Origin of the sequence: Streptomyces sp. Root1304 (assembly GCF_001426405.1) — a bacterium.
GTDB lineage: Bacteria > Actinomycetota > Actinomycetes > Streptomycetales > Streptomycetaceae > Streptomyces.
On record NZ_LMEP01000001.1, the window covers coordinates 964,081 to 1,018,864 of the forward strand.

General features: G+C 72.0%; 57 protein-coding genes (1 of these 57 cut by a window edge). 20 read left to right on the top strand and 37 right to left on the bottom strand.

Annotation, left to right across the window (positions count from 1 at the left end; translation table 11 throughout):
* Positions 1-3: 3 nt before the first annotated feature.
* The 3 genes from ispF to ASD33_RS04480 form a co-directional block, all read right to left on the bottom strand.
* The gene (gene ispF / locus ASD33_RS04470) at positions 4-516 is read right to left on the bottom strand and encodes a 2-C-methyl-D-erythritol 2,4-cyclodiphosphate synthase (protein WP_056553421.1); all 513 of its coding nucleotides are present in this window, start codon (positions 514-516) and stop codon (positions 4-6) included.
* Positions 506-1,255 (bottom strand): 2-C-methyl-D-erythritol 4-phosphate cytidylyltransferase, encoded by a 750-nt coding sequence (gene ispD, locus ASD33_RS04475; protein WP_056553424.1) that lies wholly within the window; start codon positions 1,253-1,255, stop codon positions 506-508. Before ispD ends, ispF begins: the two co-directional genes overlap by 11 nt.
* Before the next feature lie 321 nt (positions 1,256-1,576).
* Complete coding sequence (locus ASD33_RS04480; RefSeq protein ID WP_003953493.1) at positions 1,577-2,059, bottom strand: CarD family transcriptional regulator; 483 nt, start codon at positions 2,057-2,059, stop codon at positions 1,577-1,579.
* A gap of 629 nt (positions 2,060-2,688) precedes the next feature.
* Between ASD33_RS04480 and ASD33_RS04485 the strand changes: the two genes are divergently transcribed.
* Positions 2,689-3,345 (top strand): hypothetical protein, encoded by a 657-nt coding sequence (locus tag ASD33_RS04485; RefSeq protein ID WP_056553427.1) that lies wholly within the window; start codon positions 2,689-2,691, stop codon positions 3,343-3,345.
* 172 nt (positions 3,346-3,517) lie between these two features.
* Here ASD33_RS04485 and ASD33_RS04490 read toward each other — a convergent pair whose 3' ends face one another.
* Positions 3,518-4,198 carry a response regulator transcription factor gene (locus ASD33_RS04490; protein ID WP_015035162.1) on the bottom strand — a complete coding sequence of 227 codons (681 nt, stop codon included), beginning with the start codon at positions 4,196-4,198 and terminating at the stop codon, positions 3,518-3,520.
* Positions 4,195-5,421 carry an ATP-binding protein gene (locus ASD33_RS04495; RefSeq protein WP_056553430.1) on the bottom strand — a complete coding sequence of 409 codons (1,227 nt, stop codon included), beginning with the start codon at positions 5,419-5,421 and terminating at the stop codon, positions 4,195-4,197. The genes ASD33_RS04490 and ASD33_RS04495 overlap by 4 nt, the downstream gene beginning before the upstream one ends.
* Positions 5,422-5,685: 264 nt before the next feature.
* On the opposite strand from ASD33_RS04495, the gene phoU reads away from it, so the two are divergent.
* Complete coding sequence (gene phoU, locus ASD33_RS04500; protein ID WP_056553432.1) at positions 5,686-6,366, top strand: phosphate signaling complex protein PhoU; 681 nt, start codon at positions 5,686-5,688, stop codon at positions 6,364-6,366.
* Between the two features lie 359 nt (positions 6,367-6,725).
* Here phoU and ASD33_RS04505 read toward each other — a convergent pair whose 3' ends face one another.
* The 4 genes from ASD33_RS04505 to ASD33_RS04520 form a co-directional block, all read right to left on the bottom strand.
* A complete protein-coding gene (locus ASD33_RS04505; RefSeq protein WP_056553435.1) occupies positions 6,726-7,193 on the bottom strand; it encodes a GNAT family N-acetyltransferase in 468 nt (155 codons plus the stop codon).
* A 145-nt stretch (positions 7,194-7,338) separates the two neighbouring features.
* A complete protein-coding gene (locus ASD33_RS04510; protein WP_056553438.1) occupies positions 7,339-7,689 on the bottom strand; it encodes a hypothetical protein in 351 nt (116 codons plus the stop codon).
* Positions 7,690-7,864: 175 nt separating this feature from the next.
* Entirely contained in the window at positions 7,865-8,536 is a 672-nt protein-coding gene (locus ASD33_RS35385) for a hypothetical protein (RefSeq protein ID WP_056553441.1), read from the bottom strand.
* 252 nt (positions 8,537-8,788) lie between these two features.
* Positions 8,789-9,547, bottom strand: coding sequence for a phosphoglyceromutase (locus tag ASD33_RS04520; RefSeq protein ID WP_056553444.1), 759 nt, complete (start codon positions 9,545-9,547; stop codon positions 8,789-8,791).
* Between the two features lie 124 nt (positions 9,548-9,671).
* On the opposite strand from ASD33_RS04520, the gene ASD33_RS04525 reads away from it, so the two are divergent.
* A complete protein-coding gene (locus ASD33_RS04525; protein WP_056553445.1) occupies positions 9,672-10,964 on the top strand; it encodes an MFS transporter in 1,293 nt (430 codons plus the stop codon).
* On the opposite strand, the gene ASD33_RS04530 is transcribed toward ASD33_RS04525, so the two are convergent.
* From ASD33_RS04530 to mshA, 3 genes are all read right to left on the bottom strand, one after another.
* Complete coding sequence (locus ASD33_RS04530) at positions 10,954-12,606, bottom strand: glycosyl hydrolase family 28-related protein (RefSeq protein ID WP_056553448.1); 1,653 nt, start codon at positions 12,604-12,606, stop codon at positions 10,954-10,956. The two genes, ASD33_RS04525 and ASD33_RS04530, sit on opposite strands and share 11 nt — an antisense overlap.
* Positions 12,607-12,749: 143 nt before the next feature.
* Entirely contained in the window at positions 12,750-13,268 is a 519-nt protein-coding gene (locus ASD33_RS04535; RefSeq protein WP_056553451.1) for a YbjN domain-containing protein, read from the bottom strand.
* Positions 13,261-14,628, bottom strand: coding sequence for a D-inositol-3-phosphate glycosyltransferase (gene mshA / locus ASD33_RS04540; RefSeq protein ID WP_056553454.1), 1,368 nt, complete (start codon positions 14,626-14,628; stop codon positions 13,261-13,263). Before mshA ends, ASD33_RS04535 begins: the two co-directional genes overlap by 8 nt.
* Positions 14,629-14,863: 235 nt before the next feature.
* Here mshA and ASD33_RS04545 point away from each other — a divergent pair, with 235 nt between their 5' ends.
* The 3 genes from ASD33_RS04545 to ASD33_RS04555 all read left to right on the top strand — a co-directional run bounded on the left by ASD33_RS04545 (position 14,864) and on the right by ASD33_RS04555 (position 18,632).
* A complete protein-coding gene (locus ASD33_RS04545) occupies positions 14,864-15,655 on the top strand; it encodes a hypothetical protein (protein WP_056553457.1) in 792 nt (263 codons plus the stop codon).
* A 229-nt stretch (positions 15,656-15,884) separates the two neighbouring features.
* Entirely contained in the window at positions 15,885-16,934 is a 1,050-nt protein-coding gene (locus ASD33_RS04550; RefSeq protein WP_056553460.1) for a C40 family peptidase, read from the top strand.
* A 459-nt stretch (positions 16,935-17,393) separates the two neighbouring features.
* A complete protein-coding gene (locus ASD33_RS04555) occupies positions 17,394-18,632 on the top strand; it encodes a PP2C family protein-serine/threonine phosphatase (RefSeq protein ID WP_056553464.1) in 1,239 nt (412 codons plus the stop codon).
* 114 nt (positions 18,633-18,746) lie between these two features.
* Here the strand turns inward: ASD33_RS04555 and ASD33_RS04560 are convergent, their stop codons facing one another.
* The 3 genes from ASD33_RS04560 to ASD33_RS04570 form a co-directional block, all read right to left on the bottom strand.
* Positions 18,747-19,100 (bottom strand): DUF2516 family protein, encoded by a 354-nt coding sequence (locus tag ASD33_RS04560; RefSeq protein WP_056553467.1) that lies wholly within the window; start codon positions 19,098-19,100, stop codon positions 18,747-18,749.
* A gap of 89 nt (positions 19,101-19,189) precedes the next feature.
* Positions 19,190-19,777, bottom strand: coding sequence for a hypothetical protein (locus ASD33_RS04565; protein WP_056553470.1), 588 nt, complete (start codon positions 19,775-19,777; stop codon positions 19,190-19,192).
* 67 nt (positions 19,778-19,844) lie between these two features.
* Positions 19,845-20,348 carry a helix-turn-helix transcriptional regulator gene (locus ASD33_RS04570; RefSeq protein ID WP_056553473.1) on the bottom strand — a complete coding sequence of 168 codons (504 nt, stop codon included), beginning with the start codon at positions 20,346-20,348 and terminating at the stop codon, positions 19,845-19,847.
* Between the two features lie 105 nt (positions 20,349-20,453).
* Between ASD33_RS04570 and ASD33_RS04575 the strand changes: the two genes are divergently transcribed.
* The 4 genes from ASD33_RS04575 (at position 20,454) to ASD33_RS04590 (ending at position 24,819) form a co-directional block, all read left to right on the top strand.
* The gene (locus ASD33_RS04575) at positions 20,454-21,140 is read left to right on the top strand and encodes an SMI1/KNR4 family protein (protein ID WP_056553474.1); all 687 of its coding nucleotides are present in this window, start codon (positions 20,454-20,456) and stop codon (positions 21,138-21,140) included.
* A 62-nt stretch (positions 21,141-21,202) separates the two neighbouring features.
* Positions 21,203-23,500, top strand: coding sequence for a HEAT repeat domain-containing protein (locus ASD33_RS04580; RefSeq protein ID WP_056553476.1), 2,298 nt, complete (start codon positions 21,203-21,205; stop codon positions 23,498-23,500).
* Between the two features lie 123 nt (positions 23,501-23,623).
* Positions 23,624-24,043 (top strand): VOC family protein, encoded by a 420-nt coding sequence (locus ASD33_RS04585; protein ID WP_056553478.1) that lies wholly within the window; start codon positions 23,624-23,626, stop codon positions 24,041-24,043.
* 296 nt (positions 24,044-24,339) lie between these two features.
* On the top strand, positions 24,340-24,819 hold the full coding sequence (locus ASD33_RS04590; RefSeq protein ID WP_079044560.1) for a DinB family protein: 480 nt from the start codon (positions 24,340-24,342) through the stop codon (positions 24,817-24,819).
* A 27-nt stretch (positions 24,820-24,846) separates the two neighbouring features.
* On the opposite strand, the gene ASD33_RS04595 is transcribed toward ASD33_RS04590, so the two are convergent.
* On the bottom strand, positions 24,847-25,335 hold the full coding sequence (locus ASD33_RS04595) for a hypothetical protein (RefSeq protein ID WP_242426852.1): 489 nt from the start codon (positions 25,333-25,335) through the stop codon (positions 24,847-24,849).
* Between the two features lie 283 nt (positions 25,336-25,618).
* Here ASD33_RS04595 and ASD33_RS04600 point away from each other — a divergent pair, with 283 nt between their 5' ends.
* The gene (locus ASD33_RS04600; protein WP_242426830.1) at positions 25,619-25,930 is read left to right on the top strand and encodes a hypothetical protein; all 312 of its coding nucleotides are present in this window, start codon (positions 25,619-25,621) and stop codon (positions 25,928-25,930) included.
* Positions 25,931-26,132: 202 nt separating this feature from the next.
* Here the strand turns inward: ASD33_RS04600 and ASD33_RS04605 are convergent, their stop codons facing one another.
* Genes ASD33_RS04605 through ASD33_RS04615 form a run of 3 tightly spaced genes read right to left on the bottom strand, consistent with a single transcriptional unit; the run spans position 26,133 to position 30,513 of the window.
* A complete protein-coding gene (locus tag ASD33_RS04605; protein WP_056553481.1) occupies positions 26,133-26,720 on the bottom strand; it encodes a DUF6262 family protein in 588 nt (195 codons plus the stop codon).
* Positions 26,717-29,338, bottom strand: a complete 2,622-nt coding sequence (locus tag ASD33_RS34830) for a site-specific integrase (protein ID WP_056553484.1) — start codon at positions 29,336-29,338, stop codon at positions 26,717-26,719. The genes ASD33_RS04605 and ASD33_RS34830 overlap by 4 nt, the downstream gene beginning before the upstream one ends.
* Positions 29,335-30,513, bottom strand: a complete 1,179-nt coding sequence (locus ASD33_RS04615; RefSeq protein ID WP_056553488.1) for a tyrosine-type recombinase/integrase — start codon at positions 30,511-30,513, stop codon at positions 29,335-29,337. The genes ASD33_RS34830 and ASD33_RS04615 overlap by 4 nt, the downstream gene beginning before the upstream one ends.
* Positions 30,514-30,869: 356 nt before the next feature.
* Here ASD33_RS04615 and ASD33_RS04625 point away from each other — a divergent pair, with 356 nt between their 5' ends.
* The 3 genes from ASD33_RS04625 to ASD33_RS04635 all read left to right on the top strand — a co-directional run bounded on the left by ASD33_RS04625 (position 30,870) and on the right by ASD33_RS04635 (position 34,028).
* A complete protein-coding gene (locus tag ASD33_RS04625) occupies positions 30,870-31,355 on the top strand; it encodes a MarR family winged helix-turn-helix transcriptional regulator (protein WP_056553494.1) in 486 nt (161 codons plus the stop codon).
* Positions 31,356-31,482: 127 nt separating this feature from the next.
* Positions 31,483-32,907 carry an MFS transporter gene (locus tag ASD33_RS04630; RefSeq protein ID WP_056553497.1) on the top strand — a complete coding sequence of 475 codons (1,425 nt, stop codon included), beginning with the start codon at positions 31,483-31,485 and terminating at the stop codon, positions 32,905-32,907.
* On the top strand, positions 32,904-34,028 hold the full coding sequence (locus tag ASD33_RS04635) for a WYL domain-containing protein (protein WP_063991897.1): 1,125 nt from the start codon (positions 32,904-32,906) through the stop codon (positions 34,026-34,028). The genes ASD33_RS04630 and ASD33_RS04635 overlap by 4 nt, the downstream gene beginning before the upstream one ends.
* Here the strand turns inward: ASD33_RS04635 and ASD33_RS04640 are convergent.
* From ASD33_RS04640 to ASD33_RS04655, 4 genes are all read right to left on the bottom strand, one after another.
* Positions 33,961-35,961, bottom strand: a complete 2,001-nt coding sequence (locus ASD33_RS04640) for an ATP-binding domain-containing protein (RefSeq protein ID WP_056553500.1) — start codon at positions 35,959-35,961, stop codon at positions 33,961-33,963. The genes ASD33_RS04635 and ASD33_RS04640 overlap by 68 nt on opposite strands.
* A gap of 76 nt (positions 35,962-36,037) precedes the next feature.
* On the bottom strand, positions 36,038-36,697 hold the full coding sequence (locus tag ASD33_RS04645; protein ID WP_056553503.1) for a TetR family transcriptional regulator: 660 nt from the start codon (positions 36,695-36,697) through the stop codon (positions 36,038-36,040).
* Between the two features lie 68 nt (positions 36,698-36,765).
* The gene (locus tag ASD33_RS04650) at positions 36,766-38,010 is read right to left on the bottom strand and encodes a GNAT family N-acetyltransferase (protein WP_056553506.1); all 1,245 of its coding nucleotides are present in this window, start codon (positions 38,008-38,010) and stop codon (positions 36,766-36,768) included.
* Between the two features lie 102 nt (positions 38,011-38,112).
* Entirely contained in the window at positions 38,113-38,733 is a 621-nt protein-coding gene (locus tag ASD33_RS04655; protein WP_056553914.1) for a hypothetical protein, read from the bottom strand.
* A 139-nt stretch (positions 38,734-38,872) separates the two neighbouring features.
* Between ASD33_RS04655 and dtd the strand changes: the two genes are divergently transcribed.
* Positions 38,873-39,298 (top strand): D-aminoacyl-tRNA deacylase, encoded by a 426-nt coding sequence (gene dtd / locus ASD33_RS04660; RefSeq protein WP_056553509.1) that lies wholly within the window; start codon positions 38,873-38,875, stop codon positions 39,296-39,298.
* 31 nt (positions 39,299-39,329) lie between these two features.
* Here dtd and ASD33_RS04665 read toward each other — a convergent pair whose 3' ends face one another.
* Both ASD33_RS04665 and ASD33_RS04670 read right to left on the bottom strand, forming a co-directional pair.
* A complete protein-coding gene (locus tag ASD33_RS04665) occupies positions 39,330-40,292 on the bottom strand; it encodes a hypothetical protein (protein WP_157869993.1) in 963 nt (320 codons plus the stop codon).
* A 97-nt stretch (positions 40,293-40,389) separates the two neighbouring features.
* Complete coding sequence (locus ASD33_RS04670; protein WP_056553514.1) at positions 40,390-40,815, bottom strand: peptidase inhibitor family I36 protein; 426 nt, start codon at positions 40,813-40,815, stop codon at positions 40,390-40,392.
* Positions 40,816-41,063: 248 nt separating this feature from the next.
* Between ASD33_RS04670 and ASD33_RS04675 the strand changes: the two genes are divergently transcribed.
* Genes ASD33_RS04675 through ASD33_RS04690 form a run of 4 tightly spaced genes read left to right on the top strand, consistent with a single transcriptional unit; the run spans position 41,064 to position 45,048 of the window.
* Complete coding sequence (locus tag ASD33_RS04675) at positions 41,064-41,558, top strand: hypothetical protein (protein WP_056553516.1); 495 nt, start codon at positions 41,064-41,066, stop codon at positions 41,556-41,558.
* Between the two features lie 6 nt (positions 41,559-41,564).
* Positions 41,565-43,076 carry a peptidoglycan-binding protein gene (locus ASD33_RS04680; protein ID WP_199863439.1) on the top strand — a complete coding sequence of 504 codons (1,512 nt, stop codon included), beginning with the start codon at positions 41,565-41,567 and terminating at the stop codon, positions 43,074-43,076.
* Positions 43,076-43,780: an ABC transporter ATP-binding protein gene (locus ASD33_RS04685; protein ID WP_056553519.1), complete on the top strand. Its 705-nt coding sequence runs from the start codon at positions 43,076-43,078 to the stop codon at positions 43,778-43,780. Before ASD33_RS04680 ends, ASD33_RS04685 begins: the two co-directional genes overlap by 1 nt.
* Positions 43,780-45,048, top strand: coding sequence for an ABC transporter permease (locus tag ASD33_RS04690; protein ID WP_056553917.1), 1,269 nt, complete (start codon positions 43,780-43,782; stop codon positions 45,046-45,048). The genes ASD33_RS04685 and ASD33_RS04690 overlap by 1 nt, the downstream gene beginning before the upstream one ends.
* Before the next feature lie 38 nt (positions 45,049-45,086).
* On the opposite strand, the gene ASD33_RS04695 is transcribed toward ASD33_RS04690, so the two are convergent.
* The 6 genes from ASD33_RS04695 to ASD33_RS04720 form a co-directional block, all read right to left on the bottom strand.
* Entirely contained in the window at positions 45,087-46,067 is a 981-nt protein-coding gene (locus tag ASD33_RS04695; protein ID WP_056553522.1) for a folate-binding protein YgfZ, read from the bottom strand.
* Between the two features lie 32 nt (positions 46,068-46,099).
* Positions 46,100-46,603, bottom strand: coding sequence for a Fur family transcriptional regulator (locus tag ASD33_RS04700; protein WP_056553525.1), 504 nt, complete (start codon positions 46,601-46,603; stop codon positions 46,100-46,102).
* A 42-nt stretch (positions 46,604-46,645) separates the two neighbouring features.
* Positions 46,646-47,218, bottom strand: coding sequence for an FABP family protein (locus ASD33_RS04705; protein WP_056553528.1), 573 nt, complete (start codon positions 47,216-47,218; stop codon positions 46,646-46,648).
* A 257-nt stretch (positions 47,219-47,475) separates the two neighbouring features.
* Complete coding sequence (locus tag ASD33_RS04710) at positions 47,476-48,399, bottom strand: hypothetical protein (RefSeq protein WP_242426831.1); 924 nt, start codon at positions 48,397-48,399, stop codon at positions 47,476-47,478.
* Positions 48,396-49,181, bottom strand: coding sequence for a hypothetical protein (locus tag ASD33_RS04715; RefSeq protein ID WP_056553531.1), 786 nt, complete (start codon positions 49,179-49,181; stop codon positions 48,396-48,398). The genes ASD33_RS04710 and ASD33_RS04715 overlap by 4 nt, the downstream gene beginning before the upstream one ends.
* Positions 49,178-49,924, bottom strand: a complete 747-nt coding sequence (locus tag ASD33_RS04720; protein WP_063991899.1) for a hypothetical protein — start codon at positions 49,922-49,924, stop codon at positions 49,178-49,180. The genes ASD33_RS04715 and ASD33_RS04720 overlap by 4 nt, the downstream gene beginning before the upstream one ends.
* A 211-nt stretch (positions 49,925-50,135) precedes the next feature.
* On the opposite strand from ASD33_RS04720, the gene ASD33_RS04725 reads away from it, so the two are divergent.
* Positions 50,136-50,501, top strand: a complete 366-nt coding sequence (locus ASD33_RS04725) for a DsrE family protein (protein ID WP_056553536.1) — start codon at positions 50,136-50,138, stop codon at positions 50,499-50,501.
* 36 nt (positions 50,502-50,537) lie between these two features.
* Here the strand turns inward: ASD33_RS04725 and ASD33_RS04730 are convergent, their stop codons facing one another.
* From ASD33_RS04730 to ASD33_RS04755, 6 genes are all read right to left on the bottom strand, one after another.
* Positions 50,538-50,861: a DUF3099 domain-containing protein gene (locus ASD33_RS04730; protein ID WP_079044538.1), complete on the bottom strand. Its 324-nt coding sequence runs from the start codon at positions 50,859-50,861 to the stop codon at positions 50,538-50,540.
* A gap of 111 nt (positions 50,862-50,972) precedes the next feature.
* A complete protein-coding gene (locus ASD33_RS04735; RefSeq protein ID WP_015035121.1) occupies positions 50,973-51,260 on the bottom strand; it encodes a DUF1416 domain-containing protein in 288 nt (95 codons plus the stop codon).
* Positions 51,261-51,309: 49 nt separating this feature from the next.
* Positions 51,310-52,155: a sulfurtransferase gene (locus ASD33_RS04740; RefSeq protein ID WP_056553542.1), complete on the bottom strand. Its 846-nt coding sequence runs from the start codon at positions 52,153-52,155 to the stop codon at positions 51,310-51,312.
* Positions 52,156-52,619: 464 nt separating this feature from the next.
* On the bottom strand, positions 52,620-53,306 hold the full coding sequence (locus tag ASD33_RS04745) for a DUF2993 domain-containing protein (protein ID WP_056553545.1): 687 nt from the start codon (positions 53,304-53,306) through the stop codon (positions 52,620-52,622).
* A gap of 138 nt (positions 53,307-53,444) precedes the next feature.
* Positions 53,445-54,677: a hypothetical protein gene (locus ASD33_RS04750; protein ID WP_056553548.1), complete on the bottom strand. Its 1,233-nt coding sequence runs from the start codon at positions 54,675-54,677 to the stop codon at positions 53,445-53,447.
* A gap of 10 nt (positions 54,678-54,687) precedes the next feature.
* A protein-coding gene (locus ASD33_RS04755) for a MoaD/ThiS family protein (protein ID WP_056553551.1) crosses the window boundary here: on the bottom strand, positions 54,688-54,784 show its 3' portion. It continues 158 nt past the right edge of the window; 97 of the gene's 255 nt are visible here — the last part of the coding sequence; its start codon lies off the right edge, out of view — the gene reads right to left on this strand; the stop codon is at positions 54,688-54,690.

The window sequence follows — 54,784 nt, forward strand, 5'->3', positions numbered from 1 at the left end:
CGTCTAGCCCGCTTCCGTCCGGTAGACGAGGGCGGTCGCGAGTGCCGCGAGGCCCTCGGCGCGACCGGTGAGTCCGAGCCCGTCCGTGGTCGTGCCGGAGACGGAGACCGGCGCGCCGGCCGCCTCGCCCAGCGCCTTCTGGGCCTCCTCGCGGCGCTTGCCGACCTTGGGGCGTACGCCGATGACCTGGACGGCGATGTTGCCGATCTCGTATCCCTCGGCGCGGACGATCCGGGCGGCCTCGGCGAGCAGGGTGACGCCGGAGGCGCCGGACCACTCGGGGCGGGAGGTGCCGAAGTGGGCACCGAGGTCGCCGATGCCGGCGGCGGAGAAGAGGGCGTCGCAGGCGGCGTGGGCGGCGACGTCGCCGTCGGAGTGCCCGGCGAGGCCGTACTCCTCACCCTCCCAGAGGAGGCCGGCGCACCAGAGTTCGCGGCCCTTCTCGAAGGCGTGGACGTCGGTGCCGATGCCGGTGCGGGGGATCAGCGGGAGCTGGGGGGTCGGCTCAGAAGCCATCGTTGGCCCTCCTGCGGGCGAGTACGGCCTCGGCGAGGACGAGGTCGAGGGGGCGGGTCACCTTGAAGGCCTCTTCGTGGCCGGGCACGACGACGACGGGCGCGCCGAGCCGCTCGACCATGCCGGCGTCGTCGGTGGCGCCGTCACCGGTGAGGGCGATGGTGGCGTGGGCGTTGACGAGGGTGTCGTGGTCGAAGCCCTGCGGGGTCTGGACGGCGCGGAGCCGGGCCCGGACCGGGGTGGCGACGACCTGCTCGGGGTCGCCCGGCTTCTCGGCCGGCTCGACCTCCTTGACGGTGTCCGCGAGGGGCAGCGCGGGGACGACGGCGACGGCCCCGTCCCGTACGGCCTCGATGACGGCGTCCACGGTGTCGACGGGGACGAGCGGGCGGGCCGCGTCGTGGACGAGGACGGTGGTGACGCCCTCGGGGAGCGCCTGGAGACCGAGGTGCACGGACTCCTGGCGGGTGTCTCCGCCGGGGACGACGAGGTAGTCGGTCCGCTCGGGGAGGGCATGGGTGTCGAGGAGGTTCTTGACCTCGGCAGCCCCGTCGGAAGGGGCGACCACGACGACCAGCTGGACCGCGCGGGAGGCGGCCATCGCGCGGACGGCGTGGATGAGCATGGGGGTGCCGTTCAGCGCGCGCAGCGCCTTGGGGGCGCCCGGACCGAGGCGTACGCCCCGTCCGGCCGCCGGGATCACCACAGCGGTACGAGGAGGACGCGCATCGTCTGACATCGGTTGCACTCCGGCAGGTTTGTTTCCGCGGCCGACATGGGTATGGCCTCACCGTGCCGGACGCTCAGCCTTGACCGGGCCCTTTCCGTGACGACGGTCGAGGCTGTGTTGCCCGAGCACAGGGGTTCGGACGTGAGGAAGCAAGAGGGGGACGGGGACGTACGTAGGAGCATGCGTACGGGGCGTACGCGTACGTGACCATACATACGTACATGAATATGCCGCAGCGCCCGGCAGCTGCACTGTGTGGATCACAGTGCGCCAACGGGCACCACGGCATCATTTCACTTGGTAGCGCGCTCGGATGTCGTCAGAGCACGCTCAGGACGCGAGGACCTCGTCGAGGAGAGCCTCGGCCTTGTCCTCGTTCGTGTTCTCCGCGAGGGCCAGCTCGCTGACCAGGATCTGCCGAGCCTTGGCGAGCATGCGCTTCTCACCGGCGGAGAGACCGCGCTCGCGCTCGCGCCGCCACAGGTCGCGGACTACTTCGGCGACCTTGATGACATCGCCGGAGGCGAGCTTCTCGAGATTTGCCTTGTAGCGACGGGACCAGTTCGTCGGCTCTTCTGCGTACGGTGCGCGCAGCACCTCGAAGACCCGGTCCAGCCCGTCCTGACCGACCACGTCGCGAACACCGACGAACTCCGCATTGTCCGCCGGCACACGAACAGTCAGGTCGCCCTGCGCGACCTTGAGCACCAAGTAGGTCTTGTCCACGCCTTTGATCTGGCGAGTTTCGATGGCCTCGATCAGCGCGGCCCCGTGATGGGGATAGACCACGGTGTCGCCAACCTTGAACGTCATGTGACAGGTACCCCTTCCGTGGCTATCCAGGGTAACACGGATACGGCTTCTTCTGAATGGCGTTTTCGCAGGTCAGGGCATATCTCGGGGCTTGACAACAGCAACACGAACGTGCTGCGGAGGGCTTCCGGAAGGCGGTATTCGCAGGTCGGAGCGGCTGCGTCGACGGAGAGAAACGCGCACACTACACCCACCCGGAGACTCCCACAGGTGGGGCGATGTCCCGTTTTGTCTGGTTCGGAGTGGCCTTCTTCCCCTACTCCGTTCGAGGATCGTCCACCCGTACGGATGCATCGCGGGGTGTTTCCGTAATTGATCAGCCGAGCCGGGTCCGGGATTTTCCGGAGGCGCGGCTCCGGGGAATGCGCGGGGCGCCTCGAATTGATCAAGGCGGTTATGTGAACAACAGGTCAATGGGTCGTGATCCAGCCACATCGGCCGAGCTCCGTCGCTGCGGTCCGCGGGACCGCCGGAGAGCCCCGGAGACGCCCGCGACCGCTTAGGGGCGGGTCGAGTGCGGGACGGAGAGTAGGGCTCGGTAACCTGAGCGCGCTGACACACCTTTAGCTGGACCTTGGTTCCGCAGCCTGTCCATTGCCCGTCCGTACGTCATAGGAGATGCCGCCGCCGTGAGCCGCAGCCTTCGACGCGGCGCCCTCGCCGCCACCGCCATCGTGTTCTCCATCGCCGCGCTGTCCGCCTGTGGTGCGGGCAACGACGCGCAGACGCTCGGCGTCCGGCCGGACAACGCCGCCGTCACCGTGGACGACGTCAAGATCCAGAACGCGCTGGTCATCACCCAGCCCGCGCGTGGCGTCAAGGGTCCCGCCGCGGTCTCCGCCACCGTCTTCAACAACGGTCGCCTGCCGCAGACCATCGACTCCATCAGCCTGCCGGGCAGCCGCGCCCTGGTGAAGCTGAAGGCGGCCGAGGGCACCGGCCCGATCACCGTCCCGGCCGGCGGCTCCGTCGTCATCGGCGGCGAGGGCAACGCCTCCGCCATCATCGAGAACGGCGCCGAGGCCGCCCGCGACGGCGACGCGCAGCAGGTCGTCTTCAAGCTGAGCCGGACCGGCGACGTGAGCCTGAACGCCTTCGTCGTCCCGGCCACGAGCTACTTCAAGGACTTCGGCCCGACCGTGATCCCGGCTCCCCCGGGCACCGAGCCCTCCGCCACCGCGACGCCCTCGGGCGAGGCGGAGCACGGCACCGAGGCCTCCGCCGAGCCGACGGGCATCGCGTCCGGCGAGCCCTCGGGCGAGGCGAGCCACGCGGCCGGTCACTGACCGCACGTACGACGTGAAGGGCGCCCTCCCCGGCCGGGGAGGGCGCCCTTCACGTATGCATGGAGTGCGCGGCCGGAAAGCCGTGCCCGCACGACGGCCCGGCCTCACGGCCGGGGCCCGCGGGCTCCGTGACCTCGCAGCCGAGGGCCACGGCCCGGCTCGCAGCCGGGTTCTACGGCTCGAACTTGTAGCCCAGGCCGCGGACCGTGACCAGGTAGCGCGGGGCGCCCGGGTCCGGCTCGATCTTGGCGCGGAGGCGCTTCACGTGGACGTCGAGGGTCTTGGTGTCGCCCACGTAGTCCGCGCCCCACACCCGGTCGATGAGCTGCATACGGGTCAGCACGCGGCCCGCGTTGCGCAGCAGCATCTCCAGGAGGTCGAACTCCTTCAGCGGCAGGTCGACCTTGCCGCCCGCGACCGTCACCACGTGGCGGTCGACGTCCATCCGGACCGGGCCGGCCTCCAGGGCCGCCGGGGTGACCTCCTCCGGCTCCCCGCGGCGCCGCAGCACCGCGCGGATGCGGGCGACCAGCTCCCGCGAGGAGAAGGGCTTCGTCACGTAGTCGTCGGCTCCTATCTCCAGCCCGACGACCTTGTCGATCTCGCTGTCCTTGGCGGTCACCATGATGACCGGGACGTTCGAGCGGCCGCGCAGCTGACGGCACACCTCGGTACCGGGGAGCCCCGGAAGCATCAGGTCGAGGAGGACGAGGTCGGCCCCGTTGCGCTCGAACTCGTCGAGGCCGTCGGGCCCGGTCGCCGCAACGGCGACCTCGAAGCCCTCCTTGCGAAGCATGTAGGACAGGGCGTCGCTGAAGGATTCCTCATCCTCGACGACGAGCACTCGGGTCACGGAAGGACCTCCGGGGCAGGAAGCGGTTCGGTCATGAGATCAGGGGTGGGGGAGGCGGGCCGGCGATCCCGTACGGCGCCCGCCTCGGGCAGCCGCAGGGTGAAGGTGGAGCCCTGGCCCTCGGTGCTCCAGACGGTGACCTCTCCGCCGTGGGAGGCCGCCACGTGCTTGACGATGGCCAGTCCGAGTCCCGTACCGCCGGTGGCACGGGAACGGGCCGGGTCGACCCGGTAGAAGCGCTCGAAGACGCGCTCCTTGTCCTTGTCGGGGATGCCGATGCCCTGGTCGGTGACGGCTATCTCGATCAGGTCGCCGGCCGGGGCGGCCACGCGGCGGGCGGCGATGCCCACCCGCGTACGGGCCGGTGAGTAGTTGACCGCGTTCTCGACGAGGTTGCCGAGGGCGGCGGCGAGCTGGCCGCGGCTCCCCCAGACCCGCAGAGCGGCGTCGCCGCCGGAGACCATGGTGATCTGCTTGGTGGAGGCGGTGTGCCGGGAGCGGTCGATCGCCTCGGCGACCAGCTCGTCCACGGACACCGGCTCGGAGTCCTCCAGCGGGTCGTCGTTCTGCACGCGGGAGAGGTCGATCAGCTCCTGTACGAGGTTGGTGAGGCGGGTCGCCTCTATCTGCATGCGGCCGGCGAAACGGGTGACCGCCTCGGGGTCGTCCGAGGCGTCCATGACCGCCTCGGAGAGCAGGGAGAGCGCCCCCGTGGGCGTCTTGAGCTCATGGCTCACATTGGCGACGAAGTCGCGCCGTACCGCTTCGATGCGACGGGCCTCGGTGAGGTCCTCGACCAGCAGCAGCACGAGGCGCGAGCCCAGCGGGGCGACCCGGGCGGAGACGGCGAGGGCCTCGCCGCGTCCGGTGCCGCGCCGGGCGAGGTCCAGCTCGACCTGCCGTATCTCTCCGTCGCGGCGGGTGTCGCGGGCCATGTTGAGCATCGGCTCCACGGCCAGCTTCCCGCCCCGGACCAGGCCGAGTGCGTACGCCGCCGAGCTGGCCTTCACCACGGAGTCGCTCTCGTCGAGCACGACCGCGGAGGAGCGCAGCACGGACAGCACGGTGTCGACGCCGGGCGGGAGCACGGCGTCGGTGTGCAAGGAGGTTCGGGTGGGTCTCGCCTGGTCGCGCTCGCTCCAGCGGAACGCCAGCATGGCGATCACGCCGGTGCACACGCCGGCGATCGCGGCCAATGCGGCGACCGCCGCGTTCACGTCCATGCCTCAAGGTTATGCGGGCCGACGGACACTCTCCCAGCCGTCCGAGTGGCTGCTCGAACACTCGTCGCCCAGAGTTCACCGTGAAGACCGGGCCGGTTCACTTGTCCTGGGAGGGGCGGTGGCGTACGTAGCCCAGAGTTCACCTGGGGGACGGAGGTGGTTCATGTGTGGGGGTGGAACCGGACGCGTACAGGGCCGAACGTGGGAGCGTGGGGGTCCGAAGCCCCACCCGGACCCCGGAGCATTGCGTAGAGAGGGACATCCATGCGGGACGCGTACCACGAGGAACTTGACTCGATCGGCGAGGGCCTGGTCGAGATGGCCCGACTCGTCGGGTCGGCGATCGGGCGCGCCACGACGGCGATGCTCGACGCGGATCTGAAGCTCGCGGAGAGCGTGATCGCCGCGGACCAGAAGGTCGACGACCTCCAGCACGACCTGGAGGCGCGTGCGATAGCACTGCTCGCCCGGCAGCAGCCGGTGGCGACGGACCTGCGCATCGTGGTGACCTCGCTGCGCATGAGCGCCGACCTGGAGCGCTCGGGCGACCTGGCGCAGCACGTCGCGAAGCTGGCGCGGCTGCGGTTCCCCGACACGGCGGTGCCGCGGGACCTGCACGCGACCATCCTGGAGATGGGGCAGCTGGCGCAGCGCCTGATGGCCAAGGCGGCGGAGGTCATCATCACGAAGGACGTCGACCTGGCGCTCCAGCTGGAGCAGGACGACGACGAGATGGACCTGCTGCACCGGACGCTGTTCCAGCACCTGATCGACGACCGCTGGAAGCACGGCATCGAGACGGCGGTCGACGTGACGCTGCTCGGCCGCTACTACGAGCGGTTCGCGGACCACGCGGTGTCGGTGGCGAAGCGGGTCGTGTACCTGGTGACGGGTGAGCACGCGGACGAGCTGCAGGCGGCGGACGCGCCGGTGGAGGGCGCGTAGTTCCGCGGGTGCGGGGGCGCGCGGGGCGTGCCGGAGGGCGCACGGGCGCGAGGAACTCCCGTGCGCCGTTGATGCGCCCGGCCGACTGGGCATGCACTGGGGAGAGACGACTCCGCGTCTCGTAAGGGAGGGATCCCCATGTCCGATTCGCCCATCACGACGGACTCCACGCCGGAAGCGCCCCGCGAGGCGGTGCGCCTGCCCCTGCTGGGTGCCTGCGGGTGCGGCTCGGGCTGCGGCTGCGGCTGCCAGTCGGGGTCGCCGTGCCAGTGCGGTGGCTGCTCGGGCTGAACGGTGAGGGGCGGGATGCGGCGGTCGCCGCGTCCCGCCCCCTTCCCCTTCTCTGTGCCGAGTGCGTTCTACAGGTCGAGTACGCCGACGGTCTGGTCTCCGCTGGTCTCGCCGGTCGTACGGAAGCCGAGCCGACGGTAGAAGGCGCCGGGGCCGTCCTCGCCGGGTTCCCAGGTGACGTAGAACCGCTGTTCACCGCGCCGCAGCAGTTCCTCGCGGACGGCGTCGACGGCGAAGCGCCCGTACCCCTTGCCCTGGGCGTCGGCGGAGATGTTGAGCCGCCAGAGACCGCTGCGGTGGTCGTTGGGGTCCTTCTTCTCGTTCCACTGGATGTCGAGGAAGGCCATCAGGAAGCCGACGAGCCGGTCGCCGTCGAAGATGAGCCGCGGCCAGGCGGTGTCGCCGTAGGCGTAGGCCTCGGCGAGGGAGCGGACGACAGGGGCGACGTTCCGCTCCTGGTGGGGGTGGACGCGCAGGGCGAGGGCGGCGTCGATGGTGGCGGGGGTGACCGGTTCCAGACGGAGTGACGTGCTCATGGCCTGGACGGTAGCCAGTCGGCGGGGCCGGCGCCGATGAATATCGGACGCCGGCCTGCCGTGCCCGTGGCGAGCGGTCGGGGTCGAACGGGCGAAGTGTCTTTCTGTCCCTACTGTCCTCTTACTGTCCGCGCTGCTGCCCGCCCTAGCGGACGAAGACCACCGAGCGGAGCTTGAGGCGGTCGGAGGCCGGGCGGCCGTGGGGGCGCAGCGTCCAGGAGTCGCCCGTGCAGTCGGGCCCGGTGAAGACGAGCGCGTACTCGTCGGTGTCGTTGTGCGGGGCGAAGGCAGGCTCGGAGGAGCCGGGGTCGGCGGCCTCGGCGAGCGTGATGCACACGTCGCTCGCCGGGTCGTGGAGCGTGATCCACTGCCGGTCGCCGCTGAAGCCGACGAACTGGTAGCTGAAGTCGCCGGTGGTGGCGTGGGCGGGGGCGGCCAGGGTGGCGGTGAGGGCGAGGGCGCCGCAGACGGCGGCGACGGAGTGGCGGAGACGCACGAGGGTTCTCGTTTCGGTGGTTCGGCGGGCCGGTGGTTCGGGGGCGGCTACGGGAACGACCGAGGTCACCCGCCTCCACCTCCCCCTCACCTCTAGCCCCCTCCCCCACCGCGCACGCGGCGCATCGCAGCCGGAAGGTTTCGCCCTCACCCGTCCGGCCGAAGCGACGCCGGGGTTACGGCGTGAACACCTGCTCAAGGCGGTGGATGGCGCCGTCGTCGCCGACCGTGTAGCGGAAGACCAGGCCCGAGTCGGGGTGGGCGTCGACCCAGTCGATCAGCTCCTGTACCCCGATCCGCCGGTTCTCGGTGCTGGTGACGACGGGGTTGGTGACGGTGACGTACGCGGCCTGGTCGAGGGCCCAGCGGCTCTCCTCGCCGGTGACGACGAAGGGAGCGCCGTCGCTGTCCGGGGAGCCGCAGCCCCAGGCGCCGTGCTGGAGGACGAGGTTGACCTTGCCGGTGCTGCCGTCGAGCTCCTCGATCCGGTAGAGCGCGATCTCGTCGGGGTCGACGTCGTCGGGCCCGGGCGTCGCGTCGACGCAGTCGGGGACGGGGGCGGCGGTCTTGGTCTTGGACTTGGCCTTGGACCTGGGCGCGGAGGACTTCTTCCCGGCGGGCTTGGTGACCCCGGTGGTGGCGGGCTTCTTGACGGCCGGAGCGACGGTCGGACCGGCATCACCGGCATCACCGGCGGAGTCGGCGGAGCCGGGAGCGGCGGTGGCGGCGGGGGCGGTACGGGGTGCGCCGGAGGCGGAGGCGCCGCCCTGGCATCCGGTGAGCACGGCGGCCAGCGCGACGGCGGCGAGTGCGACGGCGGCGGGTCTGAGACGACGGTCGGCGTTCATCGAGAAGTCCCCCTCTTCAACGGGCGGCCACCCACGCGACCACCCCCTGCCCGGAACGTAGCAACGCCGCGCCCCCGGCCACAGGACCCAGCCCCTCGATGTCACAGACCTGGTACGCCGCCAGAACACCCGCGGCACAACACCGCAGACGAACGCCCGCACGGGCACACGAAGAGGCCCCCGTCCCCGGGGGAAACCACGGGGACGGGGGCCTGCTCGTGCGTCAGGGGTGCGTCAGGGGGTACGTCAGGGCTACTTCTTGCCCTGGTTCTTGACCGCCTCGATGGCCGCCGCCGCGGCCTCCGGGTCGAGGTACGTGCCGCCCGGGTTCAGGGGCTTGAAGTTCTCGTCCAGTTCGTACGCGAGCGGGATGCCCGTCGGGATGTTGAGGCCCGCGATGTCCGCGTCCGAGATGCCGTCCAGGTGCTTCACCAGGGCGCGGAGGCTGTTGCCGTGGGCGGCGACCAGGACCGTGCGGCCGGCCAGGAGGTCCGGGACGATGTTGTCGTACCAGTAGGGGAGCATCCGCTCGACGACGTCCTTGAGGCACTCGGTCCGCGGGCGCAGCTCCGGCGGGATCGTCGCGTAGCGGGCGTCGCGCGCCTGCGAGTACTCGCTGTCGTCCGAGAGCGCCGGCGGCGGGGTGTCGTACGAGCGGCGCCACAGCATGAACTGCTCCTCGCCGAACTCGGCGAGCGTCTGCGCCTTGTCCTTGCCCTGGAGCGCGCCGTAGTGGCGCTCGTTCAGGCGCCAGGAGCGGTTGACCGGGATCCAGTGGCGGTCCGCGGACTCCAGCGCGAGCTGGGCGGTGCGGATCGCGCGCTTCTGGAGGGAGGTGTGCAGCACGTCGGGCAGCAGACCGGCGTCCTTGAGCAGCTCGCCGCCGCGCGTCGCCTCCTTCTCACCCTTCGCGGTGAGGTTCACGTCCACCCAACCGGTGAACAGATTCTTCTCGTTCCACTCGCTCTCGCCGTGGCGGAGGAGGATCAGCTTGTACGGTGCGTCGGCCATGCGTACGAGCCTAATGGACCTCTGACGATTGACGCGCGCCGTCAATTCGCTGGCGTCCGGCACCTGAGATGCGTAAGTTACGACTGCCGTTAGTGGGACTTACATCTTCAGGGGGCCGCCACACATGTCCATCGACTCGCTCAGACGATCAGCACGCGAGACGGTTTCCGGGCTCCCGCAGGGCTTCTGGTGGCTCTGGCTGTCGACCCTGGTCAACAGGACCGGCGCCTTCGTCCTGACGTTCCTCTCCCTCTATCTGACGGTCGAGCTCGGACACTCCGCCTGGTTCGCCGGTCTCGTCGTCGCCCTCCACGGCCTCGGCGGCGTCGCGGGCTCCCCGCTCGGCGGCGCGCTCACCGACCGCTGGGGCCGCCGCCCCACCATGATCACCATGCACCTCGCGGCCGCCGCCTGCGCCGCCGCCCTCGCCGTCGTCACCAGCGCCTGGGCCATCGCGACCGCCGTCCTCCTCATGGGCGTCGCCATGCAGGCCGTCCGCCCCTCCATCAACGCCACCATCGCCGACATGGTCCCCGCCCACGAGGTGCGCCGGGCGTACTCCCTCAACTACTGGGCCCTCAACCTCGGCTTCGCCATCGCCTCCATCGGCGGCGGCGCCGCGATCTTCCTCGGCTACCGCACCCTCTTCGTCGTCGACGCCGTCGCCACCACCCTCTGCGCGGTCATCGTCTTCCTCCGGCTCCCCGAGACCCGCCCCGAGGCCCGCACCGACAAGGCCGGCGCACCCGTCGTCGAGGCGAAGGTGAGCATGCTCACCGTGCTGCGCGACGCCCCCTTCCGCACCCTCGTCCTGCTCAACCTCTTCGTCTGCCTCGTCTTCACCGCCCCCTGGATCGGCCTGCCGCTCACCATGGCGGACAAGGGCCTCTCCCCCTCCTCGTACGGCGTCGTCATCGCCGTCAACGGCATCGTGATCGTCGGCTTCCAGCTGCTCGTCAACAAGCTGACCGACAAGCGCTCCCCCGTCGTCCTGCTCACCCTCTCCTCCCTCCTCTTCGCCCTCGGCACCGGCGCCACCGCCCTCGCGGGCTCCTCCGTGGTGGCCTTCGCCGCGACCGTCGTCGTCTGGACCGTCGGCGAGATGATCCACGTCCCCACCAACGCCGCCGCCACCGCCCGGCTCGCCCCCGAGCACGCCCGCGGCCGCTACCAGGGCGTCATGGGCATGTCCTGGGCCGTCGCCGGGTTCGTCGCCCCGATCGGCGCGGGCGCGATCGTCGGAGGCCCGGGCCCGACCGTCCTCTGGGCGGCGACCTTCGCGATCGGCGTCATCGCCGCCGTCGGGTACTCCATCCGGCTGCGGAAGGCCCTCTGCGAGGAGCCCGAGGAAGACGTGGTCACCGTCGGCACCACCGGCACCACCGGCACCGAGCAGCCCGCGCCCGTCAGCGCCTGAGGGCGCGCTGCGCCTCGTACAGGTTCCCCGGCCGTACCGATCCCGGGCTTCCGTACGCCTCCACGCGCGCGTGGAGGTCGCCCCGGAAGTCCGGGACATCGGTCTGGTCGAAATCGCGGACCTCGCTGATGCCCACCGTCGCGCTGTACGGCGCGACGGTGTCGATCTTCACCAGGCCCGCCCGGCCATTGGTGACCGTCACGTTCCAGTGGGCGAACCGGGCCCCGTACAGCGGGCCCGCAGAACCGTCGCCGCCGTGCCGGCCGTTGTTCTCCACCGTGATCTCCGTCCGTACGTTCGCGAACGGCATGCCCCGGTGGGTGTCGAAGGTGCCCATCTCCATCACCCCGCGCGACCAGACGTTGTGGCTGGACAGGCCCTCGACGTTGATGCCGTGCAGCTGGGTACCGGCCGGGGCCGGGACCGTCCGGGCGGCGATGCGGAAGTCCTCGACCAGGTTGTCGTGCGCGCCCTCCCGGCAGAAGTACGGGTGGTGCGAGCCGCGCCCCTCCACCCGCGTCCGGCGCAGGGTGCAGGCGGAGGCGGCGACGAGGCCGAAGCCGTTGTCGACGTGCCGGACCACCACGTCCTCCGCCCAGCAGTCGTACGCGCACTGGAAGACGACCCCGTTGTAGCCCTGGTCGAGCAGATGGGGTGACTGCGGGGTCTCGACGGCCTCCAGGGTCAGCCCGACGACCCCCGAGTGGGTGAGCGGCGCCACCCCTGAGACGAGTCGGGGGTCCCACTCGGGGCGTACGTCGAGGGGGAGCGGGCGTTCCAGGGTGACCCTCCCGCCCCGTACGTCGGTGATCCGCACGGGCCACTCGTAGGGGACGTAGCTGGTCAGCTTCGTCTTGTCGTCCCAGGCGTACGCCTCCGGGCCCGGGCCGCCGCCCGCCATGTGCTCCAGGAGGGTGTGCCCGGCGTCGTCGGCCAGCCGGAGGACGACCAGTCGACCGCGCGTCAGGGCGGAGGGGTCCTCGACGGTCACCGAGCGGTCGCCCCTGCGGGCCGGGCGGACGGCGGTGAGCGTGGTCCACTCGTCGCGCCGGTTGCCGGTCCAGCCCTCGAAGGGCCAGGCCCGGTCCCGTACCGCGGCCACCAGGGAGGCGTGCCGGGCCTGCGGCGACAGCCAGATCAGGCCGCCGGCCCACGACCAGGACGACTTGTCGCCGCCGTACCGCGACCCGTACGGGCCGATCAGTTCCGTGAGGCTGCGGGTGGCGATCAGGGTCGTACGGCCGGAGCCCGCGCCCCGCAGGACGACACCGCTGTGGCCGATCCGGAGGTAGTCGTCGATCCGGTACGTGCCCGGCGGCAGGAGGACCGTGCCGCCGCCGCGCTCCCCGGCCGCGGCGAGGGCCCGGTTGATCGCGGGGGCGGAGTCGCCGGAGCCGTCGGGGGTCGCCCCGTAGGTGACGGCGTTCGCGACGACGGGCGGACGGGGCGAGCGGCGGGCACCCGCGTGGGCGCCGGCCCGGCCCACGTAGGGGATCTGAGGGTGGGTGTAGGGGGCCGCCTCGAACTCCCGCCAGAGGGGCGTGGGGTGAGGGGGGCCGGCGGGGAGGGTGAAACCGGTCGTGCCCGCCGCTCCCGCCACCGCCGCCGCACCGCCGACGAACTGCCTTCTGCTGAGTGCCATGAACCTGAGCCCTTTCACATGTATGAACGGTGTTCAGATCTGCGTTGGGCGAGAGCATGACAGCAGAAGCCCCCTGCGGGAAGGGACCGGGAAGAGGGGAGAGTGAAGAGGAGGAAGCAGGGGGAAGAGGAGACCGGGAAAGGTCAGTCGCCGAGCTGCCCCGACGGCTTCTCCGACGGCTTCTGGGTCAGGTTCTTGAACGCGTCGAGGTTCCGCGTCGACTCGCCGCGCGAGACCCGCCACTCGTACTCGCGCCGGATCGCCGACGCGAACCCCAGCTCCAGGAGCGTGTTGAAGTCGCCGTCCGCCGCCTCCAGGACCGAGCCGAGCAGCCGGTCCAGTTCCTCGGGCGTGACGGCGGAGAGCGGGAGCTTGCCGGCGAGGTAGACGTCGCCGAGGCCGTCGACCGCGTAACCCACCCCGTACAGCTTGAGGTTGCGTTCGAGCAGCCAGCGGTGGACGCCCGCCTCGTTCTCGTCCGGGTGGCGGATGACGAAGGCGTTGAGGGAGAGGGAGTGGCGGCCCGCCCGGAGCGACAGCGTGGTGAACAGCTTGCGCGTGCCCGGGAGCTTCACGACGTACGAGCCGGGCTCCGGGGACTCCCAGTCCAGCTCCGCGTCGTTGAAGGTGTCCTCGATGATCCGCCGAACGTCCTCAGCCATGGTGGGAGCGTACGCGACGGCGGTTCTCGCGCAGCCGGTGGTCGTGCATGGCGGCCGTGTACACGTCCGCCGTCCCCGAGGCCGCCGTGTCCCAGCCGAAGGACCCCGCGTGCAGGGCCGCCGCCGCGCCCATCCGGTCCACGAGCGAGGGGTTCGCCACGAACCGGCCCAGCGCGCGGGCGTAGTCCGCCGGGTCGTGCCCCTGGACGAGGAAGCCGGTCGTGTCGTCCCGTACGGCCACGGGCAGACCGCCGACCGAGGCCGCCACCACCGGGGTGCCGGCCGCCTGCGCCTCGATGGCGACCAGGCCGAAGGACTCGCTGTACGAGGGCATGACGAGGACGCTCGCCGCGCGGAACCAGTCCGCGAGCCGGTCCTGGCCGACCGGCGGGTGGAAGCGCACGACGTCCGCGATGCCGAGCCGGGCGGCCAGCTTCTGCAGCCCCTCCGGCTTCGCGAGACCGCTGCCGCTCGGGCCGCCGACCACCGGCACGACCATGCGCGAGCGCAGCGACGGGTCCTGGTCGACGAGCAGCGCGGCGGCCCGGAGCAGGATGTCCGGCGCCTTCAGCGGCTGTATGCGGCCGGCGAAGACCGGGATGAAGGCGTCCTGCGGCAGCCCGAGCCGGGCACGGGCGGCGGCGCGGCCGTCGGCCGGACGGAAGCGGTCCAGGTTCACGCCCGGGTGGACGACCGCGACCTTGCCGGGGTCGGCCTCGTAGAAACGGGCCAGCTCGTCGGCCTCCTCGGCCGTGTTCGCGATCAGCCGGTCGGCGGCGGAGACGATCTGCGTCTCCCCGATCACCCGGGCCGCGGGCTCGGGGGTGTCGCCCTCGGCGAGCGCCGCGTTCTTGACCTTCGCCATGGTGTGCATGGCGTGGACGAGCGGGACGCCCCAGCGCTCGGCGGCGAGCCAGCCGACGTGGCCGGAGAGCCAGTAGTGGGAGTGGACGAGGTCGTAGTGGCCGGGGCGGTGGCCCGCCCACGCCTGCATCACGCCGTGCGTGAAGGCGCAGAGCTGCGCGGGCAGCTCCTCCTTGGCCAGGCCCTCGTAGGGGCCGGCGTCGACGTGCCGGACGAGGACGCCGGGGGTCAGCTCGACGACCGGGGGCAGGCCGCCGGTGGTGGCCCTGGTGAAGATCTCGACCTCGATGTCGATGGCGGCGAGTCGTCTCGCCAGCTCGACGATGTAGACGTTCATGCCGCCCGCGTCGCCCGTCCCCGGCTGGTGCAGTGGGGAGGTGTGGACGCTGAGCATGGCCACGCGGCGCGGGGTGCGGTTCCGGCCGGGGAGCCGGAGCCGGGCCGGAGCCGGATGCCGGTGCCGGGTTCCGGCGAACCGGGACACGTACTGGCTCACGTCGGCGGTCCTTCCGCTCGGGGCTGACACATGCCGGCCCTTCGGGGCCGGACACGTCGGCCTTGACATGTCGGGGCTGTGCTCGGCGCCGCGGGCATGACGGCGGGAGGGCGTGGTGCGCCCTCCGGCCCGGTCAACACCGGAATGGGTCCTTTCATTTCCTTCACCGGTGTCGCTTTGCCAATTAATTACCGGGGTGCGCCGCCCCTCACCCCCACCCCGTAACCTTTTCGGCATGGCCCCGCGCACCACCCGCCCCGTCGGCAACCCGACCCGCGGGACCACCAACCCCAACCGGCTGCGCCGCATGGACCGCTGGATCGCCGCCGTCCACGGCCCCGCCCTGCGCCGCTCCCCCGAGCCGCCGCTCGCCGTGGACCTCGGATACGGGGCCGCCCCCTGGACCGCCGTCGAGCTCCTGGCCCGGCTGCGCACCGCCGAACCCCGTACCCGCCTCTACGGGATCGAGATCGAACCCGCACGGGTCGAGGCCGCGAAGCCCTACGAGCACGAGGGCCTCTCCTTCCTGCACGGCGGCTTCGAGGTCCCGGTACCCGGCAGGGTCACCCTGATCCGGGCCGCGAACGTGCTGCGCCAGTACGACGAGGAGCAGGTCACGGCCGTCTGGCGGCGACTGTGCGGGCGGCTCGCGCCCGGCGGACTGCTCGTCGAGGGGACCTGCGACGAGATCGGACGCCGGCACGTGTGGGTGGCGCTCGACGCGGACGGGCCCCGGACGGTGACCTTCGCGACCCGGCTCGGCTCGCTGGAACGCCCCTCCGACCTCGCGGAGCGGCTGCCGAAGGCGCTCATCCACCGCAACGTGCCGGGCGAGCCGGTGCACGCGTTCCTGCGGGACTTCGACCGGGCGTGGGCGGCGGCGGCCCCGTACGCCTCGCTCGGCGCGCGGCAGCGGTGGATCCGCTCCGTCCGCGACCTGGCGGCGGACTGGCCGCTCACGGACGGGCCCCGGCGGTGGCGCCAGGGCGAGGTGTCGGTGCGGTGGGAGGCGCTGGCGCCCCGATGAGGCTCCCCCGGCCCCCGCTCCCCGCCCCCTGACCCCCTCTTTCCCCAACTCCCGCTGAATTTCCCCTACGTCGGGAACGCCACGCGCGCACCACGCGTCCCCCGTGAGGGAAACAGGCCCGACAGGCCCCGGTTTCCCCTGTTGCTTTGCGGTTTCGCATGGCACTATCGCCAAGGTCACCGTCAAGTTACTGACGGTAAATCAGATCTGGTCACTCGAGGGGGAGCTCGTGAACCGACGCCGCCACGCCACCGCCGCGATCACCGTGATCTGCGCCCTGACCGTGCTGGCCTCTCCCGCACTGACCCTCCAGGCCTCCGCCGCACCCCTGCCGCCTCCCCCTCCGAAGAGGAGCCTGGAGGAGGTGCGCAAGGAGATCGAGGTCCTGTACCGGCAGGCCGCCGTCGCCACCGACGCGTACAACCTCGCGGAGGAGAAGACCAAGGAGCAGTCCGCGGAGATCGTCCGGGTCGCCCGGATGATCGTCGAGAGCCGCGAGAAGATCGAGGACCTCCAGGCCAGGGCCGGCGCCGCCGCCCGGGCCCAGTACCGCAACGGCGGGCTCCCCGACGGCGCGCAGCTCGTCCTCACCGACGACCCGCAGCTCTTCCTCGACACCGCGGGACGGCTCAAGGCCGGGGCGAAGGCCACCACGGACCTGCTCGGCGAAATGAACCGCACCCAGGCCCAGTTGGACGTGTACGCCAAGGACGCGGGCGTCAACTGGACCAAGCTGGAGGCCGCCCGCGTCCGGCAGGCCCAGGCCAAGAAGCAGATCAACGACAGGATCGACGCGGCGAAGAAGCTGGAGTCCACGCTCGCCGCCGAGGAGCGCGAGCGGCTGCGCCGCCTCGAGGAGCAGGCGCAGTACCGGGCCCAGACGACCTGGCTCGGCACGGGTGTCCTCGCCGGTCTGAAGGCCGACACGACGCCGGAGGCGAAGAAGGCGATCGAGTTCGCCACGGCCCAGATCGGCAAGCCGTACGGGTGGGGGGACGAGGGCCCGAGCTCGTTCGACTGCTCGGGACTGACCCAGAGCGCCTGGGGCGTGGCCGGCCGGCCGATCCCCCGCACCTCGCAGGAGCAGTGGCGCCTGCTGCCGCACGTGGAGATCAAGGACATGCGGCCGGGCGACCTGATCGTCTACTTCAAGGACGCGAGCCACATCGGGATGTACGTCGGCAACGGCGCGATCGTGCACGCCCCGCGCCCGGGGCGGAACGTGACGATCGCGGGCGCGGGCTCGATGGAGATCCTGGGGGTCGTCCGTCCGATGTGACGGGCGGGGGCGCCTGTCGCCGTACGGGCGGCTCGGGGTCGTTCCTCGTTACGGGTGGCTCGGGGGTCGTTACGGGCGGCTCGGGGTCGTCACTCGTTACGGGTGGCTCGGGGGTCGCTACGGGCCGCCGAGGCCGGGTGGTGTGACAAGCGCCCGGCCCGTACCCGCCCGGCGTGACGTTTCTCATTGCCTTCCGGGGGCCCTGCGGCCGCGTGACGGCAAGTACCTCCCCTTCCGCGGCATATGCCAAGCCCGGCGCGGGCGCCGGTCGGCCGATCACCATTCCGCTGCGCACCGCCCTACCGCTAGGGTCCGGGACGGGCGGGGCGCCACCCGGCGCCCCGCGCACCTCGGGGGGAGGGAAGGAAACCCGGACCGATGCCCGTATCCGTACCGCGTCAGAGAAACGTCTCTGCCGTTGCGGGACCCGGCGACATCACCGTTACGGACGCCACCGCCATGGACGCCACCGCTATGACAGGCACAGTCACCGGCACCGACCGCACCGATCTCACCCTCCTGGTCGTCGAGGACGACCCCGCGGGTGCCCTCGCCGTACCCGAACTGCTCGACGCGGCCGACGCCGCCGGCACCCGGGTCCGGATCCGGACCGCGCGCAACCTCACCGAGGCCGAGCGGCTCCTCACCGACGACGTCCACTGCGTGCTCGTCGACCTCTCCCTGCCCGGCCCCCGCGCCGCCGCCGGCGACGACCCGCTCGCCCCGCTGCGGCACATCCTGCGCCTCGCCCCGCGCCACGCCGTGCTCGCGCTCGCGGCCTCCGCGGACGCGGAGCTGGCGGCCGAGGCGGTACGCGTCGGGGCCCAGGACCACCTCTTCCGCGAGGAGCTCGACGGGCGGCTGCTCAGCCGGGCCATCCGCTACGCCGTCGAGCGCAAGCGGGCCGACGCCGTCCAGGTGAAGCTGGCCGAGTCGCGGCTCCGGGCGCAGGAGAACGCCCGTCTGGAGCGCGGACTGCTCCCGACACCCCTCCTGGAGGGCTCCGACCTGCGCTTCGCCGCCCGCTACCGGCCGGGACGCTCCCGCGCCCTGCTCGGCGGCGACTTCTACGACACCGTGCGCACCCCCGACGGCACCGTCCACGCCATGATCGGCGACGTCTGCGGGCACGGCCCCGACGAGGCCGCGCTCGGGGTCGAGCTGCGGATCGCCTGGCGGGCGCTGACCTTCGCCGGACTGTGCGGGGACGAGCTGCTCTCGACGATGCAGCAGGTCCTGGAGCACGAGCGGGAGAGCGACGAGATCTTCGCGACGCTCTGCACCGTCGACATCGCACCCGACGGACGCCGCGCGGGCCTGTGCCTGGCCGGCCACCCGTCCCCGCTGATCGCCCGGCAGGGGCGGGCCGCCCGGCTGCTTCCGTACGAGGACGGCGGCCCGGCCCTCGGACTGCTGCCGCGCGCCCGCTGGCCGCGCCGGCAGGTGGAGCTGGGCGGGGCGTGGAGCCTGCTCATGTACACGGACGGACTGATCGAGGGCCGCTCGGCGGGCCCGGGCTCGCCGCGGCTCGGCCAGGACGGGATGGTCGAGATGATCAACCGGCAGCTGGCGGAGGGCCTGCGGGGCGAGGAACTGCTGGAGGCGGCGGTGACGGAGGTCCGGTCGCTGAACGGCGGCGAGCTGACGGACGACGTCGCGGTCCTGGCCCTGGAAAGGGACAGGACCCGGGGGCGGTGAGCCCTCGGGTCCTGTCCTATCTGCACGGTTACTGCTAGCGGCCGCCGTCGTAGGGGCCGTACACACGGTTGCTGCTAGCGGCCGCCGTCGTAGGGGCCGTACACACGGTTGCTGCTAGCGGCCGCCGTTGTAGGGGCCGTACGGACCGTCACTGCTGGAGCCGCCGCCCCGGCGGCCGCCACGGCCGCCGCCCGAGACCTGCGCGAGCGCGGGCCGGACGTCCACCATGAAGACGATGGCGGCGATCAGACCGGCGATCTGCAGGAACAGCAGCGACGGCAGGAACGGCAGGTTCATGACGAGGTTGATGCCCAGGAGGATCAGCCAGAACTTCTTCGTCTGCTTCCCGGCGGCGCGGTAGGCGTCCTCGCGTGCCATGGCGGCGAAGACGAGCGCGGCGATGGCGAAGCCGATGAAGACCAGGAAGAGCACCAGGGAGAGGAGGGAGTCGAATCCCGCGCGCAACATGCTGAGCACCGCCTAGTGAAGAGGGGAAGAGCGCCTCGCGGCCAAGGTACCCGGTACAACGCACCAGGTACCCGTCATGGTGCCCGGACCTACTCCTTCTCGGCGGTGACGCTCGCCTTCTTGGCGGGGGCCTTGCGCGCGGTGGCCTTCTTGGCGGGCGCCTTCTTGGCCTCGGGCTCGTCCGCGGCCGGCTCCTCGGCGGCGACCGGCTTCTCGGCGGACGCGGGCTCGGCCTTCGACTCCTCCGGCTCGACGACGACCGCGATCTCGACGATCTCGTCGGCGGCCTCGCCGCGCCAGGCCTTGACGGCCTCCTCGCCGTGGGCGGCGACCTCCTCGTACTTCTCGCGCGCCTTGACCGCGTACTCGGCGGCGACGCCGACCCCGCGCAGGGCGAAGTCCTGGGCGGTCTCACCGAGCTTCTTGAGGTCCGTGTCGAAACCGCCGACGACATCGGCGAACTTCGACTGGACGGTGGCCTGGGCCTCCTTGGCCTGCGCGGTCACCTTCTCCTGCACGGCCTTCGGGTCGGCGTTCCGGACGGCCTCGATCCGGGCGGGCGCCTCGGCGGCGATCTGCTCGATCAGGCCGGGAACCTTCTTGGCCTGCTGGGCGACGAGGTCGGCGGTGCCGGCGGCGAAGTAGAGAGGGGTACGCAGTTCGTCGATGATGGCCATGCTGGTGGTCCTCCCGGTTTTGGTGACGTACGAGCGAGGGCTGAGGGGCGGGTCCGAGGGCCGTGCCTCAGGGCCGGCTCTTGGGCGAGGGGGCATCGGGCGCGGCGGTGTCGGCGTCCGCGTCGGCGTGGGCGGCTTCCGCTTCAGCGGCTGCTTCTGCTGCCGCTTCCGCTTCTGCGGCTGCTTCCGCTGCCGCCGCTGCGGCGACCGCCGCCTCGGCGGCGTTCTCCTTGCGGAAGGAGTCGTAGATCTGGAGCAGCACCTGCTTCTGCCGCTCGTTGATCGAGGGGTCGGCCAGGATGACGGCGCGCGTCTCCAGCTCGTCCCGCTCCTTCTCTTCGAGGATTCCGGCCCGTACGTAGAGCGTCTCGGCGGAGATCCGCAGCGCCTTGGCGACCTGCTGCAGCACCTCGGCGCTGGGCTTCCGCAGCCCGCGCTCGATCTGGCTCAGATACGGATTCGACACCCCGGCGGCGTCGGCGAGCTGCCGCAGCGACAGCTGCGCGGTCCGCCGCTGCTCGCGGAGGTACTCACCGAGATTGCCGAGATTGCCGACGTTGAGCGATGCCATGCCCCGACCATGCCAGCCTTTGCTAACTATTGCAAGCAGCTGCTTGCAAGAGTCGCTCTATCGCCTCGCGGGCCGGTGTCAGTGGTGCCCCGTACGGTTCCGGTCATGATCGACCAGTGGGCAGGGGTACGGGAACGCGTCGCGGCGTTGGGCGCGCTGCCCGCGAGCAGTCAGGTCTTCGGGGGCTTCGGGCACCGGTGGGCCCTGGAAGAGCCGCTCACCGAGGAGGAGCTCGCCACACTTGAGGACCAGATAGGCGTGCGGCTGCCGGAGGAGTACCGGACCTTCCTCCGCCATGTCGCCGCGGGGGGCGCGGGACCGGCCTACGGCCTCTTTCCCGTGCGGCGCGCGCAGGACCGGTGGCGCTGGGAAGGCGACGGCGCCGACCTGGCGGACCTCTCCCTGCTCGCGGAGCCGTTCCCCGCGCGGGGGCCGGACCCCGCGCGTCTCGACGAACTCCGCGCCCGGAGCCCCGAGGAGGAGGACTTCGCGGAGAGCGATGACTTCGACGACGCCCTCGAAGCATGGGACGAGGAGTGGTACGCCCTCGCGTACGCCCCGGAACTCACCGCCGGTGCCGTCGTGGTCTGCCATCTGGGCTGTGCGCAGCGGGAGTGGCTGGTCCTCAGCGGCATCCACCGGGGCACGATCTGGTCCGACGGCCGGGCGGACGAGGGCGACGTGACGCCGCTCCTCGACGGTGACGGGAAGCCGGTGACGTTCGGCCGCTGGTACACCGGCTGGCTGGAGGAGGCCGAGCGGCTCGTCCTGCCGTCCACGACGGAAGCCTGAGCCCCGCCGCCGGACCTCCGGCGAGCGGTACGGGTACGCGACCGGGCGATAGGGTCGCGCGCATGTGGGTGGGACTGGGACTGGACGCGGTCGACTGGGCCGGGCTGGAGCACAACTACGGGTCCGCCGAGGACATACCCGACCTGCTCAGGCGGTGCGGCGGGCGGGACGTGAGTGACGGGCGTGGCGCGGGTGGCGCGGGCGTCGCCAGTGACGGGCCGGGCGCGCGTGACGCGGGTGACGCGGGTGACGCGGGCCTCGTCGACGGCGGCGGGCCGGGCGATCCGCATACGCCCGACCGTACGACCGCCCCCGACGATGCCGACGACGCCGACGACGCCGCGTCCGATCTGCTCAACCTGCTCTTCCACCAGGGCGGCTGGATCTGTTCCGCCGCCTCCGCCGCGCTGCCCTTCCTCATGCGCCTGGCCACCGCCCCGCGGGTGCCGACCCGCTGCGCGATGCTGGAGCTGGTCGCGATGCTGGCGGCGGAGGCCCGTCGCGTCGAGGACCGGTTCCTCGACCCCGGCTGGGTACCCGCGTGGGAACGCGCCCTCCCCGAGGTGCTCGGCCTCCTCGACGACCCCGAGCCCCGCATCCGGCGGGCCGCCGCCGACGTGCTCGGCGTCTGCGCCGACCCCGGCGCCTCGGTTCTCCCCGGACTCCTGCGGTGCTGGAAGACCGAGGACGATCCGGGGACCCGCCTCGAACTGGCCCTCTCCCTGGGCCTGGCCGCCCGCCGCGCGCCCGTCGGCGAACACGGCACCGAGGTCCACGCGCTGCTCCACGGCCTGCTCGACTCCCCGGAACCCCAGCTCCGTCTGGCGGCGGTGCACGCGCTCGCCCCGAACGAGCCGGGCCTGCCCGCCCGCGAGCTCGGTCTCGTCCTCGAAGCGCTCCGCGACCCCACCGTCGAGATGTGGAGGCACACCAGCTCGGTGTGCACCGGCGTCCTGGGCATCCACCAGTGGACCGCAGGGCTGATGACCGGCCCCGATCCCGCGTTCACGCTCGGACTGCTGGCCGACCACCACGACCCCGAACAGCGCGTCGGCGCCCTGGCCCAGGCGGGCTCGCTGCTGTCCCGGTGGCACTCACCGACCGCCGCCGTGCTGCCCCGTCTCGCCGCGCGACTGGACGATCCCTCCGTCGAAGCCCGCTTCCGGGCGACCGAACTGCTCGCCTGCCTCGGCCCGGCCGCCGCCGCCCACGCCGACGAGGTCGCCGCTCTCCTCTCCGACACCGCCGCCCGCGCCACGCGCGTACGGCAGACCGTCGGCGGGGCCGCCCTGTGGGCCCTGGCCCGGATGAACGACCCCCGCTGCGTCCCCGGCGCGATCGAGTTGATCAACGGCGCGCGCCCCGGCTTCGCGTCGGCGTCCGCCCACTACCCCGCCGACCGCCTCCACATCGCCGTCCTCCCCGCGCTCGACGAGCTGCTGGGCCGGCTCCCCGACCACGCCGAGCTGCTGCTCCCTTCGATCTGCGAGCGGCTCGACGCCGCCACCGACGAGCGGGTACTCAGCCGGCTCTGCACGGCACTCGCGGAGTGGGGGCCCGCGGCGAGGCCGGCGATCCCACGGCTGCTCGCCCTGCTGGAGGCGGAGGACGACCGGGTCTGGACACCGGCGGCGAAGGCGCTGGCGGAGATCGGGCCCCCGGACGGCTCGATCCCGGACCGCTCGACCCCGAACGGCTCGGCACCGGACGGCTCGCCCCTGGACCGCTCGACCCCGAACGGTTCGACCCCGGACCACTCGACCCCGAACGGCTCGGCGCCCGACGGCTCGACCCCGGCCCCCTCCGCGGAGACCGCCCCCGCAGCCGCCCGCGCACGCGACCTGCTCCTCTCCCGGGCCCTCACCACCGGACCGCACGCGGAACTCGCGGCCTGGGCGTACTGGAGGCTCGGCGGCGAACCCGGGCCCGCCCTGGACGTACTCGGCCGCGGCATCGACGCGGACCGCTTCTGCCATCCCGCCCTGCGCAGGCTCGCCGACCTCGGCCCCCACGCCGCCCCCCTCGCGGACCGGCTCAGGACCATGACCGCCGCCACCGAGCCCTGGACGCGCACCGAGGCCGCGTACGCCCTGTGGGCCGCGACCGGTGACACGGACACCACCGTCCCCGCCCTCATGGCCTCCGTCCAGGACCTCGCCACCGGCACCCACCTCCCCGTCATGCTCCCGGCCGTACGCCACCTCGCCCGCATCGGCCGCGCCGCCCGGCCCGCCGCCGACCTGTTGCGCGGGGTACCCGCCCGTGACCAGCGGTTCCGCAGCGGCGGCGGCTGGCGCGGCTTCACCGACGACGAGAACATCCGCGCCGCCGTCGGGGAGCTGCTCACCGCCTGCGACTGACGTACGTACGCCGGGGCGTGCGCGGAGGGGCCCCGTGCCCCCCGCGCCGCCCCTCCCCCGCACGGCACCCATCGGTCAGGATCGAAGAAGCGGGATCCGTCGTCGCGCCGTAGCTTCGATCGCATGGACATCAAGCTCTCGCAGTGCTTCATCGCCGTCGACGACCACGACAAGGCCCTCGGCTTCTACCGCGACGCCCTCGGTCTCGAAATCCGCAACGACGTCGGTTTCGAGGGGATGCGCTGGGTGACCCTCGGGTCGCCCGCACAGCCCGACGTCGCGATCGTCCTCGAACCGCCGCTCGCCGACCCCGGCGCCTCCCCCGCCGACCGCCAGGCCGTGGCCGAGCTGCTCGCCAAGGGCATGCTGCGCGGGGTGATCTTCTCCACCGAGGACGTCGACGCCACCTTCGAGCAGGTCCGCGCGGCCGGCGGCGAGGTCCTCCAGGAACCGGTCGACCAGCCGTACGGCGTCCGCGACTGCGCCTTCCGCGACCCCGCCGGCAACATGATCCGGTTCGCCCGGCCCCGTACCGCCTCGTAACCCACCTGCCCGGCGGCCCTCCCTCGTGCCAGCATGTGATCCGGTCCAACAGGGAGGGTCCGCATGACAGTTGTACGCATCCGGCCGGGCGTTCCGTACGCCGGCCGCTCCACCCGGTCCGTTCGCTTCACCCGCTCCGCCCGGGAGCGGTCGTGGTGAGCCCCGCGCCCCGGCGCCGCGCGGACGTCCTCGACGAGCCCGGGAACGAGAACCCCCAGGCGCACGCGACCGAGCCCGGCGGTCCCGCCCTGCCCGGCCCGCGCTTCTCCGGACCCGCGACCGGGGACGAACGTCAGATGCTCGCCATGTTCCTGGCGGACCAGCGGAAGACCCTGGTCCTGAAGTGCGCGGGCCTCGAAGGGGCGCGGGCGGGGGAGCTGATCGCCCGGCGGGCCGCCGAGCCGTCGACGCTCTCGCTGCTCGGCCTCGTCCGGCACCTCACCGACATGGAACGCCACTGGTTCGGGCAGGTGCTCGCCGGGCGGGAGGACGCCGGCCCGCTCTACTCCTCCGCCGCCGACCCCGACGGCGACTTCGACGGCGCCACATCCGACCCGTCGGCCGTCACCGAGGCCTGGAAGGCCTGGCGGGAGGCGGTGGACTTCGCCGAGCGCTACGCCGCCGAGGCACCCGACCTCGACGTGTCGGGCCACGATTCCTGGCGCGGCCACGTCTCGCTCCGCTGGGTCCTCATCCACATGGTCGAGGAGTACGCGCGCCACAACGGCCACGCCGACATCCTCCGCGAGCGGATCGACGGCGCACGGGGGCTCTGACCGGGAGGCGGACGGGGTGAGGGGCCCTCACCCCACCCCGTGCACGCCGCGAACCCCGTCCGCCCCCTCCACCCCACGCGCCCACCCCGCCAGCGTCTCGAAGTCCGCCGCCCCGAGCCCCCGTCCGGGGTCCACCCGATGGAGCAACGCCCGCCCGCGATGGTGGCGGGCGACCCACGCCCGGTCCGCCGCGCCGATCTCGTCGTCGACCCACGCGAACGCCCGCCCGGCCGCCCACGCCACGAGCGCGGGCGTCTTCCAGTGCAGGCCGGCCCGCCCGGGGACGGCGTCCTCGTCCGGCCAGGGGACGAGCGGCAGCGCGGGCAGCCCGAGGCGCGGCGCCACCCAGGCGTTCGCCTCGCCCTCCCAGGTCGTCGCCCACACCAGCTCGTACGGCAGCGCCGCCAGCCGGGGCCCCTGCGCGGGATCGAGCCGCGCGAGGAGAGGGCTGACGGAAGCCGGCGGCACGGGCGGGTACGTCGGGTACGCGCCACCCCTCGCCCCGAAGGGGATCAGCGGTCCGTCCACTTTACCGACCGCGGGAGCCCGTATCCCGACTCTGACCTGCGACGATTCATAGACTACATGTCCGTGACGGCGAGTTGGGACCGTTGCTGTAGCTCGTCCGGGTGGTCTCATGGAACGGCCCGTCCGCCGTCCGGCGGACGGGCCGTGGGATGGCCAGAGCATGAGCGTGTCTGGGGCAGCATCCCGCGCCGCAGGGACTCCTTGACCTCAAGCAGGCTTGAGCTTTTACCGTGCTCGTATCCGTTCAGTCGGCCAGAAGGAGCGCGTGATCGTGACCATGAAGGAGTACTCCCAGGAGGAGCTTGCCTCCCAGCCCATTGGCTACTGGAGTGGCGAGGCATGCCGCAGAGTCGTTGGACGCATCCGCGCGGAACTGGCTGTGGAAGATCTCACCCAGCCGCATTGGTGGACGCTCAACCATGTCGCAGGCACCCCCGGCGCGTGGAGCCGCGCGAAGCTCGCTGAACGGCTGGTCACGTTCGATGACCTCGGGATCGATTTCGACGGTGTCTTCGACGATCTGGTCACCCGCGGGTGGATGAAGGAAGACGCTGGGACGCTCACCCTGACCGAGGCCGGGTAGGCCGGGCGGCTCCGTGCAAGGGATCGCAACGCACGCGCTCACGAACAGATGCATGAAGGTATCGAAACGGCCGAGTACGTGGCGGCGCTCAACGTTCTGCGCCGCATGATCAGCAATCTGGGCGGCAACAGCGACCTTCCCTAAGATCGCTGTTGCCTGAAGGAATCGCAGCTTCCGGTGTCCCGGCCTCAGCGTGACAGGCTCAAGTCGCTGATCCAGTATCGGCGAGGCGGGCTTCGAGGTCGGCGAGGCGCCGGTCCTGGAACCGGAGGTTGGAGCGGGCGGCCTTGAGCCGCTCGTCGAGGGTGCGGTTGTCGGCAGTGAGCTGGCGGACTCGCTGCTTGAGGGTGGTGTTCTCGGTGGTGATCCGCTGGATAGCTTCCTCAGTCCATTCGGCCTGCAAGTCCCTTACTTCGCCGATGAGTTCACCGATGCGGGTCCGCTGGGTGAGGATCTCGGCCTGAGCGGCCTTGAGGGCGTCCTCCGCGTTGAGTGCGCGTTCGCGCCAGGTCGCCTCACGTTCGTCGTCCTGCTCAGTGAGCGTCCGGGACAGGCGTTCGCCGGCCTCGACCATGGCCGAGGCGATGGCGGTCCTGGCCTCGGGGTTGTCGTAGAGGAAGGTGCGGGAGACGTCTGCGCGGCGGGCGACGGCGGCGACACTGATCTGGGCTTTTTCGCGCCGCAGGCGGGCAATGGCCTCGTGGACACGTTGGAGGGCGGTCTCGGTCTTGCGACGGCGGGCTGCCAGGGCGGCTGCCGTGCGGGGTTCTGGGACGGTGGTGGTCTTCATGCGATGTCCTGTTCGAGATCGTCGCCGTCCGTTGCGCACGTGTCGCTGTACTCGTCCTGCTCTTCACTGCCGGCGTCAGCGAGGTCGGCGGCGCGGAAGGCCGTGGACCACACGCGGTGGAAGTAGTCCTGCGGCTTGCGCAGGTCCAGGGCAAGAGCGTCGTCGAGGAGGCCGAGGCCGGCCAGGGCCTTCTCCAGGCCGTCGATGGCGCGGGCGGTGGGTTCGAAGTACCGGTGCAGATAGTCGGCGGTCGCGTCGTCCGGGGCGCCCTCGGCCAGCAGCCGCCACTGCTCGCGCTTGCGCCGCCAGTAGAGGAGGTCCGCGCCGGAGAGGACGAACTTGTCGCAGTTGTGGCAGTCCAGGTTCCAAGGACAGGCGCCGCCTGCGACGACGGGCTGGAAGGTGCAGAAGCCGCCCTCGGCCGGGGTGCTGCGGCGGGAAAGGTCGACCGCGATGGCCAGGGCCTGCTCCTTGGTGAGCGCCCCGGCCGAGTCGCCCGCGAGGAGCTCACCTGGGACGGCGGTGCCAGGACCGGCGACCCAGACGTGCTGAAGCACGTTCTCCAGATCGGTGTTGGAGAGGTGGACGTAGTGCTCGGCCATCCGGTCCGAGACGTGTCCGAGATAGCGGCGGATGTGGGTGAGGGTGGCGCCCTGGCGGAGAAGACCGGTGGCGAGGGTGTGGCGCGCTTGGTGCGGGACGCAGTGGCCGATGTCCATGGCTTCGACCCAGGGCCGGAAACGGCTGTAGAACCACGGCCTGCTCAGTGCGATCGTCCCGTCGGCGTTGCGATAGCCGCTGGGAAACAGTGCGAGCCCGTCGCGTTCTCTACCCGTGGGGGTGTAGCCGTGCTCGTCGGCGAACCGGCACAGGGTCTTGCGTTGCCGGTCGACGATGCGCTCGAAGAGCGACTCGGGGATGCGGATGGCCGCGTCGTAGTTGCCGACTTTGGTCTGGTCATGCCAGAGCATCGCGAGCCCGTTGAGTCGGCCGATGCAGTTCCAGCGGAGTTCGGTGACTTCCCCCAACCGCCGTCCGGTGACCACGATGATCTCCCAGATGTCCCGGGCACCTTCGTCATGCGGATCGTGGACGCGCGTGAGTTCGGCGAGATTGTGCTCGTCGGCCAACGCGCGTGCCACCTCGTCGGCGAAGGGGCGCCGTCGCTTCTGATAGGCGGTGGCACCGGCACTCGGCAGCGCGGTGACGAATTCCCTGGCCAGGCCGACAGCGTCCGTCACGCCGTCGTCCATCGCCTTGCGGAGGATCCTGCGGGTGTGGTTGAAGACCACCGAACGCGTGCCGGTCGTGACGATGCTCGGCTTCCCATCGGCCCGGACCGCGGCCAGAGACGGGAGCGCATGGCGCTCGCGATGCCGCTGGTCTGCGACGAAACGGTCGGCGTGTTCCTTCTTCAGGACTGTGGGGTCACAGCCCCCGCCGGGGGCGTCGACCTCGATGAACGCGCTCAACTCGGTCATCGCTCGACGCATCTGGTCAAGGGTGTGGGCGCTGTTGGGGCAGCGCGGTGAGCGCAAGAGTTCGGCGAAGTAGTCCCACGTGATGTCCCGCAGCCATCGTTGGGAGATCGTGGCGAAGCTGATGTGCCCGAGCCGCTGCTCGTAACTGATCCCGAAATGCCGGGTCTCGAGGAATCCGGCCTCTTTGGTCTCCTCGGGGGTGAAATAGATCAGACGCAGTTCGTGGAGGATCTCCTTCGCGATCCCGGTGGCGGACTTGCTCAGGCGAGTGAGGTCCAGATCGACGACCGAGTTCGCATCCTGTTCGCGGCAGGCGTTCACCACCATCCGGAGCGGGATGACGTCCCAGCGGGCCGGACGCGGCCGCTGGGTGTGGCTGAACAGCCCCCACTGGATCTCTGCTCGTGCCAAGGGCCGCAGCCCGCGCAGGTTCAGCTGAGCGGGAAAGGCGACCGCGGCCTCCGCGACGCACCATGTCTGGAACTGGGCGTGGTCGACATGACCGACTGTGGCTCGGCCGTCCCGCCGTCCTTCCGAGACGGACGCACCGCCAGGGAAACCCGCCCTCCGGTAGGCGTTGGTGTGACGGCGGCACAGTCCCAGTGGGGATTCCGCCAGTAGGGGGCAGACCAGCACCATGCAGGTTCCGAATCCCGGAGCAGGGCTTTGCTCGGCAGCCCACCCATCGAAGTCGAGCGAGGTGTCCTGGTCGGCTCGTGTCCGCCCCCATTCCTGGAGGTGGTGCTCACAGAGGCGATACCGGCCCGCCCGCGCGGGCCGCTCGGGGCAGATCAGACAGGACAGATTCCCGTCGTGTTCGACTGCCTGGTCCAGCGGTTCAGCGGCGCTGAGAAACGCCGAACGGCTGACACCTTCTTTCGCGACGGCGAGCCACCTCTGACGGTGAGCATGGCAGAAGTCTCCGGGACCAAGGGCGCGTTGACAGCCGACGACCCGGCAGAACCATCGGTAGGTCTGGTGCCCTGGCGGGATCTGCACGATGTCGCTGCGGAACAGGGGATCGAAGGAGGGTGCGTTCAGCAGCGCGGCAATGATCTCCAGGCGATCCCGGTCGATCCGAGTGTCGTCCTGGTGCGTGGCCAGCAAGGGCAGCAGGAAGGCGTCCCGGCGCTTCATCGGCCCTCACCCCAGACCGTACGCAGAGCGGCGTCGAAAACCGGGTCATGAATGTCGACGTGGCCGTATACCTCGTCGACCATCGCGGCCGAGGTCCAGCCGCCCGCGTCCCGGGCGATCAGGGTATTGCCGTTCGCGGCATCGAGAACCGCCGAGGTGAACGTGTGCCGGAAGGCGTGGGGTTTCACCGCTCCCAGACCAGCGCGTTCCCCGGCCCGGCCGAGCATCCGGCGGGCGCCGACCGGTGCCCACGGCCGGCCGGCATCGGCACCGTGCAGCTGGACCAGGAGCATGCCGTGCCGAGCGCCGCGCGGGTACTCGGTGGTGATGTACTCGAAGTAGGAGTGCACCATCGCCGGGCTGACTCGTTTGATCAGCCCGCCGGTCACCGTCCCGCGCTCGACCCGCCACGGGTGCTTGGTCTTGGCCTCGGCGCGGTTCGGGTTGCCGGGCCGGTGACAGACGTGCAGGTGCGGGGTGCGGCACTCGCCGCAGGCAGCGTTCTCCCGCAGGTGCAGGTCGACCAGGTGCAGCCCGCAGAGCTCGCCGATCCGCAGCCCCCCGTCGGCGAGCCAGTCGACGACCAGCCGGTCCCGGGCGGCGTTCACCGTCTCCAGCAGCCTCTCCCTCGCCCCTTCCGGCAGCATCTTCGGGTGTCGACGGTGCGGCCCCCTCGGCGCCAGCGGGTTCGTCGGCATTGGAGACTTCACATGACCGAGGAACGATCGGCGCCGGTCCACCCGAGACGGCAGCCGGGACTTGTCGAGCTTCTTGCCGAGCTCGCCGTTGATGCCGAGGGAGGCCTGGCGCAGGTAGAAGCCCTTCAAGCAAGCCGCTGCGGTCGACAGCGCGGAGCGCCCGTAGGGCCGCTTGCCGACTCGCCACGGCTCTCCGAGCGGCATGCGGACCTCGGCTCCGACGATCCCCATGTACCTCTCAAGATCGCGTAGTTGGACCGTGTCGAAGGCCAGGCACTCGCGCTCCAGCCACCGCAGGTGGTCCACCAGGTAGTACGCGTAGGTCTTCTGCGTGCCCGAGCCCTCGTGCTCACGCAGGAACCGGTCCGCCTCCACGTGGAGCGTGCCCTCGGGCCAGACGATCGTCCATGACCTGCGCCCGTCCTTCCGCTCGATCCGCTGGACCCTCAGGTCCCCCACCACGACGTGCCGTGCCACTTGCCCTCCGCACCGACTCCGGAACATGACCGACATCCCGGCCCCGGTCGGTAAACGAGCCCATGACGTCGAGGTCACAGGCTCAGACGGACATCACGGGCAGCACTGCCCGCGGTCGGTAAAGTCCACGTCCAGGAACAGCAGGGGCAGAGGCAGCGGTCCCCCGCTCCTCGCACCGCGCGCCCGCTCCCCCTCGCTCCTCGCACCGCGCGCCCTCTCCCCCTCGTACCCCGCACCCGCCCCGTACCCCTGCGCGCTCTCCATGCCCCCATCCTGCGCGCCCCCCGCCCCCACTCATCCGCTTCCCGATAATCCGCGACGGACCGATCGCCCCCGTTCCTGGCAGACTGGACGGCATGACAGCCATGGCGCCCACCCGCACCGAGCCCGACCTCTCCTACCTCCTCGACCACACCAGTCACGTCCTGCGGACCCGGATGACGGCCGCGCTCGGGGCGATCGGGCTCACCCCCCGGATGCACTGCGTCCTGGTCCACGCCCTGGAGGAGGAGCGCACCCAGGCGCAGCTCGCGGAGATCGGTGACATGGACAAGACCACCATGGTGGTCACCGTCGACGCCCTGGAGAAGGCCGGGCTCGCCGAGCGCCGGCCGTCGAGCACCGACCGGCGGGCCCGGACCATCGCCGTGACCGAAGCTGGGGCGAAGGCCGCCCGCGAGAGCCAGAAGATCGTCGACGGCGTCCACGAGGGAGCCCTCGCCTCCCTCCCCGACGACGAGCGCGCCGCCCTCCTCCGCGCCCTGAACCTGCTGGTCACCGGCCATCTGGAGACCCCCGTCGAGAGCCCGACCCCCGCCCGCCGGGCCCGCCAGCGCGGATAGCCCAGGCAGGCCGGCGGGCGGGGAGACCCAGGTAGGCGCCCTCAAACTCGTTCCGTAAAAAATAGTCTGCAACAAAACCATCTGCTAACGTCGCTCCTGTTCCCGCCACCGAACAGGAGCGATCCCCATGCCCGCGCCCTCCCGTCAGCTCGCCCTCGGCGTCCTCGCCACCGGCATGCTCATGACCGTCCTCGACGGCAGCATCGTCACGGTCGCCATGCCCGCCATCCAGAGCGACCTCGGCTTCACCCCGGTCGGCCTCAGCTGGGTCGTCAACGCCTACCTGATCGCCTTCGGCTCCCTCCTCCTGCTCGCCGGCCGCCTCGGTGACCTCATCGGCCGCAAGCGGATGTTCCTGGCCGGCACCGGGATCTTCACCGCCGCCTCCCTCCTCGCCGGGTTCGCCACCTCCCCCGGCCTCCTCGTCGCCGCCCGCTTCCTCCAGGGCGTCGGCAGCGCGATGTCCTCGGCGGTCGGCCTCGGCATCCTCGTCACCCTCTTCACCGCGCCCCGCGAACGCGCCCGCGCCATCGCCGTGTTCAGCTTCACCGGCGCCGCCGGCGCCTCCCTCGGCCAGGTCCTCGGCGGTGTCCTCACCGACGCCCTCGACTGGAACTGGATCTTCTTCATCAACCTGCCCATCGGCCTCGCCACCCTCCTCGTGGCCCTCCGCGCCCTCCCCGCCGACCGGGGCCTCGGACTCACGGCCGGTGCCGACGCCCTCGGCGCCCTGCTCGTCACCACCGGCCTCATGACCGGGATCTACGCGGTCGTCAAGATCGAGGAGTACGGGGCCGGTTCGGCGCACACCCTCGGCCTCGGCGCCCTCGCGCTCGCCCTCCTGGCCGGCTTCCTCCTCCGCCAGGCCAAGGCCGCGCACCCGCTCATGCCGCTGCGGATCCTCCGCTCCCGCGCCGTCTCCGGCGCCAACGCCGTCCAGATGCTGATGGTCGCCGCGCTCTTCTCCTTCCAGATCCTCGTCGCCCTCTACCTGCAGAAGGTCCTCGGCTACGGAGCCGCCGCGACCGGCCTCGCGATGCTGCCCGCCGCCGCCGTCATCGGCGCCGTCTCGCTCGGCGCCTCCGCCCGCCTCATCGCCCGCTTCGGCGAGCGGAACGTCCTGCTCACCGGCCTGCTGATGCTCGTCGGCGTCCTCGGCCTGCTGGTCCGCGTCCCCGTCCACGCCTCGTACGTGACGGACCTCCTGCCCGTGATGCTGCTCGCCGCCGGCTTCGGCCTGGCGCTCCCCGCGCTCACCTCGCTCGCCATGTCCGGCGCCGAGGAGGCCGACGCCGGCCTCGCCTCCGGGCTCTTCAACACCACCCAGCAGATCGGCATGGCGCTCGGCATCGCCGTCCTCTCCACCCTGGCCGCCTCCCGCACCGCGTCCCTCTCCGCCGCCGGCCGGCCCGCCGGCGAGGCCCTGACCGGCGGCTACCACCTCGCCTTCGCCGTCGGCACCGCGCTCCTGCTCGCCGCCCTGGCCCTCGCCCTCACCGTCCTGCGCCGCCGCCCCGAACAGGCGTCCGCGGCCCTGACAATGGCGGCATGAGAGCCGATCGACTCGTCGCCGCCCTGCTCTTCCTCCAGACCCGGCAGCGCGTCACCGCCGCCGAACTCGCCGCCGAACTGGACGTGTCCGAGCGCACCGCACGCCGGGATCTCGAAGCTCTCGCGAGCTCCGGGATCCCGGTGTACTCACAGGCGGGCCAGGGCGGCGGCTGGTCCCTCGTCGGCGGAGCCCGTACCGACCTGACCGGTCTGACCGCCCCCGAGATCCGGCAGCTCTTCCTGCTCACCGGCCCGGACGCCGACACGAGCCCGCAGACCCGGACCGCCCTGCGGAAGCTCGTACGGGCCCTCCCCGCACCCCTCAGGGAGGGCGCCGAGGCGGCAGCCCGCGCGGGGATCTCCGACGGCACCGACTGGTCGGGGGCGGGGACGGAGGAGCCCCGGCTCGCCCCGCTCCAGCGGGCGGTGGTCGAGGCGAGGGAGGTCGTGATCGGGTACGCCAGGCCCGGCCGCGAGCCGAGCGAGCGGACCGTCCACCCGCTGGGGATCGCCGTGAAGGCGGGGGTCCGCTACCTCGTCGCGGACACCGAGCACGGGCTGCGGACCTTCAGGGTCGGCCGCGTCACCTCCGTGACGGAGACCGGCGCCCCCGCCGTACGGCCCGAGGGCTTCGACCTCGCCACCGCGTGGCGGGCGCTCGCCGCCCGGATGGAGGACCGGCTGGTCGCCGCGACGGTACGGGGCCGGGCCGCGCCCGGCACGGAACAGGTGCTGGAAGGCCTGCTCAACGGCCGTGTGCGGTACGGGGAACGCGCCCCGGACGGCTGGACCGCCATCGAGGCCGACGGCCCCTCGCCGGAGGTGATCGCCGCCCGCCTGGCGGGCCTGGGAGCCCGAGTGGAACTCCTGTCCCCACCGGAGGCGCGCACGGCCCTGGCGCGCATCGGCGCGGAACTCACGGCGCTGTACGGGCGGGAGGGCACGGAGGAGGGACGGGACGCGACCGCCCCTCCACCCCCGCCTACCCCCTCAGCCACCCCGGCACCCCCTTCCCCGCCTACCCCCTCAGCCACCCCGGCACCCCCTTCCCCGYCTACCCCCTCAGCCACCCCGGCAGTTCCTCCTCGTGCACCAGCGTCAGCCGGGACACCGCGCGGGTGAGCGCCACGTACAGCCGGTTCGCGCCCCGGGCCTCCGCCGCCACGATCGCGGCCGGTTCCACCACCACGACGTGGTCGAACTCCAGCCCCTTGACCGCACTCGCGGGCAACACGGTCACCCGCTCCCCGGCCCTCCCCGAGGCCTCCCCCGACAGATCCGACAGACCCGTCACCGCCGACTCCGCCACCCCGACCAGTTCCTCCGTCGTGATCACCCCCACCGAGCCCTCCGCCGTCAGCGCGGCCCGCACCGCCTCGGCGGTCGCCGTGCGAAGGTCCGTCGTCCGGTGGACCGTCACCTCGCCGTCCTTCCGCACCGACCGGCCCGCCGGCACGTCCGCGCCCAGGTGCGGAAGGAGCCGGTTGGCGAGGTCCACGATCGCCGCCGGGACCCGGTAGCCGAGGGTCAGCGGCACCACGGGCGCCCCCGGCTTGCCGAGGTGCGCCAGCTGTTCCGGCCAGTCGCGGGCCGCCCACGGGGTGGTGCCCTGGGCCAGGTCGCCGAGGACGGTGAGCGAGCCGAACCCGGTGCGGCGGGCAATCGCCCGGCACTCCATGGGCGAGAGGTCCTGGGCCTCGTCGACGACGACATGGCCGTAGCTCTCGGGCCGCTCGATCAGCCCGGCCAGCTCGTCGAGAAGGACGAGGTCGGCGGCGGTCCAGCGCGCCGAACGGTACGAGCGCGGCGGCCGCTCCCAGCGGATCGCCGCCCGCTCGGCCGCCGTCAGGGCCGGGTCGGCGGGGTCGGTGAGCAGGCCCGCGAGGACCTCCTCCGGGGTGGTCCTCGGCCAGCACGCGTCGAGGAACGCGGTGACCGTCCGGGCCCGTTCGATCCGCCGCGCCCAGGCCGCGCCCATGGGACCCCAGCGGCGTTCGGCACGCAGCTGGAGGGCCCGTACGATCCGGGCGCGGACCCGCTCGCGGCCCGTCGCGTAGGGCGGCGCCTCCTCCCGTACCGCCGCGACGATCTCCGCGAGCCCCGCTGCGGGCAGCCGCCAGTGGGACGAGCCGTCGGGGACCGCGAGGTCGTCCGCCGGGGCCGGGTCGACCCGGCCGTACAGCGCGCGGTGCAGCACCTCCGCCATCCGGGCGTCGTGCTTGACCGACGCCGCCGCCCCGCCGTCCTCGGCGCGTACCGGATGGCGGGCGATCTCGTCGGCGAGGGTGGCCTGCCGGATCCCGGTCTCGCCGAGCGAGGGCAGCACCTCGGAGATGTACGAGAGGAACGCCCGGTGCGGACCGAGGACGAGGAGGCCGGAACGGCGGATCCGCTGCGGATGCGTGTAGAGCAGGTACGCGGCCCGGTGCAGCCCCACGGCGGTCTTGCCGGTGCCGGGCGCACCCTGCACGCACAGGGACGCGGCCGGGTCGGAGCGTACGAGGTCGTCCTGCTCGGGCTGGATGGTGGCGGCGATGTCCCGCATGGGGCCCACCCGGGGCCGCTCGATCTCCCCGGCGAGCAGGGCACTGGCCGTCACCGCGCCGCCGGCCGTGAGCTGTTCGTCCTCCAGGGCGGTCAGGTCCTCGGACGCGCCGTCGCTGTACGGGGCCCAGCCGAAGCGGCGGCGCCGGAGGACGCCCTGCGGATCGTGGGCGCCGGCCTGGTAGTAGGCGCGGGAGACGGGGGCGCGCCAGTCGACGACGAGAGGCGGGGCGGCGTGGTCCTCGGCGATGCGGCGGCGGCCGATGTGGTGGATCTGGCCGTCCTCGCGGTCGAGGCGCGCGAAGAACAGCGGCCCGGGCGGCTGCTCCCGCATCTCCTTCGCGCGGCTGCGGAGGTGCCGGCCGAGGGCCTCGGCGTCGGCGCCGGAGGCGGCGGTGTCCTCGCCGGTGACGACCTGCCCGGCGACGTCCTCGGTCATGCGGATCAGGGCGGCACGGCAGGCGTCGTGGTGGGAGCGTTCGCGGGCGAGCTCAAGGTCCAGTGACGTCATTCCGACAAGCCTAACGGAAAACGTTACTGGGTTACATTTTTTACTTGTCTACGGATTCGAGTCCGGGCGGGCAGGTTCACGCCCCGTACGGAAGGCCCTCCCGCAGCGCCCGGAAGGCCAGCCCGGCGGCGGCCACCGCGTCCGCCTCCACCTGCCCGGCCGTCTCCCCGGCCGCGATCCGGGCCGTGTTCTCCTCGGCCAGGACGCGGAGCACGGCCACGATCTGACCGGCGGCGAGGCGCGCGCCCAGGGGGTCGCCGCCGAGCGCGCGGGCGAGGGCGACCTCCGACCGCCCCTGGTACGCGTGCATGCGCGCCACCAGGGCCGGGGTGCCGTACAGGAGCCGCAGATACGCGAGGACCGCCGGGTGGTCGCAGAGCCCGGTGACCGGGTCGCGCCGGGAGAGCCCGTCGAGGAGGTGGGAGTGGAGCGCGTCGAGCGGGGCGGTCCCGGCCTGCCGCCCGGCGGTCACCACCCGGGCCGACTCGTCCTCGTGGTCGGCGAACCGGTGCAGGACCAGGTCTTCCTTGGCGGGGAAGTACCGGAAGAGGGTCGGCTTGGAGACCTCGGCGGCGGCGGCCACCTCGGCGACGGAGACGGTGTCGAAGCCCCGCTCCAGGAACAGGGCGACGGCGGCCTCCGACAGGGCCTGCCGGGTCCGCTCCTTCTTCCGCTCCCGCAGACCGGGCGCGCCGGCCGACTCGGCCGGATCAGCCCCACCGGCCCCATCAGCCACAGAGTCCGAGCTCACGGCACACCCCTTTCCACCTGCGGCCCATCCTAGTGAGGCCGCCCGTGCGGGGATCAGAAGATGTCGGGCGAGAAGGCCCGCAGCGGGGTCCGGAACAGCAGCTCGGCACGGCCCGCCGCGCCCGGCGTCAGCTCCTCCACGCGCCCCAGCCGGGAGAGCCGTACCGCCGACTCGTCACCGAAGGCGAGCACCCCCAGCTCGGCGACGTCGAGAGCGAGATCGGCGGACTCGGTCGTACGGGAGCAGGCGACGCCGTCCGGGGAGGCGTCGAGCCGGTAGCGCCCGCCGGCGAATCCGTCGCCGTCCCGGACGTCGAGCACGAGACCGTCCGCCACCGGGTACGTACGGCTCTCCAGGACCCGGACGACGTCCAGGACGCGGACCCACAGCATGTCGGCGTGCGTCACGACCCTCGCGGCGCGCGGGTCGGGCAGGAGCATCGGCAGCGGGTCGTCGGGCGCGCGGAAGCCGGAGCGGACGGTGGTGATCCAGTCGATGGAGCAGACGTAGGTCCAGAGGGCGCGCTCGGCGGCCGGGGTGCAGGCGATCAGGTCGCGCACCTTCGCGGTGTTCACCGGCTGCTTGGCGTCGTCCCACTTCTGGTCGGAGCCGTAGGCCACGTACCCCTCGGCCTCGCCGGACGCGTTGCGGTAGAGCGCGTAGTACGGCTCCGTCCAGGGATCGGTCTGTACGCCGAGGCCCGTGCCGAACTCCCAGTCGCGGGTGCTGCGGTGGGTGACCCCGGCGCGGAGGCCGGCGAGCCGGCGGTGCACCTCGGGGCCGGCCTTGCGGATCTCCGCCGCGTCGGTGAGGTCGATCCGGCCGCCGTCCTCCGGGCGGCCCGAGCGGCGCGGGTCGAGGCCCGCACGGCGCAGGTCCACGCTCCACTCGGTGGCCCAGCTCGCCGGGCCGAAGCCGAAGCGCCCGTAGATCGGGTACTCGGCGGCGATCAGGGTCGCGAGGGCGTCGCCGCGCTCCCGGGCGGCGCCCAGGTCCTCGCCCATCATCCGGCTGAGCAGTCCGCGCCTGCGGTGCGTCGGGGAGACGGTGACCTGGGTGATGGCGTCGGCGGTGAGACTGCCCCCGCCGACCGTGCCGACCTCCTGCCGGAACGAGCGGAAGGTGGCGACGACCCGGTCGCGGTCGAAGGCGGCGCGCGTCCGCGCGAGGTCGGCGTGGGCCAGCCGGTCGGCGGCCTCCTCGTCGGACACGAGGGGCGGACGGAGGAACCCGGTGCGCAGGGCCCGCAGCCAGTCGGGGAACTCGGACTCCGTGACCGTGCGTACGTCGACACTCATCCTTCGACCCTACGCACGGGCCGGTGACGACCGCACCCGACTTTTCCCGGCCCGCGTACGGGCGGACGGGCACCCCGCCCGCACCCCGCCCGCCGCGCGGACTCAGGCCAGCAGGTCGTCGACCTGCGCCTCGCCCTCGCGGTAGCGGCGGGCGATCTCCGCGCTGCATTCGTCGGCGGTCCGCTGGAGGTGCTGCCGGCGCCGCGAGATCTGCTGCTCGTACCCGGCGAGCCGACCCATCCCCGCGTGCAGCTCGTCGTCCGTGCGGGCCGTCAGGTCCGACAGCTCGACCTCGGACAGCATCTCGGCCGCGAGCCGCCGGTACTCCTCACTGCGCGGCGTCGACAGGGTCACGTGCCGGGCCGAGCTGCGGTGCCGCGAGGGCACGTCGGCGAGGATCTCGGAGAGCCGGTCCAGGACCGGGGCCTCCGGATCGGTCCGCCGGGCCAGCTCGGCCCGGAGGATGTCGATCCGGCCCTGGAGCATCCGGCGTACGTAGCTCAGGTCGGCCTCGTCGCTCTGGGCGTCCCGGCGCAGCGCGCGCAGTTCGGGCAGCCGCAGCGCGCCGAGGTCGGGTTCGGCCCGGTCCGGCAGGGCGGGTTCGGAGGTCCGCTGCACGGGTGGGCGCGTGACGGGGCCGGCGCCCGGTCCACCGCCCCGGGTTCCGGAGCGGATCAGCGGTACGGGGCCGGACGGCGTCGGCCCGGTGCCAGGTGCACTCATGAGAATCGTCCCCTCGACCGGTGCGGAGCCGCACCGCCTGACACGCATGGTGCCACTCCTGTGCGCGCGCGTGCAGGCGCTCTGCACCCGTTCGGCCCCTCATCCGTCGGACTGGGAGCGGATCGGTAGGTTGGGGCGTATGCGTGCAGTGGTGCAGAGGGTGGACGGCGCGAGCGTCGTCGTCGCAGGGGAGACCGTCGGTGAGATCACCGGGGAGGGCTTGTGCGTGCTCGTGGGGGTGACCCACGACGACACCCCGGAGAAGGCCGCCCAATTGGCCAGAAAGCTCTGGTCCGTCCGGGTACTGGACGGCGAGAAGTCGTGCTCGGACGTGAACGCGCCGCTGCTCGTCGTCTCCCAGTTCACCCTCTACGGAGACGCCCGCAAGGGCCGCCGCCCCACCTGGAACGCGGCGGCCCCCGGCCCGGTCGCCGAACCCCTCGTGGACGAGGTGGTGGCCCGCCTCCGCGAACTGGGCGCCCACGTGGAAACGGGCCGCTTCGGAGCGGACATGCGCGTCTCCCTCACGAACCACGGCCCGTTCACGGTACTGATCGAGGTGTGACGCGACGGTTCACCGGACGACCGCCGGCCGGTCAGCCGGTCAGCGCCGCGGCCGTGCGCAGCCGCTCGTCGAGCTGGTCCTTGACAAGCTTCAGCGTTTCAGCGTTCTGCTCGGCCGCGCGCTGCTCATAGGCGGAGAGGACCGAGTAGTGGACACCGAGCAGGTTCACCTGCCGCTTGCAGCGCACGTCGGTCTTGGCGGCGGTGATCGCCTCGGCGCTCGACCGGCGGTCTCCGAGACCGAGCTCGTCGGCCGCATCGTGGGGGTCGGTCACCTTGTAGCCCGACTTCGCCATACAGGCGGACCAGCTCTTGTCCACGGCGCGGACCCGTGAGTCCTCACGGTACTCGGAGTCGGCGCGATTCCGGAGGTTGAACACGTAGAGCAGGTCGACGCTGTCAGGCCGGGGCGCATACAGCTTGAGGTACGACTCACGGGTGCAGCCACCGGCCGGAGGACGGCGGTCGCCGGCCTTGCCCGCCCCGGCGGCCTGCTGCTCGGCCTCCTGCTGGCTGTTCGGCAGCTTCGCGGGGTCGAGGTCGGGTTCGCCGAGCAGGGCGATTTCCTCGGGGCGAGTCAGTCCGAGCCCCTTGACGCGCTTCTGCGGAGCACGCGCCGCACTCGGATTGGCGTAGCCGTACCGCTCGGCGGTACGGGGATCACCGACGCCGAACCGTCGCGACACACTCTCCGGCCGCTCGGGTGAACGTTCTTCACCGCCCCGATAGGTGAAGCCAAAGCGGGCCATACACCGCGCGATCAGCACACTCTGAGCCCGTCCCAACGTGCGCTGCTGCTCATCGCTCGCCTCGAAGACGTCCAGCGGGAACTTGAGCACCGTCGCCTCCGCCATGACGGGCACGACGGCCACTTGCGGCTCGGCCCGGTTCGCGCCGGGGGTCTCCTCGGCGCCGGAACATCCGGTGAGCGGGCCGGCGACGCACAGAAGGGCTACCCAGGGCAGGGCACGACGGCGTAGGGATGACGAAAACATGTGGTCCTCAACGGTTCGGGGAGGGACGCCGCATGGCGGCCGTCGCACCGGGGTCACCGGTACGACGGCCGCCATGGGCCCGTCGGATCGCGCGGAATCAGTGCGCGTCGTACGGGTACGCCGACGAGATCTTGTTCTTGAACGTGTCGGTGGCGGTGCCCTTGTAGCCGGCGGGCAGCGTGCCCTCGGCCCCATCGGCGTTCGCGTCGGTGTAGACCCACCAGGTACCACTGTCGCGGTTGTAGTAGGAGGCCGTGTTGTCGTTGGTCGTCTGGCCGTAGCCGGTGCAGGTGCCTGACACCCTCCAGAACGTGTCCCCCGAGAAGTTGGTGTCGTAGTTGAACAGGTCGAACACGCAGCCGGACTGTCCCGAGTTGTAGTAGAGCCCGAACTCGCCGGCCTCCAGGATGCCGTCGTCAGGCTGCGCCCAGGCGCCAGGAGCCGCGGCAAGGCTGATTCCTGCCATCGCGGTGGCTGCCAGCGCGACACCGGCCAGCCGACGCGCGGTGCTGGTTGCCTTCATGTTTCCCCACCCTCATCAGATTCCTCTGGGACCTCAACAGCCCCCCAGACTCGCTGAATTGAAACTCAGTTCGATCCCGAGTGTCCACGTGTTTAACTGATCATTCACCTGTGCGATGATCGCCGTGGGGGTGGCTCCGTGGTTGTTGCCGGAGCCGTCGGTTACGGGGGTCACCGGGCCGTCGCGCGTCGTCGCGAAGCGGCCCCCCTTTCGCCTTCCCGACCACTGGGGGTCTTCCTGTGTCTGCCGTGCGTACGGCATCGCGCCACGTCATCCGCGTCACCGCCGTCCTGATGCTCGGCGCGCTCACACTGGGTTGCTCCGAGGACGGGACCCCCAGCGCGAACCGCAGCGGCGCCCCCAGCCAGGAGGAGACCACCTACTTCCGCTGCCTGGAGAAGCAGGGCCTCGTCCTGGAGGAGCTGGAGGACTCCCGGCTGCGCGTGGACAAGGATGCCCCGGCCAATTCCACCGAAAAGCAACTGCGCGCCCAGGAGTCCTGCCGGGATCTGATCCCGAAGGAGGAAGCGCCCGAGGCCACCGAGGAACAACTCGCCAAGGCCCGCGAGTTCAGCGCCTGCGTACGCGCCCAGGGGATCACCGACTACCCGGACCCCGACCCGAAGACCGGCGAGACGCGCATCTCCGAGAAGACCGGCAACGGTGACAGGGAAGCACTCCGCGCCGCCCAGCGCGCCTGCGGCCCCGGCGCCGACGGCGACAGCGACAACCTGGGCGGCTGAGCCCTCATGTCACAGGAACGGACCGCACCGGCCGCCGGAGTGCCGAACGGCGCCGCGCGTCGCCGACGCTGGGCGCTGGCCATCGCCGGCGCCGCCGTCGTGGTGTCGGTCGGCGGCGTCCTGGCCGCCGGCACCATCAAGTCCCCGGCGCAGGCCGCCGCGGATGCCCGTCCTCCCAAGGCGCAGGCCCTCACCTCACCCGTCGAGCACCGTGTGCTCATCTCCTCCGTCATCACCCGTGGCCAAGTGAAGGCGACCCAGTCCCTCCAGGTGAAGCCCCAGATCACGGGCGCCGAAGGCTCGGTCGCTCCGGTGGTGACCCGCCTCCCCCTTCGTCAGGGCGACGCGGTACGCCGGGGCGCCGTGCTCGTGGAGGTCAGCGGACGCCCCGTCATCGCTCTTCAGGGCACGCTGCCCTCGTACCGCGACCTGCGGCCGGGCGCGACAGGCGCAGACGTACGACAGCTGCAGCACGCCCTCACGCTCCTCGGGCACGACACCGGCGGTGATCGGCAGGGCGTTTTCGGCACCGGCACGAAGAACGCGCTCACCGCGCTGTACACCGGCCTCGGCTACGAGCCCCTCCCCGCCCGGACGGATGCCGCCACCGCCCTCAAGTCCGCCCGGGAGGCGGTGAAGCAGGCACAACGCAGATGGGAGGACGCCCGAGCCGCCGCGAGCAGGACTGACAAAGGCACAAGCACCAGCGGAAGCGACGGCGCCAAGGGCGAAGACTCCGGAACCAATTCCGGCACCGCGGGCTCACGGACCGAACTGCACCGCGCCGCCGAAGACCTCGACGCCGCCCGCACCGAGTTGTCCGAGACCGAGGCGTCCGCCGGCCCCATGCTCCCCGCCGGCGAAGTCGTCTACCTCTCCGGCTTCCCGGGGCGGCTCGACTCGGTACGGGGCAGCGTCGGCAGCGAAGCCTCCGAGGCCTCGCTGACCGTCTCGGCCGGCAGGCTCCTCGTCCAGTCGTACGTCCCCGAGTACCAGAAGGGGCTGCTCCGCCGCGGCCAGCGCGTCGAGATCTACTCCGAGACCACCGGAGTGACCGCCACGGCCCGTGTCTCCTCCGTGGCGTCCGAGCCCGTTGCCCCCGCGCAGCCCGCGGCGGACGGTACCCAGACCGGTGACGAGAACACCGGCTACCTGGTCGAGATCGTTCCGGACAAGCCCCTCGACGAACGCCTGACCGGCCAGGACGTACGGCTCACCATCGAAGCGGCCTCAACGGGACGCAAAGCCCTCGTGGTTCCCGTCACCGCCCTCAGCTCCGGTGCCGACGGCAGGACGACGGTGACCGTGGTCGCCCCGTCGGGCGACCGGCGGCGCGTCGAGGTGCGTCCGGGTACGGCAGGTGACGGCTTCGTCGCCGTCACCCCCGTCGGCGACGGGCGACTGACAGCGGGGGATCCCGTCGTCACCGGTGTCGGCCGCTCCGCCGCCGGGGACGTGCCCGGCGCGGGGGCAGCGGGAGCAACCACGGGTGGCGACGGGGGCGGCGGAACACCGTGATGCTCGACGCATCCGCCGTGATCGAGCTGCGAGCCGTCGGACTGACCTACCCCGGCCCGCCCGCCGTGCATGCGCTCCAGCCGTGCGACCTCTCCGTCCTCCGGGGAGCCTTCGTCACCGTCGTGGGCCCCTCCGGCTCGGGGAAGTCGACGTTCCTCAACATCCTGGGGCTGCTCGACGCCCCCTCCACCGGCACCTACCTCCTCGACGGGATCGACATCGGCGGCCTCCGGGACGCCGAACGGACCGCCCTGCGGGGCCGTCGGCTGGGCTTCGTCTTCCAGTCGTTCCACCTGCTGCCGCATCGCAGCGCCCTGGAGAACGTGGCACTCGCCATGGTCTACGACGGAACGCCCCGCCGCGAGCGCACCGCCCGGGCCCTCACCGTCCTCGAACGCGTCGGCTTGGAGAACCGCGCCCACGCCCTGCCGACCACCCTCTCCGGCGGCGAGCGCCAGCGCGTCGCCATCGCCCGCGCCCTCGTCGGCCGTCCGTCGGTCCTGCTGTGCGACGAACCCACCGGAAACCTGGACAGCGTCAACGCCGGCTCGGTCCTGGCCCTGCTGCGGGAACTGAACGAGGACGGCATGACGATCGTCATGATCACCCATGACCCCGAGGTCGCCGCCCATGGCGGGCGCACCCTGACGATCCGCGACGGAGTCCTCGACGAGGCGGACCGCACGACGGGAGGAAGGCTGTGATCCCCCGCCGCTTCCGTCGTCGCCCGCCCGCCGTACGCCTGTCCGTCTTCAGCACCGGGGACCTGCTCTCCGAGGCGCTCACCGGCATCCTCCGGCGCCCCGCCCGCTCGGTTCTGACAGCCCTGGGGACGGTGCTCGGCGTGGGCTCCTTCGTCGCGATCCTCGGCCTCACCGCCACCGCGTCATCCCAGATCGACGCGCGTTTCAACGCGCTGGCGGCGACCGAGGTCACCGTCCGCGACGTGTCCCGCGAACAGAACGAGTTCGCAGGACCCGGATTCCCCGCCGACGCCGACGAACGGGTCGAGCGTCTCCCGGGCGTACGGCATGCCGGCGTGTACTGGAGCGTGGAACTGCCGCCCGGTGACGGCGTCGGCGCGGCCCTGGTGAGCGGTTCGGGCGGCGGGAGCGGTCCGGGCAGTGGCACGGACGGCGGCCGGGTTCAGGTCGTCGCAGCCTCGCCCGGAGTGCTCTCCGCCGCCTCGGTCTCGCTCGTAGAGGGGCGCGTCTACGACGACTTCGCCGCGAACGGCGTACAGCCCGTCGCGGTCCTCGGGCGGAGTGTCGCCGAGCGTCTCGGCATCACCACGCTGGAGACGCGCCCCGCCGTCTTCATCGGGGACCAGCCGTTCACGGTGGCGGGCATCATCGGCGGCACCGAGCGGAAGACGGATCTGCTGCTCTCGGTGATCGTGCCGCCGAAGACGGCCGAGCGGATGTGGGGACGGCCGCGTGACGGTGCGTCGATGCTGATCTCCACCGACCTCGGAGCGGCTCCGCAGATCGCCGAACAGGTGCCGACTGCGCTGCGTCCGGACCACCCGGAGTATCTGAAGGCGGTTCCTCCACCCGACCCCCGCGCGCTGCGTGGCGGTGTCAGCGGTGACCTCGGGCAGCTCTTCCTCGTCCTCGCCGCGATCTGTCTGGTCATCGGCGCCGTGGGCATCGCAAACACCACTCTGGTCGCGGTGCTCGAACGGACGGGCGAGATCGGACTCCGGCGCGCCCTGGGCGCGCGCGGACGGCACGTCATGAGCCAGTTCCTCGCGGAGTCCGGCGTACTCGGCACGTTCGGAGGGCTGGTCGGCACCTCGTTGGGTGTCCTGACAGTGGTGATCGTAGCCGTCGTACGGGCGTGGACGCCGGTCGTCCACCCGCTCACGGTCGCCGCCGCCCCGGCGATCGGCCTGCTCACCGGACTCGTCGCCGGGCTGTACCCGGCCTGGCGGGCCGCCCGTATCCAGCCCGCCGAAGCGCTACGACGCTGAGCGTGCCGGACGAGGACGTATCGCCCCCCCGGCCCGTCCTACGGCTCGACCACCGTCTCCTGTGCCGCCGCCGTCGTCCCCGCGATCAGGGGGGCGTCCACCGGGACGTTGCGCTTCACCAGGGCGAGGGCGATCGGGCCCAGTTCGTGGTGGCGGACCGCCGTCGTCACGAAGCCGAGCTGGCGGCCCTCCTCGCCGTCGGAGGCCAGCCGGAGCGGCGTGCCGTGGGCCGGCAGCAGGACCTCGCTGCCGTCCAGGTGCAGGAAGACCAGGCGGCGCGGCGGCTTCCCCAGGTTCTGCACCCGGGCGACGGTCTCCTGGCCCCGGTAGCAGCCCTTCTGCAGGTGGACGGCGCTGCCGATGAGGCCGACCTCGTGCGGGATGGTCCGGTGGTCGGTCTCGAAGCCGAGCCGGGGGCGGTGCGCCTCGACGCGCAGCGCCTCGTACGCCAGGATGCCCGCGGCCGGCCCGTGGGAGGCGGCGAAGGACTCCAGGTCGGCGCGGGGCAGGAACAGGTCACGGCCGTGCGGGGTCTCCCGTACGACGGCGCCCTCGGGCACCTCGGCGATGGAGCCGGCCGGGAGGTGGACGACGGCGATGTCCTCCGTACGGTCGGCGACCTCGACGCGGTAGAAGAACTTCATCGACTCCAGGTACGCGACGAGTTCCTCCCGCGTCCCCGGCTCGACGTGCGCCCACAGCGTCTCGCCGTCGTCGACGAGGTACAGGGCGTGCTCGATGTGCCCGTTCGCGGACAGGACCAGCGCCTCGGTGGCCCGGCCGGGCGCCAGGTCCGTCATGTACTGGGTGACGAGCAGGTGCAGCCAGCTCAGCCGGTCGTCACCGGTCACGGCGACGACACCGCGGTGCGAGAGGTCGACGAAACCGTGTCCGTCGGCGAGGGAGCGCTGCTCGCGGAAGAGGTCGCCGTAGTGCGCGGCGACACCTTCGTCGCGGCCTTCGGCGGCGACGGCACCGGGCAGGGACAGGAGCGGGCTGATCGTTGAATGTCGCTGCATGAGAAAAGCCTACGACTCCGCGGGGCGGTCCTTCAGGGCGCGGTCCCCGTCGCTCCGGACGCGGTCTCCCCGTCCGGCCGGGCGCGGTCCCCGTCCTCCGGGGCGCGCTCCTGGGCCGCCTTCTTCGTACAGTCCGCGCAGCGGCCGAAGATCGCGAAGTGCTTCATGTCCGTCTCGAAGCCGAAGGTCTCCCGGAGCTTCCCGGTGAACTCGGCGGCCACCTCGACGTCCGCCTCGATCACCCCGGAGCAGTCCCGGCACACCAGGTGCAGATGGTGGTGCCGGTCGGCGAGGTGGTACGTCGGGGCCCCGTGCCCCAGATGGGCGTGACTCACCAGCCCGAGCTCCTCCAGGAGCTCCAGGGTCCGGTACACGGTGGAGATGTTCACGCCGGAGGCCGTCCTGCGGACCTCCACGAGGATCTCGTCGGGCGTCGCGTGCTCCAGCGCGTCGACGGCCTCCAGGACGAGCTGACGCTGCGGCGTCAGCCGGTATCCGCGCTGCCGCAGGTCGCTTTTCCAGTCGGTGCTCACCACGCCCCCCAGTGTAGGAGGGCGCGGCGCGCCGACCCGGACTTCCTAGCGGAAGAAGGCGATGCCGTCGTCCGGCATGTCGGGAAGGTTGCGGGCCATCTCCGCGACCTCTTCCGGCGTGACGACCTTCTTCAGGTGCGCCGACATGTACGGCCGCAGCGGGACCTCGGGGGTCGCCTTCTCGCCCACCCACATGAGGTCGCTCTTGACGTAGCCGTAGAGGCGCTTGCCGCCGGAGTACGGGCCCGAGGCCGCCGTCCGGGCGACGGCGTCCGTCGCGAGGTCGATCTGCGGCTTCTGGTCGGCGAGCTCGCCGTACCAGATCTCGACGATGCCCTGGTCGCGGACCATCACGATCTCGACCTTGCGGTCCTTGTCGATCCGCCAGTACCCGCTCTCGCTCTCCAGCGGGCGGACCTTGTTGCCCTCCTCGTCCAGGACCCAGGAGTGGGACGTGTACTCGAGGAAGTCACGGCCGTCGTGGCTGAACGTCACGGACTGGCCGAAGTTGCACTTCTCGGCGCCGGGGAAGTCGGAGACGCCCGCGCCCTCCCACGTGCCGAGCAGGAACGCGAGGGGGACGAGGCCCGGGTTGAGGTCGGAGGGGATCTCGATCATGAGCGGCTCTGGCGTTCTCTAGGAAGTGGTTGGCGGGAAGTGGATCAGCGCTGGCCCTGGTACAGCTTCTTCACGGCCAGACCGGTGAAGGCGAGCACGCCGACGCAGACCAGGACCAGCAGTGCTTCGAAGAAAAAGATCACGGGGTGCTCCTCGACTGAGCGGTGAAGGCGGAACGGGCCGGACCCCAGCTTAGTGGGCGGGGGCCCGGCCCACTCGGTGAGGTGGGTCTAGCAGGTGGGTCCGCCGGAGTACGGCTAGCCGAGCAGCTGGTTCTGCAGGGTGACCGTCTGCTGGAACGGGACGCCGAGCGCCTCGCCCTTACGGGTCTGGGTGATCAGCGCGAGGGTGTCGCCTGCCTGGACGTAGGCCCAGCGGACCTGCTCGGGACCGTAGGGCTTCTTCTCCCGGAAGGCGTACGCGCGCGTGTCCGGCACCTCGATGTCGTCCGCGAAGGTCTCCGGGACGACGTTCTCGACCCCGTCCGGCAGTGCCTTCGGGCCGTCCGTCGCGTCCACCTCCAGGGCCACGTCCTGGTACGACTGGGCATACGCGACGGAGCTGAACCGGAGCAGATGGACGGTGGTCCGGGTGCCGTCCGGGGTCGTCCACCCGCGCGCGGCGATGTGCCGCAGGGTGGAGTCCGCCAGGCTCTGCCGGAGCTCGCCGCGGAACTCCTTCCCGTACAGGGAGAGGTACGCCTCCGTGGACACGAACCCGCCGTCCAGCTTCGGGTCGGGCGTCGCCCCGGCCGGCGCGGGCAGCAGCAGCTCGCGCACGTCCGCGTAGTGGATCTCGCCGTTGTTGGCCGCGGTGAACGGGCGGGGCCGGTCGGCCGGCAGCGCCGGGAGACGGAGCCGCGGGTACTCCCAGCGGCCGTCGTTCTCGGTCGCGAGCCCGGGGACCTCGCTCCGGTCGAGCCCGGTGATTCCCAGGGCCGTACCCGCGCCGACGCCGCCGCACACCACGACGGCGGCCGTCCACCGGGCGACGGCCCACAGCACCCGCCGGGCCCGCCGGGGGGCGACGGCGGGGGCGGGAGCGGCATCGGGAGCTGCTGCTGCGGCGTCCACGACCGTCTCGGCGGCGGGCTCCACCGCGTCGGCGACCGTCTCCGCCACCTCGGTCGTCCCGGCCGTCTCGATCTCCTCGGGCGCCTGCTTCGTCGACTGCTCGGTCATACGTACTCCCCCGGGGACTCGATGTGGCGGATCTGCTTCTCGACGAGGACCGCCACGGCCTTGGTGTCGAGGGGCGGGATGCCGTACGCCGTGACGGAGACCATGACCTCGCCGTCGTACGCCACGCAGATCACCGCCCGGAGCTCGGGCGTCCGCACCTCACCGTCCTGCTCGGGCTTCTGGGGCTCGGGGCTCAGGTGGCAGAAGGCGTTCTTCGCGTGGCCCTCGATCTTCGGGCCCTTGTCCAGGTCCAGGAGCTCGGCCAGGTCCTTGCGGATCCCGAAGAACTTCCGGACCGCCTTCTTGTCCTTCATCCGCAGGATGGACACCTCCGCCTGGAGGCTGTTGTCGACCCGGGCGTACGAGCGGACCGCCATGCCCTGGATGCCGAGCGCGTCGACCGCCTTCTCGTACGTGCGGCGCTCCTTTCCGTAGACGCCCTTGCCGCTCTTCTTGAAGAGGGCCGCGGCCGCCTTGGCGCCCAGTTCGTCGTCGTTGCCGTACCCGGCGAGGTCGGCGCCGAGCACGTAGCCGTCCGGCACGGGCAGCAGGAGCCTGCTCATCGGCGTGGAGGCGCGGCCCTTGTCGACGGCGGCCGCCGGGTCCTCGGGGGTGGCGGTCGCGGTGGGCGTCCCCCACGCCACGGTGGGCGCCGTGCGGTCGGCTCCGTCGACGGTGGTGGCGGTGTACGCGACCCCGCCGCCCACGGCCCCGAGCACCAGCACGGCGGTCAGCACGTTCTTCAGGAGGCGGCGAGCCCGGCCCCCGGACTTCTCGGTCACAGACGCCCCAGCTGTCGCTCGGCCAGGGAACGGATCTCGTTCCCGGAGATCTTCCGCGTGTCGGACATGATGATGGTGATGGCGATGTCACCGCGCTGGATGAAGGCGCGGGCCTGGTAGGAGTCCAGGTAGCCGGCCCTGCGCTCCACCGGGAAGACGAAATAGCGCCCGTTCCCCGAGCCCTTCACCGGCTCACCGATGGAATCGGACCTGGTCCGGCCCATGGCGATGGTCTGCTGGCGCCGCACGTGTTCGTACGCGCCCATGCCGGCGCTCGGCCGGTACTGGGCGAGTTCGATCTTGACCCAGCGGTTCTCGCCCGACCGCCACACGCGGCTGACGGTCCGCCGGATCTCCTGTTCGAGCTGGTACTCCAGCGCCGAGTCGGGCTGGGTGAAGTCGTTGGCGTACTCGATCAGCGACTGCCAGCCGTCCTCACCGTCCGCCCGCGCCCCCGCCGGCCTCGGCAGCAGCAGCTTCCGCAGGTCCCCCTGCGCCTTCGCCTGGAGGTCCTCCTTCGCCGACAGTGCCTCCGGCTCCTGTCCCTTCGGGAGGGGCTTCGCCGGGTATGCCAGGCCCGGCTGGTTCAGCGCGGGCAGGGCCGTCGGTTCGCGGTCGGCCTGGATGCCGTAGCCGACGGCCGTGCCGCCGACGAGGCCGAGGACGGCGGCGACGGCGATCAGGCCGACCGTGCGGAGGGCGCGGCGGCGCGGCCGTGCGGGCTCCGGTGTGTCCGGGGACACATCCGGTGCCGGGCCCGGCGAAGCGACCGGAGGCGCGGTTTCCGTCGCCGGCTCCGGGGTCGGCGGTGGTGCCGTATCCGTATTTTGGATACTTTCTTCGATGCTCAAGAGTCCCCCCACGAGACCTGAAGCGCGGATTCCGTCATCCGCGCACCCAGCTGACACATGAGGGGCGCGGGGGGTTGCACCGCCGCGCATTACAGTTCGGCATATGGCGAAGAAGCTCGTGATCAAGGTGACCGCCGGGGCCGACGCCCCCGAACGCTGCTCCCAGGCCTTCACGGTGGCCGCCGTCGCCGCCGCCAGCGGTGTCGAGGTGTCGCTCTGGCTGACCGGCGAGTCCTCGTGGTTCGCCCTCCCGGGCCGGGCGGCGGAGTTCGAGCTGCCGCACGCCGCGCCGCTGCCGGACCTGATCGACTCGATCCTGGCGGCCGGGGGCCGGGCCACGGTGTGCACCCAGTGCGCGGCGCGCCGTGACATCGAGGAGAAGGACCTCCTGGAGGGCTTCCGCATCGCCGGCGCGCAGGTCTTCGTCCAGGAGGCCATGGCCGACGAGACCCAGGCCCTCGTCTACTGACGTTCCGGCCGCCCCTCGGTCCGGGTCAGCCGACCCTCAGCGCTCGCGGGGGCGTTTCTTGCCGTCGAGTTCGTCCCACCACTCGTCCGACTTCGGGTCCCCCGAGGGGTCGTCCCACCAGCGGTCCTCGGGGCCCCGCCGGTTCGCGACCATCGCGGCGACCGGGGGGATGACCATGGCCACCACGCACATGCCGATCGCCACCGGCATCGAGAAGAGCCGCACGACGGCCCAGGCGCCCACGAACAGGACCAGGCAGGCGCCCATCATCCAGAAGTAGACGTGCCGACGGCGTGCGTACACACCTTCAGCGTACGACCGGGGACGCCGCCCGTCACCGGCAGGAGACCGGACGGGAATCCGGCGGGGGCGGGCGGAAGCGGGCAGACCGAAGGGCCGTGCCTCTAGTCCTGGAAATGGCGTCCAACCCCCCAGGAGGCACGGCCCTTCGGCCGGTTCAACGGTGCGGGATCACACCGCGATGGCGACCTCGGCGAGGCCACCGTGCTGCGCCACGACCTGGCGGTCGGCGGTGCCGCCGGGGACCAGGGCGCGGACGGTCCACGTGCCCTCGGCCGCGTAGAAACGGAACTGGCCGGTGGCGGAGGTCGGGACCTCGGCCGTGAACTCGCCGGTCGAGTCCAGGAGGCGGACGTAACCGGTGACGGGCTGGCCGTCCTTGGTCACGAAGCCCTGGATGGTGGTCTCACCGGGCTTGATCGTCGAGGCGTCGGGGCCGCCGGGCTGCGCTCCACACATGTCGTTCTGTCCTTACGGTCGAGGGGTCCGGAGGAGGGAGGGTCCGGGGTTACTTGTTGGCGCCGAGCTCGATCGGCACGCCGACGAGGGAGCCGTACTCGGTCCACGAGCCGTCGTAGTTCTTGACGTTCGTGACCTCGAGCAGCTCGTGGAGGACGAACCAGGTGAGCGCGGAGCGCTCGCCGATGCGGCAGTAGGCGATGGTGTCCTTCGCCAGGTCGACCTGCTCGGCCTCGTAGAGGGCCTTGAGCTCGTCGTCCGACTTGAAGGTGCCGTCGTCGTTGGCGTTCTTCGACCACGGGATGTTGCGGGCGCTCGGCACGTGGCCGGGGCGCTGCGACTGCTCCTGCGGGAGGTGCGCCGGGGCGAGCAGCTTGCCGGAGAACTCGTCGGGCGAGCGGACGTCGACCAGGTTCTGGGCGCCGATCGCGGCCACGACGTCGTCGCGGAAGGCGCGGATCGAGTTGTCCAGGGCCTGGGCCTTGTACGCGGTGGCCGGGCGGGCCGGGATCTCGGAGCCGTCGACCAGGTCGCGGGAGTCGAGCTCCCACTTCTTGCGGCCGCCGTCGAGGAGCTTCACGTCCTGGTGGCCGTAGAGCTTGAAGTACCAGTAGGCGTACGAGGCGAACCAGTTGTTGTTGCCGCCGTAGAGGACGACCGTGGTGTCGTTCGCGATGCCCTTGGCCGAGAGGAGCTTCTCGAAGCCCTCCTGGTCGATGAAGTCGCGGCGGACCGGGTCCTGGAGGTCCTTCGTCCAGTCGATCCGGATGGCGTTGCGGATGTGGTTCTTCTCGTAGGCCGAGGTGTCCTCGTCGACCTCGACCAGGGCGACCTGCGGGTTGTCGAGGTTGGCCTCGACCCAGTCCGCGTCGACCAGGACGTCGCTGCGAGCCATGCTGTTCTCCTCCGGGGCAGTGTGCGGCGGTGTGGTGCGGGTGTGGCTGCGTACGCGGCGTCGCGTGCATGAGGGACGTGCGTGACGGACATGCGTACGGCTTGCACGGGGCGGCCCCGACCTCGGTCGGAGGGCCTGAGGAATACGGGAGTGGTGGGTCCCGCTCAGACGGAACGACAGAGCATGGCGGCGACGCGGCACAGGTCTACTGCCCGCCGCTTCGTGAGATCCGCCTGTCGCTTCATGCCCTCGATCGTAGGGACGGACAGGCGGCCGTGTCACCGGCGTGTCGTATTTTGAGACGCGATCGTCCGAGATGTGAGACGCGATCACCGTACGGGTCGGCTCCGGACGCCTCCGTACCGAGGCGTCCGGTTCCGTTTCTGCGGATCGGACAGCTGCGTCTCAGCATGTGACCAACGAGTACGTACGGGGGTGTCCGGGCCCCCTGGAGGCACCGGGCCTCAGCCCGCCAGGACGATGTCCTTGCCGGTCACGGTCACCGCCAGGCCCTCGGGGCGCGGCTCGACCTTCTCCACCTTCATGCCGGCTATGTCGCCGATCGGGCGCTCGAAGTCGGTCCGGGCGCGGACCAGGTCCTCGATGCCGGGGATGCCCTCGCCGGGCACCTCGTCGGCGCGCACCTTGAGGGTGTCGCCGTTCACCACGGTCACCGTCGAGGTGACCGTCTTCGTCAGCGTCCGGCCCATGATCTTCACGCCGCCGGTGACCTTCACCTTGCCGTTCCCGCCGTAGGCGACGGTGGCCTCCCGGTCGGAGGCCGCCGTGAGGTCCGCGTACGAGACGAGGGCCGTCCCGGTCGCGGAACCCGCCTTCGCGCCCGACCAGTCGCCGGTCACGGTGACGTCCTTCAGCGCCACGGTCAGCTCCCCGACCCGGATGCGCTTGTCGCCCGCCGTCGCCCGGACGCCGGAGGCCTTCACCTCGACCTCGTCGAGGTGCTTGCCCGCCACCTGGGTGAGGAAGGGGAAGCCCTTGATGTCGACCTCTATGGAGTCGCTGTCCACGGCGGCGAGCTTCACCCGCCCCGCCGCCTCGTCCTCGGCCCACGCCACGGCCAGCCGGTCGATCCCCACCAGGACCCCGCCCAGCACGACGGCCACGATCAACAGAATCCGCAGTGCTCGCATGGGTAGTGCGTCCCCCCGATGGAAGTGGATATGCGTTCGGCCCCCCGACACGAAGATCGACGTGCCGAGGGGCCGGTTGGTTCCCGCGCCCCGCCCGGATCAGGGTCCGGTCAGGGCCGCTTCAGGGCCGTGTCGGGGTCAGGCCAGGGCCCGGCCCAGCAGGTAGACGGCGGGCGCCGCGGCCGTCAGCGGCAGCGCGACCCCGGCCGTCATGTGCACGAAGCGCGACGGGTAGTCGTAGCTCGCCACCCGCAGGCCGACCAGCGCGCAGACCCCAGCCCCGAGGCCCAGCAGCGCCCCGGAGGCGCCCAGGCCGGTGAGGCCGCCGGCCGCGGTCCCCGCGCCCGCGGAGGCGAGCAGCGCGACGGCCACGGAGACGGCGCCGGGCAGCGGCAGCGCCCGCGCGAGGACGGCGGCGGCGACCGCGATCCCGCCGACGACCACCGCGTCGGGGTCGGCGCCGAGGTGCCCGGTGGCGACGACGGTGAGCGCCGCCGAGGCGATGGTGGCCATCAGGCCGTACATCCGCTCGTCCGGGTCGGCGTGGCTGCGCAGCTGGAGGACCAGGCAGAGCAGCACCCAGACGCCGAGGGTGCCGAGGATCGCGGCGGCCGCGTGCTCCCGGCCGGTGGCGAGCAGGGCCGCGTCGGCGGCGAGGCCGCCGGCGAAGGCCAGCGCGATGCCCTGCCGGGCGGGCCACATGCCGTTGAGCCGGAACCAGCCGGCGGCGGTGACGGCCTGGAGCAGGACGAGCGGGACGAGCAGCCCGTACGTGCCGAGCGCGGCGCCGCCGGCGAGCAGCAGCCCGAGCAGGGCGGTCAGCGCGGCCGGCTGCATGCCGGGCTCGATGACCGGGGACCGGCCCTCGGCCCGCGCGCGCTGGGCGTCGGTGATCCGGGTGTTCCCGGAGGTGGTGGGCGAGGACCAGCCGGGACCGGCCTCGGCCCCGACGGCGGGAGCCTGCACCGGAGCGGGAGCCTGCACCGGAGCCGGAGCGGGAGCGGCGGAAACCGGCGGCTGCGGCTCGGCGTAGTACGCCTGCTGCGGCTGCGACTCGTACCCCTGGTGCTGCTGGTACGCCTGAGGCTCGGCGTACGACTGATGCTGGGGCTGGGCCTGCGGCTGCTCGTACGGCTGCTGGTACCCCTCCTGCGGCGCGTATCCCTGCGGCGCGTGTCCCTGCTGCCCGCCCTGCGCCCGCGCCGCCCGCACCTCGTCGTACGAGACGGCCGGCTGGTACGTGGTGTCCCAGGTCTGGCCCTCCCACGTCTGGGTGACGTCGGCGGCCTGCGGCGCCTGCGGTACGTGCTGTCCCTGCCCGTTCGCGTACGGGTCGTACTGCTGACCGCCGTAGTACTGGTCATTGCTCATGCTGTGGGGTTCACCCTCCTGCGAACGGGGGGAGCACCTCGACGGTGCCGCCCTCGGCAAGCCGTACCGTCTCATGGCTCCGGGTCCCGACGGGGTCGCCGTCGACC

Bases quoted from the DNA above. Each gene is read 5' to 3' on its own strand.
- ispF (WP_056553421.1), bottom strand. From the start codon at position 516: ATGGCTTCTGAGCCGACCCCCCAGCTCCCGCTGATCCCCCGCACCGGC.
- ispD (WP_056553424.1), bottom strand. From the start codon at position 1,255: ATGTCAGACGATGCGCGTCCTCCTCGTACCGCTGTGGTGATCCCGGCG.
- ASD33_RS04480 (WP_003953493.1), bottom strand. From the start codon at position 2,059: ATGACGTTCAAGGTTGGCGACACCGTGGTCTATCCCCATCACGGGGCC.
- ASD33_RS04495 (WP_056553430.1), bottom strand. From the start codon at position 5,421: ATGGACGTGAACGCGGCGGTCGCCGCATTGGCCGCGATCGCCGGCGTG.
- phoU (WP_056553432.1), top strand. From the start codon at position 5,686: ATGCGGGACGCGTACCACGAGGAACTTGACTCGATCGGCGAGGGCCTG.
- ASD33_RS04505 (WP_056553435.1), bottom strand. From the start codon at position 7,193: ATGAGCACGTCACTCCGTCTGGAACCGGTCACCCCCGCCACCATCGAC.
- ASD33_RS35385 (WP_056553441.1), bottom strand. From the start codon at position 8,536: ATGAACGCCGACCGTCGTCTCAGACCCGCCGCCGTCGCACTCGCCGCC.
- ASD33_RS04520 (WP_056553444.1), bottom strand. From the start codon at position 9,547: ATGGCCGACGCACCGTACAAGCTGATCCTCCTCCGCCACGGCGAGAGC.
- ASD33_RS04525 (WP_056553445.1), top strand. From the start codon at position 9,672: ATGTCCATCGACTCGCTCAGACGATCAGCACGCGAGACGGTTTCCGGG.
- ASD33_RS04530 (WP_056553448.1), bottom strand. From the start codon at position 12,606: ATGGCACTCAGCAGAAGGCAGTTCGTCGGCGGTGCGGCGGCGGTGGCG.
- ASD33_RS04535 (WP_056553451.1), bottom strand. From the start codon at position 13,268: ATGGCTGAGGACGTTCGGCGGATCATCGAGGACACCTTCAACGACGCG.
- ASD33_RS04545 (WP_056553457.1), top strand. From the start codon at position 14,864: ATGGCCCCGCGCACCACCCGCCCCGTCGGCAACCCGACCCGCGGGACC.
- ASD33_RS04555 (WP_056553464.1), top strand. From the start codon at position 17,394: ATGGACGCCACCGCTATGACAGGCACAGTCACCGGCACCGACCGCACC.
- ASD33_RS04560 (WP_056553467.1), bottom strand. From the start codon at position 19,100: ATGTTGCGCGCGGGATTCGACTCCCTCCTCTCCCTGGTGCTCTTCCTG.
- ASD33_RS04565 (WP_056553470.1), bottom strand. From the start codon at position 19,777: ATGGCCATCATCGACGAACTGCGTACCCCTCTCTACTTCGCCGCCGGC.
- ASD33_RS04570 (WP_056553473.1), bottom strand. From the start codon at position 20,348: ATGGCATCGCTCAACGTCGGCAATCTCGGCAATCTCGGTGAGTACCTC.
- ASD33_RS04575 (WP_056553474.1), top strand. From the start codon at position 20,454: ATGATCGACCAGTGGGCAGGGGTACGGGAACGCGTCGCGGCGTTGGGC.
- ASD33_RS04580 (WP_056553476.1), top strand. From the start codon at position 21,203: ATGTGGGTGGGACTGGGACTGGACGCGGTCGACTGGGCCGGGCTGGAG.
- ASD33_RS04585 (WP_056553478.1), top strand. From the start codon at position 23,624: ATGGACATCAAGCTCTCGCAGTGCTTCATCGCCGTCGACGACCACGAC.
- ASD33_RS04590 (WP_079044560.1), top strand. From the start codon at position 24,340: ATGCTCGCCATGTTCCTGGCGGACCAGCGGAAGACCCTGGTCCTGAAG.
- ASD33_RS04605 (WP_056553481.1), bottom strand. From the start codon at position 26,720: ATGAAGACCACCACCGTCCCAGAACCCCGCACGGCAGCCGCCCTGGCA.
- ASD33_RS34830 (WP_056553484.1), bottom strand. From the start codon at position 29,338: ATGAAGCGCCGGGACGCCTTCCTGCTGCCCTTGCTGGCCACGCACCAG.
- ASD33_RS04625 (WP_056553494.1), top strand. From the start codon at position 30,870: ATGACAGCCATGGCGCCCACCCGCACCGAGCCCGACCTCTCCTACCTC.
- ASD33_RS04630 (WP_056553497.1), top strand. From the start codon at position 31,483: ATGCCCGCGCCCTCCCGTCAGCTCGCCCTCGGCGTCCTCGCCACCGGC.
- ASD33_RS04640 (WP_056553500.1), bottom strand. From the start codon at position 35,961: ATGACGTCACTGGACCTTGAGCTCGCCCGCGAACGCTCCCACCACGAC.
- ASD33_RS04650 (WP_056553506.1), bottom strand. From the start codon at position 38,010: ATGAGTGTCGACGTACGCACGGTCACGGAGTCCGAGTTCCCCGACTGG.
- ASD33_RS04655 (WP_056553914.1), bottom strand. From the start codon at position 38,733: ATGAGTGCACCTGGCACCGGGCCGACGCCGTCCGGCCCCGTACCGCTG.
- dtd (WP_056553509.1), top strand. From the start codon at position 38,873: ATGCGTGCAGTGGTGCAGAGGGTGGACGGCGCGAGCGTCGTCGTCGCA.
- ASD33_RS04665 (WP_157869993.1), bottom strand. From the start codon at position 40,292: ATGTTTTCGTCATCCCTACGCCGTCGTGCCCTGCCCTGGGTAGCCCTT.
- ASD33_RS04670 (WP_056553514.1), bottom strand. From the start codon at position 40,815: ATGAAGGCAACCAGCACCGCGCGTCGGCTGGCCGGTGTCGCGCTGGCA.
- ASD33_RS04680 (WP_199863439.1), top strand. From the start codon at position 41,565: ATGTCACAGGAACGGACCGCACCGGCCGCCGGAGTGCCGAACGGCGCC.
- ASD33_RS04685 (WP_056553519.1), top strand. From the start codon at position 43,076: ATGCTCGACGCATCCGCCGTGATCGAGCTGCGAGCCGTCGGACTGACC.
- ASD33_RS04695 (WP_056553522.1), bottom strand. From the start codon at position 46,067: ATGCAGCGACATTCAACGATCAGCCCGCTCCTGTCCCTGCCCGGTGCC.
- ASD33_RS04705 (WP_056553528.1), bottom strand. From the start codon at position 47,218: ATGATCGAGATCCCCTCCGACCTCAACCCGGGCCTCGTCCCCCTCGCG.
- ASD33_RS04710 (WP_242426831.1), bottom strand. From the start codon at position 48,399: ATGACCGAGCAGTCGACGAAGCAGGCGCCCGAGGAGATCGAGACGGCC.
- ASD33_RS04725 (WP_056553536.1), top strand. From the start codon at position 50,136: ATGGCGAAGAAGCTCGTGATCAAGGTGACCGCCGGGGCCGACGCCCCC.
- ASD33_RS04735 (WP_015035121.1), bottom strand. From the start codon at position 51,260: ATGTGTGGAGCGCAGCCCGGCGGCCCCGACGCCTCGACGATCAAGCCC.
- ASD33_RS04740 (WP_056553542.1), bottom strand. From the start codon at position 52,155: ATGGCTCGCAGCGACGTCCTGGTCGACGCGGACTGGGTCGAGGCCAAC.
- ASD33_RS04745 (WP_056553545.1), bottom strand. From the start codon at position 53,306: ATGCGAGCACTGCGGATTCTGTTGATCGTGGCCGTCGTGCTGGGCGGG.
- ASD33_RS04750 (WP_056553548.1), bottom strand. From the start codon at position 54,677: ATGAGCAATGACCAGTACTACGGCGGTCAGCAGTACGACCCGTACGCG.